Origin of the sequence: Pseudomonas kulmbachensis, from assembly GCF_963681935.1 — a bacterium.
GTDB classification, from domain to species: Bacteria; Pseudomonadota; Gammaproteobacteria; order Pseudomonadales; family Pseudomonadaceae; genus Aquipseudomonas; species Aquipseudomonas kulmbachensis.
The window spans coordinates 4,618,015-4,675,685 of sequence record NZ_OY817088.1; the positions used below are offsets into that span (position 1 = coordinate 4,618,015).

40 protein-coding genes, 2 tRNA genes and 6 rRNA genes (2 of these 48 only partly in view) are annotated in these 57,671 nt (G+C 57.1%); 15 read left to right on the forward strand and 33 right to left on the reverse strand.

The features are described 5' to 3' along the window. The 9 genes from U5A05_RS21270 to U5A05_RS21310 form a co-directional block, all read right to left on the reverse strand. Positions 1-327: the beginning of an N-acyl-D-amino-acid deacylase family protein gene (locus U5A05_RS21270; RefSeq protein ID WP_321836545.1), read on the reverse strand. It extends 1,104 nt beyond the left edge of the window; 327 of the gene's 1,431 nt are visible here — the first part of the coding sequence; its start codon is at positions 325-327; its stop codon lies off the left edge, out of view. Position 328: 1 nt separating this feature from the next. Next, a complete protein-coding gene (locus U5A05_RS21275; RefSeq protein ID WP_321834670.1) occupies positions 329-1,189 on the reverse strand; it encodes a MurR/RpiR family transcriptional regulator in 861 nt (286 codons plus the stop codon). Next, positions 1,190-2,539 carry a GntT/GntP/DsdX family permease gene (locus U5A05_RS21280; protein WP_261739828.1) on the reverse strand — a complete coding sequence of 450 codons (1,350 nt, stop codon included), beginning with the start codon at positions 2,537-2,539 and terminating at the stop codon, positions 1,190-1,192. Between the two features lie 161 nt (positions 2,540-2,700). Further along, entirely contained in the window at positions 2,701-4,146 is a 1,446-nt protein-coding gene (locus tag U5A05_RS21285) for a SulP family inorganic anion transporter (RefSeq protein WP_261739829.1), read from the reverse strand. Between the two features lie 172 nt (positions 4,147-4,318). Further along, positions 4,319-5,986 carry a gamma-glutamyltransferase gene (gene ggt, locus U5A05_RS21290; protein ID WP_321834671.1) on the reverse strand — a complete coding sequence of 556 codons (1,668 nt, stop codon included), beginning with the start codon at positions 5,984-5,986 and terminating at the stop codon, positions 4,319-4,321. Positions 5,987-6,274: 288 nt separating this feature from the next. Beyond that, on the reverse strand, positions 6,275-6,532 hold the full coding sequence (locus U5A05_RS21295) for a DUF3077 domain-containing protein (protein ID WP_321834672.1): 258 nt from the start codon (positions 6,530-6,532) through the stop codon (positions 6,275-6,277). A 361-nt stretch (positions 6,533-6,893) separates the two neighbouring features. Beyond that, positions 6,894-7,805 carry a LysR family transcriptional regulator gene (locus U5A05_RS21300; RefSeq protein WP_261739832.1) on the reverse strand — a complete coding sequence of 304 codons (912 nt, stop codon included), beginning with the start codon at positions 7,803-7,805 and terminating at the stop codon, positions 6,894-6,896. A gap of 233 nt (positions 7,806-8,038) precedes the next feature. Further along, the gene (mdaB, locus tag U5A05_RS21305) at positions 8,039-8,629 is read right to left on the reverse strand and encodes an NADPH:quinone oxidoreductase MdaB (RefSeq protein WP_261739833.1); all 591 of its coding nucleotides are present in this window, start codon (positions 8,627-8,629) and stop codon (positions 8,039-8,041) included. A 141-nt stretch (positions 8,630-8,770) separates the two neighbouring features. Beyond that, positions 8,771-9,535, reverse strand: coding sequence for a sulfite exporter TauE/SafE family protein (locus tag U5A05_RS21310; RefSeq protein ID WP_261739834.1), 765 nt, complete (start codon positions 9,533-9,535; stop codon positions 8,771-8,773). A gap of 191 nt (positions 9,536-9,726) precedes the next feature. Here U5A05_RS21310 and U5A05_RS21315 point away from each other — a divergent pair, with 191 nt between their 5' ends. From U5A05_RS21315 to U5A05_RS21325, 3 genes are all read left to right on the forward strand, one after another. Further along, positions 9,727-10,611, forward strand: coding sequence for a LysR substrate-binding domain-containing protein (locus U5A05_RS21315; RefSeq protein ID WP_321834677.1), 885 nt, complete (start codon positions 9,727-9,729; stop codon positions 10,609-10,611). A 145-nt stretch (positions 10,612-10,756) separates the two neighbouring features. Continuing rightward, on the forward strand, positions 10,757-12,160 hold the full coding sequence (locus tag U5A05_RS21320) for an amino acid permease (protein ID WP_261739836.1): 1,404 nt from the start codon (positions 10,757-10,759) through the stop codon (positions 12,158-12,160). 136 nt (positions 12,161-12,296) lie between these two features. Continuing rightward, entirely contained in the window at positions 12,297-12,641 is a 345-nt protein-coding gene (locus U5A05_RS21325; protein ID WP_016783536.1) for a cupin domain-containing protein, read from the forward strand. Between the two features lie 57 nt (positions 12,642-12,698). Here the strand turns inward: U5A05_RS21325 and mmsB are convergent, their stop codons facing one another. After that, positions 12,699-13,586: a 3-hydroxyisobutyrate dehydrogenase gene (gene mmsB, locus U5A05_RS21330; protein ID WP_261739837.1), complete on the reverse strand. Its 888-nt coding sequence runs from the start codon at positions 13,584-13,586 to the stop codon at positions 12,699-12,701. Positions 13,587-13,597: 11 nt separating this feature from the next. Next, positions 13,598-15,112 carry a CoA-acylating methylmalonate-semialdehyde dehydrogenase gene (locus U5A05_RS21335; RefSeq protein ID WP_321834685.1) on the reverse strand — a complete coding sequence of 505 codons (1,515 nt, stop codon included), beginning with the start codon at positions 15,110-15,112 and terminating at the stop codon, positions 13,598-13,600. Positions 15,113-15,225: 113 nt separating this feature from the next. Here U5A05_RS21335 and U5A05_RS21340 point away from each other — a divergent pair, with 113 nt between their 5' ends. After that, positions 15,226-16,173 carry a LysR family transcriptional regulator gene (locus tag U5A05_RS21340; protein ID WP_261739839.1) on the forward strand — a complete coding sequence of 316 codons (948 nt, stop codon included), beginning with the start codon at positions 15,226-15,228 and terminating at the stop codon, positions 16,171-16,173. 201 nt (positions 16,174-16,374) lie between these two features. Here U5A05_RS21340 and yfiB read toward each other — a convergent pair whose 3' ends face one another. The 16 genes from yfiB to aptA all read right to left on the reverse strand — a co-directional run bounded on the left by yfiB (position 16,375) and on the right by aptA (position 42,552). Further along, positions 16,375-16,878, reverse strand: a complete 504-nt coding sequence (gene yfiB / locus U5A05_RS21345) for an outer membrane lipoprotein YfiB (protein ID WP_321834686.1) — start codon at positions 16,876-16,878, stop codon at positions 16,375-16,377. A 21-nt stretch (positions 16,879-16,899) separates the two neighbouring features. Continuing rightward, positions 16,900-18,156 (reverse strand): diguanylate cyclase DgcN/YfiN, encoded by a 1,257-nt coding sequence (dgcN, locus tag U5A05_RS21350; RefSeq protein WP_395247414.1) that lies wholly within the window; start codon positions 18,154-18,156, stop codon positions 16,900-16,902. Next, a complete protein-coding gene (yfiR, locus tag U5A05_RS21355) occupies positions 18,153-18,728 on the reverse strand; it encodes a regulatory sequestration protein YfiR (protein ID WP_261739842.1) in 576 nt (191 codons plus the stop codon). The genes dgcN and yfiR overlap by 4 nt, the downstream gene beginning before the upstream one ends. Positions 18,729-18,932: 204 nt before the next feature. After that, positions 18,933-21,017: an exodeoxyribonuclease V subunit alpha gene (recD, locus tag U5A05_RS21360; RefSeq protein ID WP_321834688.1), complete on the reverse strand. Its 2,085-nt coding sequence runs from the start codon at positions 21,015-21,017 to the stop codon at positions 18,933-18,935. Further along, the gene (gene recB / locus U5A05_RS21365) at positions 21,014-24,703 is read right to left on the reverse strand and encodes an exodeoxyribonuclease V subunit beta (protein WP_321834690.1); all 3,690 of its coding nucleotides are present in this window, start codon (positions 24,701-24,703) and stop codon (positions 21,014-21,016) included. Before recB ends, recD begins: the two co-directional genes overlap by 4 nt. Further along, positions 24,703-28,152 (reverse strand): exodeoxyribonuclease V subunit gamma, encoded by a 3,450-nt coding sequence (recC, locus tag U5A05_RS21370; RefSeq protein WP_321834692.1) that lies wholly within the window; start codon positions 28,150-28,152, stop codon positions 24,703-24,705. Before recC ends, recB begins: the two co-directional genes overlap by 1 nt. Positions 28,153-28,341: 189 nt before the next feature. Next, positions 28,342-28,457 (reverse strand): 5S ribosomal RNA (gene rrf, locus U5A05_RS21375). 161 nt (positions 28,458-28,618) lie between these two features. Further along, positions 28,619-31,509, reverse strand: a 23S ribosomal RNA gene (locus U5A05_RS21380). Between the two features lie 247 nt (positions 31,510-31,756). Further along, positions 31,757-31,832, reverse strand: a tRNA-Ala gene (locus tag U5A05_RS21385). Between the two features lie 30 nt (positions 31,833-31,862). Next, positions 31,863-31,939 (reverse strand) — tRNA-Ile (locus U5A05_RS21390). 81 nt (positions 31,940-32,020) lie between these two features. Further along, positions 32,021-33,557 (reverse strand): 16S ribosomal RNA (locus tag U5A05_RS21395). Positions 33,558-34,027: 470 nt separating this feature from the next. Continuing rightward, a 5S ribosomal RNA gene (rrf, locus tag U5A05_RS21400) occupies positions 34,028-34,143 on the reverse strand. A 161-nt stretch (positions 34,144-34,304) separates the two neighbouring features. Further along, positions 34,305-37,195, reverse strand: a 23S ribosomal RNA gene (locus U5A05_RS21405). A gap of 327 nt (positions 37,196-37,522) precedes the next feature. Continuing rightward, positions 37,523-39,059 (reverse strand): 16S ribosomal RNA (locus tag U5A05_RS21410). The 16S, 23S and 5S rRNA genes sit together here with 2 tRNA genes alongside, the layout of an rRNA operon. A gap of 567 nt (positions 39,060-39,626) precedes the next feature. Then, entirely contained in the window at positions 39,627-41,120 is a 1,494-nt protein-coding gene (locus U5A05_RS21415) for a CoA-acylating methylmalonate-semialdehyde dehydrogenase (RefSeq protein ID WP_321834693.1), read from the reverse strand. An 82-nt stretch (positions 41,121-41,202) separates the two neighbouring features. Further along, positions 41,203-42,552, reverse strand: coding sequence for an omega-aminotransferase AptA (gene aptA, locus U5A05_RS21420; protein WP_261739847.1), 1,350 nt, complete (start codon positions 42,550-42,552; stop codon positions 41,203-41,205). Positions 42,553-42,676: 124 nt separating this feature from the next. On the opposite strand from aptA, the gene U5A05_RS21425 reads away from it, so the two are divergent. The 5 genes from U5A05_RS21425 (at position 42,677) to U5A05_RS21445 (ending at position 46,799) form a co-directional block, all read left to right on the forward strand. Then, positions 42,677-43,597, forward strand: a complete 921-nt coding sequence (locus U5A05_RS21425) for a LysR family transcriptional regulator (protein WP_019825763.1) — start codon at positions 42,677-42,679, stop codon at positions 43,595-43,597. A gap of 42 nt (positions 43,598-43,639) precedes the next feature. Next, positions 43,640-44,290: a TetR/AcrR family transcriptional regulator gene (locus U5A05_RS21430; RefSeq protein ID WP_261739848.1), complete on the forward strand. Its 651-nt coding sequence runs from the start codon at positions 43,640-43,642 to the stop codon at positions 44,288-44,290. Between the two features lie 13 nt (positions 44,291-44,303). Further along, the gene (locus tag U5A05_RS21435) at positions 44,304-44,906 is read left to right on the forward strand and encodes an IMPACT family protein (RefSeq protein WP_321834699.1); all 603 of its coding nucleotides are present in this window, start codon (positions 44,304-44,306) and stop codon (positions 44,904-44,906) included. 157 nt (positions 44,907-45,063) lie between these two features. After that, on the forward strand, positions 45,064-45,750 hold the full coding sequence (locus tag U5A05_RS21440) for an SDR family oxidoreductase (RefSeq protein ID WP_321834700.1): 687 nt from the start codon (positions 45,064-45,066) through the stop codon (positions 45,748-45,750). A 95-nt stretch (positions 45,751-45,845) separates the two neighbouring features. Next, on the forward strand, positions 45,846-46,799 hold the full coding sequence (locus U5A05_RS21445) for an adenosine deaminase (protein WP_261739851.1): 954 nt from the start codon (positions 45,846-45,848) through the stop codon (positions 46,797-46,799). Positions 46,800-46,923: 124 nt separating this feature from the next. Here the strand turns inward: U5A05_RS21445 and U5A05_RS21450 are convergent, their stop codons facing one another. Further along, positions 46,924-47,829, reverse strand: a complete 906-nt coding sequence (locus U5A05_RS21450) for a LysR family transcriptional regulator (protein WP_261739852.1) — start codon at positions 47,827-47,829, stop codon at positions 46,924-46,926. Between the two features lie 124 nt (positions 47,830-47,953). Between U5A05_RS21450 and U5A05_RS21455 the strand changes: the two genes are divergently transcribed. Further along, entirely contained in the window at positions 47,954-48,967 is a 1,014-nt protein-coding gene (locus U5A05_RS21455) for a zinc-binding alcohol dehydrogenase family protein (protein ID WP_261739853.1), read from the forward strand. Between the two features lie 123 nt (positions 48,968-49,090). Next, a complete protein-coding gene (locus U5A05_RS21460) occupies positions 49,091-49,261 on the forward strand; it encodes a hypothetical protein (RefSeq protein WP_261739854.1) in 171 nt (56 codons plus the stop codon). Position 49,262: 1 nt separating this feature from the next. On the opposite strand, the gene U5A05_RS21465 is transcribed toward U5A05_RS21460, so the two are convergent. Both U5A05_RS21465 and U5A05_RS21470 read right to left on the reverse strand, forming a co-directional pair. Then, positions 49,263-50,459: a multidrug effflux MFS transporter gene (locus tag U5A05_RS21465; RefSeq protein ID WP_321834703.1), complete on the reverse strand. Its 1,197-nt coding sequence runs from the start codon at positions 50,457-50,459 to the stop codon at positions 49,263-49,265. A gap of 264 nt (positions 50,460-50,723) precedes the next feature. Continuing rightward, positions 50,724-50,924, reverse strand: a complete 201-nt coding sequence (locus U5A05_RS21470) for a heavy-metal-associated domain-containing protein (RefSeq protein WP_261739856.1) — start codon at positions 50,922-50,924, stop codon at positions 50,724-50,726. Positions 50,925-51,070: 146 nt separating this feature from the next. On the opposite strand from U5A05_RS21470, the gene U5A05_RS21475 reads away from it, so the two are divergent. The 3 genes from U5A05_RS21475 (at position 51,071) to cueR (ending at position 54,353) form a co-directional block, all read left to right on the forward strand. After that, the gene (locus U5A05_RS21475) at positions 51,071-51,451 is read left to right on the forward strand and encodes a hypothetical protein (protein ID WP_261739857.1); all 381 of its coding nucleotides are present in this window, start codon (positions 51,071-51,073) and stop codon (positions 51,449-51,451) included. Positions 51,452-51,535: 84 nt separating this feature from the next. Beyond that, entirely contained in the window at positions 51,536-53,923 is a 2,388-nt protein-coding gene (locus tag U5A05_RS21480; RefSeq protein WP_321836547.1) for a heavy metal translocating P-type ATPase, read from the forward strand. A gap of 13 nt (positions 53,924-53,936) precedes the next feature. After that, positions 53,937-54,353: a Cu(I)-responsive transcriptional regulator gene (cueR, locus tag U5A05_RS21485; protein WP_261739858.1), complete on the forward strand. Its 417-nt coding sequence runs from the start codon at positions 53,937-53,939 to the stop codon at positions 54,351-54,353. Between the two features lie 158 nt (positions 54,354-54,511). Here the strand turns inward: cueR and U5A05_RS21490 are convergent, their stop codons facing one another. The 3 genes from U5A05_RS21490 to U5A05_RS21500 are packed head-to-tail and all read right to left on the reverse strand — an operon-like array spanning position 54,512 to position 57,256. Beyond that, complete coding sequence (locus U5A05_RS21490; RefSeq protein ID WP_321834704.1) at positions 54,512-55,309, reverse strand: sulfite exporter TauE/SafE family protein; 798 nt, start codon at positions 55,307-55,309, stop codon at positions 54,512-54,514. 8 nt (positions 55,310-55,317) lie between these two features. Then, positions 55,318-56,883 (reverse strand): bifunctional protein tyrosine phosphatase family protein/NAD(P)/FAD-dependent oxidoreductase, encoded by a 1,566-nt coding sequence (locus U5A05_RS21495; protein WP_321834705.1) that lies wholly within the window; start codon positions 56,881-56,883, stop codon positions 55,318-55,320. 43 nt (positions 56,884-56,926) lie between these two features. Then, on the reverse strand, positions 56,927-57,256 hold the full coding sequence (locus U5A05_RS21500) for an ArsR/SmtB family transcription factor (RefSeq protein WP_133079610.1): 330 nt from the start codon (positions 57,254-57,256) through the stop codon (positions 56,927-56,929). A gap of 92 nt (positions 57,257-57,348) precedes the next feature. Between U5A05_RS21500 and U5A05_RS21505 the strand changes: the two genes are divergently transcribed. Continuing rightward, a protein-coding gene (locus U5A05_RS21505; RefSeq protein WP_321834709.1) for an MBL fold metallo-hydrolase crosses the window boundary here: on the forward strand, positions 57,349-57,671 show its start. It continues 541 nt past the right edge of the window; only the first 323 of its 864 coding nucleotides appear in the window; the start codon lies at positions 57,349-57,351; its stop codon lies beyond the right edge, outside the window.

A 57,671-nucleotide genomic window follows, 5' to 3' on the forward strand; every position in this document is an offset into this window, starting at 1 on the left:
GTTCATCGGATCCGGCGGTTCATTGCGCAGGGTCACGGGCGATGCGCTGATGCCGCAGTTACCGACAATCACCGTGGTCACGCCCTGACTGAGTTTTGGCAACATCTGCGGCTGGCGGATAACCACTGTGTCATCGTGGGTATGTACATCAATAAAGCCCGGCGCCAGCACCCGGCCAGCGGCGTCAGTTTCGTGGGCGGCGCGTGCATCGCTCAAGTCGCCGATACGCTCGATACGCCCCCCGCGCACCGCCACATCAGCCGTATAGGCCGGGGCGTTAGTGCCATCAATCAGCCGTGCATTGCGAATCAGTGTGTCGTAGCGCATTTCAATCCCCCAACGGCAGGCAGTCGTCGCCGCCACGATAGTCATCCAATGCCAGCTTGATCCGGCGCAAGCGCTCCTGGTTGGCTTCGGGCATCGACAACGCCAGCTCGGTGGCGAGCACATCAATAGCCAGCAACATGCCGTAACGGGCCGCCGTGGGCTTGTAGATAAAGCTGGTTTCCACCCCTTGCAGCGCCAGCACCACATCCGCCAGTTCAGCCAGCGGCGAGTCGGGACGGGTGATCGCAATCACCTTGGCGCCATAGTTGTGGGCCAGCTTTACCGCCTCGATCAGCTCCGGGGTCTGCCCCGTCAAAGAGCACACAATAACGGCGTGTTCCGCCCCGAGGGACGCGGCCACCACCCGCATCATCACGGCGTCGCGGCAGGCGGCGATGGGGTAGCCCAGCCGCACGAGGCGCACCTGCAATTCATCACTGCACCCACTGGAGCAACCGCCCATGCCGAACGCGTGAATCATCCTCGCCTCGCTGAGCACCCGGACCGCATCGGCAAATCTTTCACCGTTGAAACCGGCCAGATGCTCATGCAGCGTCGACTCGATATCCCCCACGATCTGGCGAAAAAACGCCGATTGCTCGGGCATGCTCGCGCTATCCAGAAAGCGGTTACCCACACCGCTGGCCTGGGCCAATTGCAAGCGCAGGTCACGCAAGTCGCGGCAACCGACGCTGCGGGCAAAGCGCGACAAGGTGGCGCTGCTGACCTCGGCCCGCAGCGCCAGTTCGTCGAGGCTGGCACTGGCGGCAAAGCCGATGTCGCTGAGCATCAGCCGGGCAATCCGCGCTTCGGCGGCGCTGAAGCTGTCCTGGCGAACGCGAATTTGATACAGGATGTCCATTTAAATCAGCTCTGAGAGGATCAGGACAAAACCAAACGCCACCACGGAAATCAGGGTTTCCAGCACCGTCCAGGTCTTGAAGGTTTGGGCGACGGTCATATTGAAGTATTCCTTCACCAGCCAGAAGCCGCCGTCGTTCACGTGAGAAAAAATCACCGACCCTGCGCCCGTGGCCAGCACCAATAATTCCGGGTGTGGATAACCCAGACCAATCGCCACTGGCGCCACAATCCCCGAAGCGGTGGTCATGGCGACAGTAGCCGAGCCGGTGGCAATGCGCATCAGCGCAGCAAACACCCAGCCCATAAACAGCGGCGACAACTGAAACTCCTGAGCCAGGCCGACAATTTCGGTGGTCACGCCCGAATCGATCAGAATGCGGTTCAACCCGCCACCCGCCCCCACCAACAAAGTGATGCTGGCGGTGGGCGCAAGGCAGTCGTTGGTGAATTTCAAAATCGATTCACGGTTAAACCCCTGGGCCAGCCCCAAGGTCCAGAAACTCACCACCGTAGCGATCAGCAGCGCCATCACCGAGTTACCGATGAACTGCAAAAACTGATTGAACCCGCTGCCCGGGGTAGAAATCAGATTGGCCCAACCGCCGATCAGCATCAGCACCACCGGCAGCAGGATCGTGCCCAGGGTGATGCTGCAACTCGGCAAGCGTGCCCGCGGTTCGCGGTTGATAAATTGCTTTTCCAGCGGGTTGTCGGCGGGCAACTGAATGCGCGGCACGATAAATTTGGCGAACAGCGGCCCGGCGATGATCGCCGTAGGGATGCCGATCAGAATCGCGTACATCAGGGTTTGCCCAACAGACGCCTGATACGCCTGCACAGCCAGCATCGCCGCCGGGTGCGGCGGCACCAGTGCGTGCACCACCGACAAACCGGCCACCATCGGCAAACCGACCATCAGCACTGACACCCCAACCCGGCGCGCAACGGTGAAGGCAATCGGCACCAGCAGCACAAAGCCGACCTCAAAAAACAACGGCAAGCCCACTAGGAACGCGATGCAGACCATGGCCCAGTGCGCGTTGCGCTCACCAAAACGGTCAATCAAGGTGCGCGCCACCTGCTCGGCGCCCCCCGACTCGGCCATCATCTTGCCGAGCATGGTGCCCAGCGCCACCACCAGTGCAATGTGCCCCAGGGTTTTACCGACACCGCCCTCATAAGCCCCCATCACACTGCCTGCAGGCATGCCCGCCATCAGGCCCAGCCCGATGGAAACCAGGGTGATGACGATAAACGGATTGATCTTGTAGCGCGCAATCAGAACGATCAGCGCAATGATGGCAATGGCCGCGTAGAGCAGCAGCCCGTAGCCCGAAGATGGCGTCATAAGAGGTTCCCCCGGCAATATTTTTTGAGTTCTTGTGAAACTCAGAAAGCATTACCGGGGAACGTTATCAATCTTTATGAAAATTACTTTCGTGGACCGATACGCCGTGTCGTGTTCAGGTATGAGCAACAGTCAAAAATGAAAATCCGGGGGACGTATTTTCACTCGTGATGCACACGGGCGCGTTTAAGCAGTTTTTTGCTGCGCTCGGACAGGTGCAGCACTCGCAAATGCTTGCCCGCCTTGCGATAGCGCTCGCGCAGGGTATCGAGTGCCGCAATCGCCGAATAATCGACGAAGGTCAAATGAGCGCAATCAAGCGTTACCTGCGCCGGGTCATTGGCCGGATCGAACTGTTTGAGAAAGGCTGTGGTAGAGGCAAAAAACAGCGTGCCATGGACCCGGTACAGTTTGCTGCCATCGCTCTGCAGATCGGCGTCGGCGTATAGCTGGCGGGCCTGCTGCCAGGCGAAGTTGAGCGCAGCAATAATGACCCCGCACATCACCGCCACCGCCAGGTCGGTGAACACGGTAATCACCGTCACAGCGATGATCACCAGCACATCGTTAAGCGGTACTTTGTTCAGTACCCGCAAAGAGGCCCAGGCAAAGGTCTGCTGCGATACCACGAACATCACCCCCACCAGCGCTGCCAGCGGGATACGCTCGATAAACGGCGACAGAAACAACACAAACAGCAAAATCATCACCCCGGCGGTCACCCCGGACAACCGACCACGCCCACCGGAGCTGAGGTTGACCACGGTTTGCCCGATCATCGCGCAACCGCCCATCCCACCTAACGCCCCCGAAACCATATTGGCTGCGCCCAGTGCTACGCACTCACGGTCCGGGTAGCCACGGCTCTCGGTGATTTCGTCAGTCAGGTTGAGGGTCAGCAAGGTTTCCAGCAGCCCGACCACCGCCATCACGATGGCATAAGGCGCGATGATGCTCAGGGTTTCCAGGGTCCAGGGAATCTGCGGCAGGCTAAAGCTCGGTAAACCACCGGCGATATGCGCCATATCGCCCAAGGTTCGGGTCGGCAAACCCATAAAATGAACCGCCAGGCCTACGCCCAAAATCGCCACCAGCGCAGGCGGCGCGGCGCGGGTCAGACGCGGCAACAGGTAGACGATGGCCATGGTCGCGGCCACCAGCCCGATCATCATGTATAGCGCCATGCCACTGAGCCAGGTGTCGCCGTCTTTGAAGTGATCCAGTTGCGCCATGGCAATCACGATCGCCAGGCCGTTCACAAAACCCAGCATCACCGGGTGCGGCACCATGCGTACCAGCTTGCCGAGTTTGAGCAGACCGAACGCCAGCATGATCAGCCCGCTTAGCAAAACGGTGGCCAATAAATACTGCACGCCGTGTTGCACCACCAACGCGATGATCACCACCGCCATCGACCCGGCCGCGCCGGAGACCATGCCCGGCCGTCCGCCAAACAGCGCGGTGAGGGTGCAAATAATAAACGCGCCATACAAGCCCATCAGCGGGTTGAGGTGGGCAACCAGCGCGAACGCGATGCACTCGGGCAACAGAGCGAAGGACGTCGTGAGCCCGGCCAGGACATCAGCGCGCAGACGTGAGAATTTCATGATTTACCTAGGAGGGAGTAACGAGCAACAGATGGTAACAAATTGAATAGAGGCGAGATAACTGTAGCCGCTGCCGCAGGCTGCGATAAGGCCGCCAGGGGCTTCGCTGCTTGAAAAGCGGGGTCGCTTCGCAACCCATCGCAGCCTTCGGCGCGGCTACACGTTTCTGTTGTTACTTCACCACCCTGCCTACACCACGGCCACGCGGGTCGGAGGCGGTTTCGAGTTGGGTGCCGTTCACCCGAATGGCCTGAATGTCACCCATGTTCCAGCCCTGATCTTCCAAGGTGTAACCCATGGCTTTGAGCTCATCAGCCACTTTGCCGGTGAGCGGCGCATAGGCGTCGAAGTAGATCGTGTCTTTAGGCAGCAACTGGTGATGCACGCGCTGCGCCGCCACCGCTTTTTCCAGCGGCAGGTCGTAGTCGTAGATGTTATTGAGTACCTGGAAAATCGAGGTGAAGATCCGCGAGCCGCCAGGTGTGCCCAGTACCAGCGTGACCTGACCGTCGCGGGTCACCAGGCTTGGGCTCATGGACGACAACATGCGCTTGCCCGGTTCGATGGCGTTGGCATTGCCACCCACCACACCAAAAGCGTTGGCTACGCCCGGCTTGGAGCTGAAGTCGTCCATTTCGTCGTTCAGCAAGAAGCCCGCGCCTTTAACCACAACGCCGCTACCGTAATCCCAGTTCAGGGTATAGGTATTGCTGACCGCGTTGCCCTGTTTGTCGACAATGGAGAAGTGTGTGGTCTGATGCGGTTCCAGGCCCGGCTTGACCTTGGCGGTCTCGGAAATCGCTTTTGGGTTGACCTCTTTTGCGCGCTTGGCGATATAGGCCGGGTCGGTCAGCTCTGCCACGGGCATCTTGCCGAAGTCCGGGTCGCCGAGGTAATCGGCACGGTCAGCAAACACGCGTTTTTCGATCTCAGCCAACAGGTGGATATAGGGGGCGGAGTTCAGTTCTACGCCTTTGAAGTCCGCCGCACGGTCCTCTTTAATACCGATCAGCTGTGCCAGCGCGATACCGCCCGAGCTTGGCAGCGGCGCGGTGTACAACGTGTTGCCACGGAAATCCACACGCATCGGCTCACGCCAGTTGACCTTGTAATCGTTAAGGTCCTCCTTGGTGATCAGGCCTTTGTCCTTTTGCATCTGCGCCACCAGCAGGTCGGCGGTTTTACCGTGGTAGAAGTCCTTGGCACCCTGGTCGGCGATGCGTTCCAGGGTCACGGCCAGCTCTGGCTGCTTGAAGGTTTCGCCGGGTTTCATGCTGCCGAAATAATCGCCGAAGTTGGTGGTGCCCTTGAACAGCGCCAATGCATCTTCGCGGTACTGGAATTGCTGGTCAGCCACCTTGAAGCCGTTTTTCGCGTAACCCACGGCCGGGGTCAGCAGCTCGGTCCACGGCAATTTGCCGAAGCGCTGGTGCGCCTCCCACAAGCCCATCACAGTGCCCGGCACGCCAGCGGCGCGCGAGCCGACCAGGCTCAGGTTCTCGATGATTTCGCCTTTTTCGTTGAGGTACATATCACGGCTGGCGGCTTTGGGCGCCGTTTCGCGATAGTCGAGGAAATAGGGTTTGCCATCGATATACATCGTCATGAAACCGCCGCCGCCGATGTTGCCGGCTTCGGGGTAGGTCACAGCCAGGGTGAAGGCGGTCGCCACAGCGGCGTCGACAGCGTTACCGCCTTTTTTGAGAATTTGCGCAGCTACTTCAGCGCCATATTGATCCGGTGCCGCGACCGCGCCGCCTTCCAGAGTGACGGCATACGCCGAAGAGCTGGCGGCAATAGCAGCCGTCAAGGCCAGGGTTTTGAACCACACAATACGCATTCGATACTTCCTTTTATTGTTATCAACCGTGACCGAACCTTGTCTGAATTCGGCAATGATTTCAAACCACAAAAGCGAAAGTGCGGAACGACGCACAACCTTGTGGAAGACTCAGTTCTACGCCAAAACTGGGCTCGTAGAAGCTGCCGAAGGAACGAGGCTGCGTCCGGCTGCGTAGCAGTCGTAAAACCATACAACCCGGTGTTTTTGGTAGACCGCGTTTACCGGATTTACGACGACTTCGTCGCCGGACGCAGCCTCGTTCCTTCGGCAGCTGCTACGGGAGAGTTATGTATGGGCTTCGGTTATCAGTGCATCCACCAGGCCACGGGCCATTTCCACGCTGTGAATCACGTTCCATAGCTGTTCGGCTTCAAAGCCGCTGAGGTGGGAGCGGATATCGTCGGCGGTCAATTCCGCGCCCTTGAGCAACAACGATGCGTGTTTGAGCGCGTCCTGAACAGGCACGCCGGGGTTGATGCTGAACAGCGAAGTGCCCTGATGGGCGCAGGTAAACAGCGGAGGATCGGGGACAATTTTCTTCATGGCGTCAACTCAAAAAAATGGCTGAAAGAACTGCCTCTGTCCCGCTGTCAATCGGTGAAGGTGGCAGCTGCGTGCGGGTGACAGACCGAGGAGAGCTGACAAGACTCGGCGCACTCGAAAGTGCCCCGCACACAGCCGCCATAACACGATGAAATGTCTATGAGGCTGTCTTGTCACTCTCAACGGCCTGTCACAACCGGTCACTGAAACCAGCGACTCGGCGAGACTATCGACCCGTTTGCAGCGCCACAAGACGCTCAGGATTCTCTAGGAAACATCACTCAATAGAAAGCGACGCAGCAGGTGCAGACGTTGCTATTTGTGTGGGCCAGCCACACAAATACCTGTAGGAGCAAGCACCTTAGCCCTTGAAGTGCGGGCCCGCGTACCCGGCGAGTTTGGCCTGGATAAAATCCAGAAAACACTGAATGCGCAGTGCCAGCTGTGAGTTGCGGTAGTACACGGCGTTAATCGGCTGCCTGTAACCGCTGTTGAACTCGCCCAGCACCGCCTGCAAACGCCCGGTCTTGATATCTTCGTGAGTCATAAAGTGCGACAGGCAGGCAATGCCCTGCCCTTGCAGCGCCAGATGGCGCACGGTCTCGCCGCTCGACGCGCTGATGGCCGGCTGGATGGGCCAGCGATCGCCCTGGGCATAACGCAGCGGCCACTGGTTAAGGCCATCGTTCTGAGTAAAACCGATCAGGGTGTGGTTGGCCAAATCGGCCACACTGGCGGGCATGCCGTGGGCGGCAATGTAGTCGGGGCTGGCGAGGATGTTCAGCGGGCTGCAACCCAAGGAGCGGGCATGCAAGGTGGAATCGGTCAGGGTGCCGATGCGAATCGCGATATCGGTGCTTTGCTCCAGCAAATCGATGATCAGATCGTTGCTGTTGAGTTCCAGTTGAATCTCGGGGTACAGCGCCCGGAACTCGGGGAGATACGGCACGATGGCGTGCAGCATGAAGGGCGAGGCGGCATTGATGCGCAAACGCCCGGACGGCGTGCGCTGGTGTGAGATCAGACGCTCTTCAAGTTCATCCATCTGTTCAAGGATCAGCTTGGCCCGCTCGAAGAAAAACTTGCCCTCTTCGGTCAGGTCCATGCGCCGCGTGGTGCGGTTGATCAGCGTGGTTTCAAGCTTGGCCTCCAGCCGTGACAGCGTGCGGCTGACGGCTGAAGGTGTTTGCCCGGCCTGCTCGGCGGCGGCAGAAATCGAACCGCACTCGATCACCGAAACAAAAATTTGCAGCTCATCGGATCTGGCTTTCACACGTGCCCCTCATTGACTAGACGTTGATAGTACATACCGTCTCGAACTGTGGGGGGATTCTGTAGGTTGCGTAGCAGCTGCCGAAGGAACGAGGCTGCGTTCGGCTGCGCAGCAGTCGTAAAACCATACTACCCGGTGTCTCAGGTATACCGTTTTTTCTGGATTTACGGCGACTACGTCGCCGAACGTAGCCTCGTTCCTTCGGCAACTGCTACGGGTATGGTCGGCAGGGGTCAGGCGTTGAGGCCAAACACTTCAGCCAAATGCTGCTCGTAACGTGCGGCGTCGACTTCAGGCTGTGGACGCTTCATCACGTCGACACACAAGAAGGTCGGCAAGCCGGTCATGCCCAGGAACTGATTGGCCTTGTGGAACGGGAAGTACACCGCGTCCACGCCTTTGCCCTCGAAAAAGTCTGCTGGATCGTCAAATGCTTGCTGCGGTGCGTTCCAGGTCAGCGACAACATGTATTTCTTGTCGTGGATCAGACCGCCGCTGCCGTAGCGCTGCGAAGCGTCGGAGCGGGTGCGACCGTCACTGGCGTAGAGCTTGCCGTGGCCTTCGGTGAACACTTCGTCGATGTACTTTTTAACGATCCAGGGTGCGCCCATCCACCAGCCCGGCATTTGGTAAATGACCACATCTGCCCACAGGTATTTTTCGACTTCTTCGGCGATATCGTAGCCTTCGTCGATGTGGGTAACTTTGACTTCAAAGCCCTGACGATCAAAAAACGCCAGTGCGGTCTCGTGCAGGGTCAGGTTGTAACGACCATCGGAGTGAGCAAATTTTTTGGCGCCGTTAAGCAAGAGTATTTTTTTCATCATCAGCCTCCAGGGGGTTAAACCCTCAGCGCTGCTGAGCGGCATGGGGGTAAAGAATATGCCGAGAGAATATCGACCCCCTTGTGTGAGAAAAACCCGCAGTGAGTCAAATCACCTTTGCCGTCACAGCACGAATAGCCGTTAATTGTTGATCAATAGGTGGCTGCCGAGCAGCGCCATACCGATAAAAAATACCCGTTTGAACAACAGGGCGCTGATGCGCTGGCGCAGCCATTGCCCCAGCCACATGCCGAGCATGGCGGGCACCAGCGCCAGCAATGAGGCATTCAGCTCACCGCCGCCCAGGTTGCCGCGCCAGTAGAGCCCGGCGGCAAGGGCCAATGTGGAGACGCTGAAGGACAATCCCAAGGCCTGCACCAATTGGTTTTTACTCAACCCCAACGCTTGCAGGTACGGCACGGCGGGAATTACAAACACCCCGGTGGCCGAGGTGATAAGCCCGGTGACCAACCCGCACACCGGGCCTAGCCAGCGCTCGCGCTGTGGGGCGACATGCAGGGTGGGCAGGAACAGGCCGCTCAAGGCATACAGCAGCAGGGCCGCACCTAACGCCCGCCCCACCCAACTGCCGCCGTCAATGTTTAGCCAGAGCACGCCGAGCCCGGTGCCTATAAAGATCCCCAGTTGCATGGGCCACAGGCGTTTTATCAACGCCCGCAACTGCCCACCGGCAGCCAGCTGCCAGGCGTTGGTGACGATGGAGGGGATAATCAACAGTGCCGCAGCCTGCGCCGGAGCAATAGCCAGCCCGAGCATGCCCATGGCGACAGTCGGCAAGCCAAGGCCAATCACGCCCTTGACCGTGCCCGCCAGCAAAAAGCTCATCATCACCAGCAGTGACAAGGCCCAGCCCAGATGTTGGTAAAACTCGATCAGTGTTTTCATGGGCGTATGCTGGAGCATCGGCAGGTGCCTGAAAATGCGGCATACACTGAGACAGCCTCTTGCACAGCAATAGGCAAATTATAAATTCTCTGTGGGAGACTCTATATTGCGTAGCAGCTGCCGGAGGAACGAGGCAGCTGCTACAGGTATTTACCCCACATAGATTCTTCATTTAACGGCTGGACGCTTACATGCACTTCGATCTGGTTGATCTTCGCTTGTACTTGAATGTACTGCAGGCGGGCAATATCACGGCGGGCGCCAGCCTTAGTCATTTGTCGCTGGCCGCTGCCAGTGCGCGGATCAGAGCCATGGAGTCATCCCTGGGCGTGGACTTTTTGCAACGCAGTCGCCGTGGTATCAGCCCCACCCCGGCCGGGCAAGCGCTGGCGCAACATGCACGGTTGTTGTTGCAGCAGGTGGAGCGCATGAACCACGATCTGGGTGAATATGCCTTGGGCTTTAAAGGCCGGATCCGCCTGCTGTGCAACACCACCGCCCACACCGAATATCTGCCCGAGTTGCTCGCCGACTTTGTGCGCCAGCACCCCAATATCAGCGTCGATCAACAAGAGCTCACCAGCCTGCGCATCACCCATGCACTGCGTCAGGATGCAGCCGATATCGGGGTGATTTCCAACGCGGTAGACACCCGCGACCTGCAAACCCGCCCCTTTCGCGATGATCCGCTGGTACTGGTGATACCGCTCGATCACCCGCTGGCCGATTACCCGGTGCTCAGCTTCAGCGCCACCCTGAGCCATGACTATGTCGGGCTGTCAGCGAATAGCGCGCTGGCGGTGTATCTGGAAGAGCAAGCGTTGCACAGCGGCTTGCGCATGCACGTGCGAATTCGTGCCGAAGGTTTTGACGGGGTGCTGCGCATGGTCGCCCGTGGCGCCGGGCTGGGCATCGTGCCACAAGCGACAATCACGCGCTGGCAGGCACCGCGCACCTTTAAGGTGGTGAACCTGAGCGAGCCGTGGGCAGATCGCAAACTGCTGCTGTGCGCCCGCTCGTTTGAGCAGTTGCCCGCCTATGCCGCTGCATTGCTTGAGGCGCTATCAGTCAGTTAATGCCGTAGGAAGTGTCGCGGTTTTGCGTTCAGCTGTATGCCTGCATTTTTACCAAGAGTAATATCCGGGGCTTGCGACACCCGGGGCGTCTTTGGCCGCGGGTATTTTGATCAGATCTTGAGAATAACAACCCACAGGGCACCCGATGGCTGACGCTAACTCCCCCCCGGTCACACTCAAACGCGGTTTGAAAAACCGCCATATCCAGCTGATTGCCCTGGGCGGCGCTATCGGTACGGGCCTGTTTTTGGGTTCGGCGGGCGTACTCAAGTCGGCCGGGCCATCGATGATTCTGGGCTATGCGATTGCCGGTTTTATCGCGTTTCTGATCATGCGCCAGTTGGGCGAGATGATTGTCGAGGAGCCGGTGGCCGGTTCTTTCAGCCACTTTGCCCATAAGTACTGGGGCGGTTACGCGGGGTTTCTGTCGGGCTGGAACTATTGGGTACTGTACGTACTGGTGGGCATGGCCGAGCTGACGGCGGTGGGCAAGTACATCCAGTTCTGGTGGCCCGAGGTGCCGACCTGGGTCAGCGCCGTGGTGTTTTTTGTATTGGTCAACCTGATCAACACGCTGAACGTGAAGGTGTTCGGCGAAATGGAGTTCTGGTTCGCGATCATCAAAGTGGTGGCGATTGTCGGCATGATCGTGCTCGGGTGCTACCTGCTGTTCAGCGGCACCGGCGGCCCGCAAGCGTCGATCAGCAACCTGTGGAGCCACGGCGGGTTCTTCCCCAATGGCGGCACCGGCCTGCTGATGGCCATGGCCTTTATCATGTTTTCTTTCGGCGGCCTGGAGTTGGTGGGCATCACCGCGGCTGAAGCCAGCGAGCCGAAAAAGGTAATCCCCAAGGCCATCAACCAGGTGGTGTACCGAATTCTGATTTTCTATGTGGGCGCACTGACGGTGCTGTTGGCGCTGTACCCGTGGGATCAGTTGCTGGTCACATTGGGCGCCGGTGGCGATGCCTACGGCAGTAGCCCGTTTGTGCAGATTTTCGCCCTGATCGGTAGCAACACGGCGGCACAAATTCTCAACTTCGTGGTACTGACTGCCGCGCTGTCGGTCTACAACAGCGGCGTGTACTGCAACAGCCGCATGCTCTTCGGCCTGGCCGAACAGGGTGATGCGCCCAAGGCGCTGATGAAGCTGACCAACAATGGCGTGCCACTGCGGGCACTGGGCGTGTCGGCGCTGGTGACGTTGCTGTGTGTGGTGGTCAACTATGTGGCCCCGCACAAGGCTCTGGAGTTGCTGTTTGCGTTGGTGGTTGCCTCGTTGATGATCAACTGGGCGCTGATCAGCCTCACCCATATCAAGTTCCGCAAGGCCATGGCGGTGCAAGGCGTGACGCCTTCGTTCAAGGCGTTCTGGTTCCCGTTCAGCAATATCCTGTGCCTGGTGTTTATGGCGGTGATCGTGTCGGTTATCTGGATGATCCCCGATGTTCGCGCCTCGGTATATGCGATTCCAGTGTGGCTGCTGATCATCTACGGGTTCTATTTGGTGCGCCTGCGCACTGGCAAGGCGCTGGCCAACTCACGCTAAGCGTTCAACCGGTACAAAAAGCCCCGTCACTGCGTTCAGTGCCGGGGCTTTTGCGTATCTGGGGGTCGGGATCAGGCATCTGTCAGAGCACTGCTGCGGTTAGGGTGGGGGTTATTAACCCATCACCGGAGGTCTTATGTCTGCGCCAATTACTGTGCTTCGCGACACCCATCCCCTGCCCGTGCTCGATGCCTGCAAATGGGAAAAACTCGAAGGCGACCCGCACACCGTCAACCTCAACGCTTACACCAGCGAAGACGGCAGCAAGATCATGGGCACGTGGATTTGCACACCAGGCAAGTGGTACGTGGAGTACGTGAAGTGGGAATACTGCGATTTCCGCGAAGGCTATTGCATCATCACCCCTGAGGGCAAGGAGCCAATCCATCTGCGGGCCGGGGATATTTTTGTGGTGGAACCGGGTATGAAAGGCACGTGGGAAGTGGTGGAAACCGTGCGCAAGTATTTCGTTTTTGCCTGATCTAAAGCCCGAAAAAAACCCGGGAATCCGCCCGACGCGGACTCCCGGGAAAACCCCCTATTGGGGTTTGCGATAGCTATTGATGATGGCCGAGAAGTCTTTGCCGCCTTCGCCGCGCAGACTCATGGCCTGATACAACTGTTGCGCCACGGCGCCCATCACCACAGGTTGATGGGCCTGGCGTGCAGCTTCGGTGGCCAGCCCCAGATCCTTGAGCATCAACTCGGCGCCAAAGCCGCCGGTATAGCCGCGTGATGCAGGGGCCGTTTCAACGATGCCCGGCCACGGGTTGTACACCTCCGAACTCCAGCAGCGCCCGGTGGAGCTGTTGATAACTCCGGCCAGTACTTCGCTGTCGATGCCCAGCGCTGCGCCCAGGGCCATGGCTTCGCTGACGCCCACCATGGAAATCCCGAGCAGCAGGTTGTTGCAGATTTTAGCCACTTGGCCGGTGCCCACATCCCCGCAATGGACTATGTTGCGGCCCATTTGCGAGAGCACCGGGTGCAAGGTGTCGAACAGGCCCTGGGAAGCACCCACCATAAAGGTCAGGGTGCCCGCTTGCGCACCGCCTGTACCGCCGGATACCGGGGCATCGGCCATTTGCACGCCTTGCTTGGCCGCAGCGGCGGCCACTTCACGGGCGGTTTGCGGGTCGATGGTGCTGCAATCCACGGCCGGCACACCGGCACCGATACCGGCCAACACACCGTCTTCACCCAGCCACACGCTACGCACATGGGCCGCTGCCGGGAGCATGGTGATCACCAGCTCGGTGCCTTTGGCCGCATCGCGCGGCGACGCGCTGATATGGCCGCCAAGGGCTTCCAGCTCGGCCAGGATGTCTTTGTTCAGGTCAAACAGGTTCAACGAATGCCCGGCCTTGAGCAGGTTGCGCGCCATCGGTGCGCCCATGTTGCCCAAACCAATAAATGCGATGTTCATGGTGTGTGCCCTCAACGAAGATTGATGGTGGTATTGACGCCATCATTCACGCTTTCATCGTCAAACCAACGGCTGGTGACGGTCTTGGTTTGAGTATAGAACTGCACCACCTGCTTGCCGTACGGGCCCAGATCGCCGAGCTTGGAGCCACGGGAACCGGTGAAACTGAAGAACGGCACCGGCACTGGAATCGGAATATTGATACCAACCTGGCCGACATCGATTTCGCTCTGAAACTTGCGGGCCGCTGCGCCACTCTGGGTAAACAGGCCGGTGCCGTTACCGAACGGGTTGGCGTTGACCAGCGCGATGGCCTGGTCGAGGGTGTCGACTTCAATCACCACCAACACCGGGCCGAAGATTTCCTGGGTATAGATTTGCATGTCGGTGGTGACGCCTGAAAACAGGGTCGGACCGATAAAGTTACCCTGTTCGAAACCCGGGACCTTGATGTTACGGCCATCAAGTTCAAGCACTGCGCCTTCTTTGATACCGCTTTCGATCAGCCCCAGCACACGTTCTTTCGCACGTTTGGAGATCACCGGGCCTACGTCTGTACCCGCTTCGCTGCCGGCGTTGACCTTGAGTTTTTGCGCCAGCGCCTTGAGGTCTGGCAGCCATTGTTTGGCAGCGCCCACCAGCACCACTACCGAGGTGGCCATGCAACGCTGACCGGCAGCACCAAAACCTGCGCCTACCAGTGCATTGAGGGTTTGCTGACGGTTGGCGTCGGGCAGCACCACTGCGTGGTTTTTCGCGCCCATCATCGATTGCACGCGCTTGCCGTGACGGCCCGCCAGGTCATAGACATGGGTGCCGACGACGGTTGAGCCGACAAACGAAACAGCTTTGATATCTGCGTGGGTGCACAGAGCATCCACTACGTCCTTGCCGCCGTGGACAACGTTGAGCACGCCTGGTGGAACCCCGGCTTCGATTGCCAGTTCGACCAGCATCAGGGTCGACAGCGGGTCTTGCTCGGAAGGTTTAAGGACGAAGGTGTTACCGCAAGCGATGGCCATCGGGAACATCCACAGCGGAATCATGGCCGGGAAGTTGAAAGGCGTGATCCCTGCACAGACGCCGATTGGTTGGCGCAAGGTGTAGGTGTCTACTCCGCCTGCGACGTTTTCTGCGAATTCACCCATCTGCAAGGTACCGATGGAGCACGCGTGTTCGACCACTTCCAGGCCACGGAAAATATCGCCCTCGGCGTCGGCAATGGTTTTGCCTTGTTCAGCACTGAGGACGGTGGCAATACGTTTGGAGTGCTCACGGATCAGGGCTTGCAGCTTGAGCATGATGCGCATGCGTGCGCCAATCGGCGTCAGCTTCCAGGTCTGGAAGGCGCGTTGGGCAGCGGCAATGGCGGCGTTGACTTCATCAGCGGTGGCAAACGGGACTTTGGCCAGCACTTGCTGAGTGGCCGGGTTAACGATGTCGTGCCACTCCGTGGTCTGCGACTCGACCCATTCGCCGTCGATCAGCAAGCGGGCGTTTTGATACGGGGTGTTAGAAACGCTCATGGAAGTCTCCGGAATTATTTTTGTGAGTACGGGCGTCCAATTGGTCGCAGGACTGTTTTTGGAGTATAGGTGTGCGTTCTTCTAATAAGAACGCACATAAAAGCCGGTCTAACATGCAAAAAAACATCACATCGTTAAGCGCACTGAACTGGGATGACCTGAAGTTTTTTCTGGAGGTGGCCCGCACCCGCAAAGCCAGCAGCGCCGCCAAACGGTTGGCGGTGGACTACACCACCGTGTCACGGCGGATCAGCTCACTGGAAGCTGCGCTCGGTACTTTGCTGTTCGAAAAATCGCGTACCAATGGCTTTACCCTGACCAATGAAGGCCAGCGCTTGCTGGGTTATGCAGAGTCGATCGAAAGCACGCTGCACATGGCCTGCGAGCAAGTGTCAGGATCTGGCGTGGCGTTGTCGGGGCATGTGCGCATGGGTTGCACCGAAGGTTTCGGGAGCTTTTTTATCACCCCGCAGCTCAGCCATTTTGTGGACGCCTACCCGGCGATTTCGGTGGATATCCTGCCACTGCCGCACTTCATCAGCTTGTCCAAGCGCGAGGCCGATATCGTCATTGCGCTGGAGCGACCGGAACACGGGCCTTATGTGTGCTGCAAGCTGTGCGACTACCGTTTGCAACTGTTTGCCACCCAGGAATATCTGGACCAGCATCCACCGATCCGCAGCACGGCGGATTTGTCGGAGCATACGTTTATCAGTTATGTGGACGATCTGGCGTTCAGCTCCGAGCTGCTGTACCTGGCCAATGTGCTGCCGGGCGCCAGCGCCAACCTGCGCAGTACTAGCGTCATTGCGCAGTTCGTGGCCGCGCAGCAAGGTCGTTCGCTGGCTATTCTGCCGTGTTTTCTGGCCGCCCAGGACCCGCGTTTGCTGCCGGTTCTGCCCAACGAGGTCAACCTGACACGCCAATTCTGGATGTACTGCCGCGAAGACCTGCGCAAGCTCAAACGGATCACCCTGTTGTGGGATTACATCCGCGAAGTGACGGAGCTGAATGCGCCGTTGTTGCTGGGGGAAACCCGTGGGATGAAGTTCGCGGATTGAATGTTGCCTTTGTAGATACTCTGTCCCAGATCAAGCCCTCAGTGGGAGCGAGCAGGCTTGAAGTATCTCTGTAGCCGCTGCCGTAGGCTGCGATAAAGACCGAAGGGCCTTCGATCCGGGGCCGCTGCGCAGCCCATCGCAGCCTCGCTACGCTCTTCAGCGGCTACTGAGCCCGCTCCCACAGGGCGGTAGTAACAGCCTTTAATCCGCAATCACCACAATCGACACACGGCGATTTTCAGTGCGCCCGGCGCGGGTATTGTTGCTGGCTACCGGCTCGCGGCTACCCAACCCACGGATCTGAATGTTCTCCGGGCGCATGCCGACTTTGGTCAGGGCCTTGACCACGCTGTTGGCACGACGCACGGACAGTTGTTCGTTATAGGACTCCTTGCCCGAGGAATCGGTATGGCCGTCGACCCGCACGCGCTGGATATCGGCACCGAGCAAGGCGGTGCCGATGCGCTCAACAATTTCCTGGCTTTGCACGTTGAGCACTTCAAGATCGCTGCCAAACAATACTTTGCCCGAGAGGCCAAATGCCCAGCCTTCCTCGGTCAATTCAAAGCCCTGCTGCTTCAGAACCGCAATCTGCGCCGGAGTCAGGCCTTTGGGCGGTGGGGTCTGGCAACCGCTTAACGACAAGGTGAGCAACAACAGGGCAACGCTGAACAACTGCAAATAACGCCGGGTCAATCCAAACATGGTGGGGGTAGCTCCTGATAATTACGGGGTTGCGGGGTACTCCAACTCCGCAACATGTTGTCCGCCTCTGGCGAGACGTTTTGCTTGGTACATCGCCGAGTCGGCTGCACAGAGCAGCGAACCCGGAGTTGCGCCATGTTCGGGGTAAACGGCGATTCCGATACTGAGCGAGGTCACGACGCTGATTTGCCCTGGCAGTTGAATCGTCTCAAGCATGCTGTCGATGATCTTGTCTGCGATGCGCTGGGCGTCTTCGACTCGGTGTAACGGGGAGAGCAAAATCGCAAATTCGTCGCCACCCAGACGCGCCACTACGTCGCCTTCGCGCAGTTGGGCACGAATCCGTGTGGCCACGGCGACCAGCACCGCGTCTCCCGCAGCGTGACCATAAGCATCGTTGATGTCCTTGAAGCGATCGCTGTCGAGAAACAGCACCGCCGCCTTCTCGGTTATTTTGTTCAAGGAGCGCAGGGTGCGCGTCAGCCGCGTTTCAAAGTAGGCGCGGTTGGGCAGATTGGTCAGTGAGTCATGGCTGGCCTGATGCGCGAGGGTCTGATTTTCATTTTGCAGATGGCTTTGCCAGGACTCCAGCTCATCGAGCAAGGCATTAAAGTCATTGCCCAGGCTGTCCAGTTCAGCAATATGCGCGGGTGGCACGCGACGATCGAACGCTCGCTCACTACGCGCGGCGTGAGCCACTTCAGCCAGTTGCTGCAAAGGTCCGGTGATACCGCTTAGCAGCCGACGCGACAGGTATACGGCACTCCAGGCACTGAGCGCGGTACACACCAGAACGCCGAACAGGCCACTGAGTAGAAAACGCAACATGTTGGCGCCATGCCCGCGAACCGTCATCAGTCCGACCTCCTGGCCCTGATGCAAAATCGGCAGGGTGAGCGGCTGCTCCAGCAAACCATCGGCCAATAGCATTTCAACCCTCGAGAGCAGGCCCGTCTCGGGGCGCTGCCATTGCGCCAGCAATTCACCATCAGCCGTATAGACCCGAGCTTCGGCGACCGCTTCGGTGGACGCAATCAGGGCCAGCGCTTCGGCTGCAGCCGCACTGTCATCAAATACCACGGCGGCTTCCACGGTGTAATTGATGGAGCGGGCAATCAGATGCAGGTTGTGGTCGGCGTAGACCTTGAGTGCCAGCACGCCCAGCAGGGTCATGGAGGCGCTGGCAAGCGTTACCGCCACCAGCGCCACCCCCAAGTGCCCACGACGCAACACCGAGCGCAGCCTGCGCCGACCTTTAACCGTATTAGACAGGCTCAAGGCTGAGCCGCCCGACGGCGTGACAGCTGCAACACGCTGGGATGAATGCGCACGCCGCTACGGGCGACAGAATCGAGGTTGACCTCAAACGACACTTGATCATCGCTAACGTGAAGGCAAAACAGGCTGCCAACGGTGCATTGATCACCGTCTTCACTGATGCTCAACACGGCTTTGGCATTCAGGCTGGTAAATAGCTGATTACGCTCGTCACTGCTTAACTTGCCCAGGTAGACCGCATTGCAATCGGTGACAATGCTGGGGTCGCTCACCAATACACGACGCACCTGTACCGGCCTGCCGCTGGATTGGGTCGCGCCTTTGAGCAAGTCATCGGTGTACTCGGTGGGGCCGATAACGCAGAGCTGCAGTTGAACCGGTTCGGTAGGCCAGCGCGCATAACTGAGGATGCCAAGGACCACTTGGGTCACGGCCTTGGCACGTTGATCAGCCGGGTTGATGGACGCTTCAGGTTGCGCCAGGCAGGGAGTGCTCAGCAGTAACAGACAAAGGGATAGCCACAGCTGCCGCCGTCCAAAATGCTGTTCTGCGGAAGAGACAGCCACTTCCATGCGGGATTTCTCTGTAATCTTTGTAGGAATAATGTCGCAACGATAGCACGACATCCACATGAACCGTGATCCAGGTCACATTGCGCACTGCCCAGGCGTACCAATTACCTGTAGGAGCGGGCTTGCTCGCGATTCAAGCGACTCGGTTTCCCTGACGAACCGCAGCGATCTCATCGCGAGCAAGCTCGCTCCCACAGGGGGTGGTTAGCCCAGCCCCAGCATTAGTCCGCTCAAGCGTTTGACCTTGCGCTGTACGGCCTCTTCAAAAACTCCCGCACGTGGCTCGACCAGACTGAACCAGTCTTTGGCCCGGGTAATGCCGGTGTAAATCAGCTCTTTGGTCAATACCGGGTTGAGCGCCTCGGGGAGCACCAGCGCAGTGTGGGAGAACTCCGAGCCCTGAGATTTGTGTACGGTCATGGCGTAGACCGTTTCCACATCATTAAGCCGACTCGGCAGCACAAAACGAATGCCACCCTGCCCGTCGTTACGCGCGAAAGCCACACGCAGCACGTGACGCTGGGCCTGGCCGTCGCGCTCGGGAAGTCTGAGGGCAATGCCAATATCGCCATTCATCAGGCCCAGGCCGTAATCGTTGCGGGTCATCAACACCGGGCGGCCTTCATACCAGTGCTGATCGCTGTCAATCAGCTTGCGGGCAAACAAGGCCTGGGTGATGCGCGCATTCAAGCCCTCGACCCCCCAAGGCCCTTTGCGTACGGCGCAGAGCACCTGGAACGCCTCGAATGCTTGCAATACGTTGCCCGCCCAAGCCGCCCAGCAAGGGTCTTCAAGTCCGGTTTCGGCGTCGGGGCGCTGCTCGCGCAACACCTCAAGGTAATGCCGATAGCCTTTGGCCTGCTCACCGCGCCCTTCCAGTGCCAGACGTTCAAATCCGCGGTCTTGCTCGCCCTTGAGGGGCAAGGCAAAGAGGTCGGCATGGCTGCCCGCCGCCAGCAAGGCTCGCGCTTCACGGGGCTGCTGCCGGTTGACCAGACGCGACAGCTGGCCAATGCCGCTGCGTTCACCGAAACGCCGCGAATGGCGCAACATGACCACTTGCTGCGCCAGCGGGTGAGTACCGTCGAGGTCTTGCTGCAACTCGCTGGCACCGAGGTTTTCGCCGCTGACCTGCTCCAGCCAGGTACGGGTTTGCGGGGTATACCAGCCCGCTTCGGCATCGCGACACAAATCCCCCAGCACGGCGCCGGCTTCAACCGACGCCAACTGGTCCTTGTCGCCCAGCAGCACCAACCGCGCATGCGCAGGCAGGGCATCGAGCAAGTTGGCCATCATTTCCAGATCGATCATCGATGCTTCGTCGACTACCAGTACATCCAGCGGCAAGCGATTGCCCGCGTGATGGCGGAAGTGCCGCGTGCCGGGGCGGCTGCCGAGCAGGCGGTGAACGGTAGTCACGTCGCTGGGGATTTTTTGCCGAACCTTGTCGTCCACTTCCAGCGATTTGACTTGCAGGCTGATCGACTCGGTCAGGCGGGCGGCCGCTTTACCGGTCGGTGCGGCAAGACGAATGCGCAAGGGTGCGCCTGCCTCTACCGCTGGGGCCTGTAGCAAAGCCAGCAAACGCACCACTGTGGTGGTTTTACCGGTGCCGGGGCCACCGGTGACAATGCTGAAAGCCCCCCGGGTGGCCAAGGCACAGGCCAGTTTTTGCCAGTCAATCGGCGCATTCAATGCCGGGCTGCCGAACAAGCCGTTCAGCCGTGCGGGCAAGTCATCGGGGGTCACTTCAGTTATCGCCAGACGCTGACGCAAAGCGCTGTCGATTCGGCGCTCATAGCTCCAGTAACGACGCAAATACAGACGGCGCTCACTCAGTACCAATGGCCGACTGGCCGCATCCGCTGACGACTGGCCAGCGTACTCAACCAAAGGGCTGGCTTGCAGGGCCTTGCACCAGGCATCGCCATCCAGCGCCTCAAGCAGTTGCGAGGGCAGCAGCATGGCGCCGGTTTGTACATCGCCTTCGGGTGGCAAGGACAGTGCGAAGTCGGGCTCTTTCAGGGTTTCGAACAGATCCAGACACACATGGCCGTGGCCCAGCTGATGACTGGTCAAGGCCGCTGCCAACAGCACCAGGGGGTCGCCTTGCGGGTCGCGCTCATGCAAGAACGCAACGAAGGCTTTATCCAGTGCGCGCAACCAGCCGCGCTCGACCCAGCGCTCCAGCAACAACAGCAGGTCATCGGCACGGCCCAAGGGCTGCAGCAGGGCAAGGCTCTCGGCCGTCAACGGTGTGGGCAATAACTCGGCAAACGAACGGCTCATAACAACACTCCCTGTTCCCACGCCGGTTCAGCTGTTTTCGGCACAGGTTTGCCCTGGAACATAAGGTCCAGGCTTTCGATCAAGACTCTCGGTGGCCGGGTGAAATACACACCCTGCCCCTGGGATCGGGTGCCACGCAAAAACAGATACAGCGCGCCTCCCATGTGCTGGTCGTAGTCATAGTCGGGCAGTCGCGCCTTCAGTTGGCGGTGCAAGGCCAGCAGGTACAAGACGTATTGCAGGTCATAGCGGTTGTCCAGAATCGAGGTGGTCATTGCTTGTTCGGTGTAGGCCGAATCGTCAGCGCCCAGCCAGTTGGATTTGTAGTCCGCAACGTAATAACGCCCCTGATGTTCGAAGGTCAGGTCGATAAAACCCTTGAACATGCCATTAAGCAAACTCGGCTCGGCCCCGGCACGCGGTGCACCGCCGTGGGTGTGCTGACGCACCAGCGTATCCAGTTGCACAACATCGACCTTATGGCTGGCAAACCAAAACTCCATCTCGATCTGGTACTGGCTCAACTCACTGAGTACCACAGCCGGTTGGCCATTATTCAGACGCAAGGGTTCATCTTGCAGATGTTGCAACCAATCGCTCAGGGTCTCGATCCAGCCTTGCCAGCCGCGCCGGTTACAGCGCCGCGCCACGGCGTCCTGTATCGACAGTGGGTCAGCCTTGAATCCTTCAGTGCCAGCCCATTCAAGCAGGCCGTGAAGGAAGGTTCCGGGGTTTGGCCCACGAGGGAAGCGGTGTATATCGCCGCCACTGAGTAACACATCGCGCGGCGCATCAGGATCGAGTCGCTCATCATCCGAGAGCTTTTGCGCCAAGGCACTTTCAGGTGCTTCGACGGGGCTGAGGCTGTCACCGATACGCAGTGCGCTGTAGGAAGCAATCCACCAGTTTTCTGCGGCGCGGCGGCTCGGGATCAGCGGCTCAAGCAAAGTGGCCTGATTGAGCGGTGGATAAAAATGCGCCTCGCAAGCGGCTGGCACGGGTTCGCACTGTATGGCGGCGCAGTCTTGCTGCACATCTGCCAACCAGCTCTGCAATCCAACGGATTCGGCCAACATCGCCCCGCCGCCCAGCAAATAGCCCAAGGCCGAGAGGTGCAAAACCGAGCGATTGTTATTGCCGCGCTTAAGGTCCGCAACGCCAAGCCAGCAAGCGTGCTGGGCGCGGGTCAGGGCCACATAAAGCAGGCGCAAGTCTTCGGCCAGACGCTCGTCATCGGCTTGGGCAATCAGCTCTGGGGTCGGCTTCAAGCTCACTTGGGCGTTGCCCGCCACGTCGTGGTAATGCAGCGGCAAACGGCTACCATCCACAGGTTTGGTCGAGCAGATAAACGGCAAGAACACCAATGGGTATTCCAGCCCCTTGGATTTGTGGATAGTCACCACCTTGACCAGTTGCTCGTCACTTTCAAGGCGCAGGATTTGCTCTTCACCTGCCTGCCCGGACAAGGCCAGATGCTCGGCCAGATGGCGGATCAGCGCCTGTTCGCCGTCCAGTTCGGCAGCGGCCTGTTGCAACAGTTCGGACAGGTGCAGCACGTTGGTCAAGACACGCTCGCCGTCAGGCCGGGCAATCAGGGCTTGGGGCAATTCAAAGTCGTGCAGCAAACGGCGCAGCATGGCGAGCACCCCTTGCTTGCGCCAGGTTTCGCGGTAGCCGCGGAACTGCATCACGCGCTGCTCCCAGGCCAATTCATCCTGGTTCAAACGCTCCAGTTCAATCAGCGGCAGATCCAGGGTGATGCAGGCTAGCGCAGCACGCAGCGGGCGTTCGACGTCCGGTTCGGCACAGGCCTTGAGCCAGGCCAGTACATCGTGTGCTTCCTGCGCAGCGTAGACCGAGTCCTTATCCGACAGGTAAACGCTACGTACGCCACGAGTCGACAATTCTCTCCGCACTGCCTGCGCTTCCTTGCCGTCACGCACCAGAATGGCTATATCCGCAGGCAATACGCCGCGCAGTGTTTCGCCCTCCTTGGCAAAACCGCAGCGCCCTTGCTGGCCGCCATTGAGCAGCTCGACGATCTGGCTGGCACAGGCTGCCGCCAGTTGTTGACGATAGATGAGGCCCGATACGGGTTGCTCGGAGGGCAACTGCCAAAGCGTCAATGCACTGACAGGGTGGCCATCCAGTTGCAGGACTTCTTTGCGCCCCTGGGATTTAACCGACACAAAGGGCACAGGGTTTTCAGTGCCTTCGCGAAACAGGAACGCGCCTCGGCCGGTATCGCGCTGTTCGGCCCGCTCAAACACGTGGTTTACCGCCTGGACCATGGCGTGACTGGAGCGAAAGTTGGTGCCCAGTGTGTGCAGCCGGCCATGGGTAGCCTGGCGTGCACGCAAGTAGGTGTAGATATCGGCTCCGCGAAAGGCATAGATCGCCTGTTTCGGGTCGCCGATCAGGAACAGGCCGGTGTCGGGGCTGTTGTCCTCAATCCGGTAGATGGTCTCGAAGATGCGGTACTGCACGGGGTCGGTGTCCTGAAACTCGTCGATCAGTGCCACCGGGAACTGCTCACGAATCAGGCTCGCCAGGCGCTCGCCGCCTTCTGCCTGCAATGCCGCGTCGAGGCGCAGCAACATGTCGTCAAAACCCATTTCGGCACGGCGGCGTTTTTCTTCCTCGAAACGCACGCTTACCCAATTCGCGGCATGTTGCAGAACTGCCGCATCCGGGGTCGGCAAGGCATCTAGCGCGGCCTTGAGGCCATGCATGGCATCCAGCCCCGGATGCTGCGGCGGCGCGCCTTTCCAGGCTTCAGCCATGCCATCGGGGGTCAGGCGGGTGAAACCGGTGCCGAGATCAAGCTGCTCCTGAGCTTCATCGGCCGCCCAGGCACTGAGTTTTTCAAACCATGGCTCGAAATAGCGAGCCTGCATCTTGCGACCGTCGACCGCTTTACTAGCCACACCCTGAAGGCAGATATCGCGTAATTCCTGCGCCCATTGCAGCCATGGCGTTTTGAGCTGTGATAGCGCCTCGCGGCGCTCTTGCAAGCAGGCTTCGATCATGTGCGCCGGGGTCTGCTCTGTGCTGGCGGGCGAGCGCGAGCTGCCAAACAGTGCACGCACGCGCGGCAACAAGGCGGCAGGGCCACTCCAGTTGGCGCGCACCCAGTTCAACGCGTCGCCGTGCATGGGGTAGCAAAACAGTCGCCAGTAATCGCGCAGCACTTCACCCAGTAAGTCGCTGTGATCGGTTTCCAGGGTCTGGGTAAACAGGCTGCCGCTGTCGAAGGCATGCTCACGCAACATCCGCTGACACCAACTGTGGATGGTCGAAACCGCCGCCTCGTCCATCCACTGGGCCGCGATATCGAGGCGTCCTGCGCAAGCGGCCCACTGCTCGGGAGCAAACTGCTCACGCAGTTGCTCGACCAGGGCATCCGGGGCTTCGATCTCGCCACGAAAGAACCGCGCGGCTTCTGCCAAGCGAGTGCGGATGCGATCGCGCAGCTCTTTGGTGGCCGCATCGGTAAAGGTCACAACGAGAATTTGCGGCGGCAATAACTCACGACCAAAGCCTGACTCCTCACCGCCATGCCCCAGGATCAAACGCAGGTATAGCGCCGAGATGGTGAAGGTTTTGCCGGTGCCGGCGCTGGCTTCAATCAGTTGGCTGCCACGTAGGGGAAAGGCCAAGGCCAGCGGTAATGTTTGCTCGCTCATTAGCGTGACGCCTCGCTGTTTAATGAGCGCCAAGGCGCATCAAAAAGTGGTCGATAGAGGGCATCGCACCACTCCTCAAATGTTCCAGCAGCCACCAAAGCCACATAGTCAGGGAACTGGCGGGCCAGAGCCGCGCTTTCGCGGCGTTCGCCGTCGCTGGTTTGACCATCACCTTCGTAGGCTTTTTGTGCCGCCGCGTCAGCCTTCGCCGGGTCTGTCTGTGCGAGCCAAGCGAAGGCGGTTTTCACGGCGATTGGCAGCGGGTGGCTCATGCCGACTTTCCAGGCTACCAGCAAGTTGCCGAGTATTTCACGGGCCTGCTTGGGGTCCAGAGGGTCAAGCAGCAGGGTGTCATCGCTGGCTACCAGAGCAGTGGACATCGGCAGGCCACTGGCGCAGGCCGCCAGATGGTTTACCCAAGGCCGGGTTAACCGGTGCCACTTGCGGGTTTTAATCGCACCGATGCTATTAGGAATGGTGGTAACGGACAGTAGGCCCTTGTCGCTGCGCTGGTGCAGGTTACCGAGCCAACCTTCCAGTGTCAGACCTTGATCCTCAAAGCTGACAGGCAACGCGCTATTTAGCGGTGTGGGCCAAAGAGCCAACAGCTGCTGATAGCGCTGTAGTACATCCGGCAAGGGTTCGATCAGTTCGTGTTGCAGGCATTCACCAAACCCGGCCATAGGCAACAAGCCACTACCTTGCAGACGCTGGGCGCGGGTGTGCAAGGCGTGTTCAATCTCGTCGGGCTGCGCCAGTGCAGCTTCGAGCAGGCTGTCGCTCAAGGTGTAGCGCTGCAGTGCATCGAGTACGAAAGGTTCTTCATCGGCCAGAGGCACTTCGGCTGCTTCAAAGAAGACTTTCAAGCGCTGACTGAAGAAGTGGCGCACCGGGTTGCGCAAAAAATCCTGCAACTGCGTCAGATTTAGCGGCTCTTCCTGTTCGTGTGCTGCCAGCGTGCCGGGTTGAACGGGCTCCGGCTGTGGCGCGTGCAGTCGCTGCCATTCGCGGGCATAGCTGAACAGGTTGCTATTGCCCTCATGAAAGTAGCGGGTACTGAAGGGTTGCAGCGGATGCTCTTGGGTCATGGCCGCGAGCAGGTCACCGCCCCCTTGCAGTTGCCAGCCACTGGCGAGGTGGTCACGCAGCTGGCCGATCAGGACGCAGGCCGGGCGTTCGCTGTTGTCGCGAATACTGCGCCCAACCCAGCTGATATAGAGCTGCTCGCGTGCGGAAAGTAGCGCTTCGAGAAGCAGGTATCGGTCATCTTCGCGGCGGGAACGGTCCCCTGGGCGGTAGTCGCTGCCCATTAAATCGAAGTCCAGCGGCGGTTGTGCACGCGGGTAGTCGCCATCGTTCATGCCCAGCAGGCAGACAAGTTTGAAGGGGATCGCACGCATCGGCATCAAGGTGCAGAAATTGACCGCCCCGGCCAGGAAGCGTTGTGACAATTTGCCTTGGTCCAGTCCGGTTAACCAAGCCTCGCGTACTACCGTCAGTGGTAACTCGTCTTGCAAACCAACCAGCTCACAGGTTTCGAGCCAGGTCTCACGCAGCTCTTCAAGCTGGGCCAGCAAATAGTCATCGTGTTCAGTTTCGGCCTGGAAAAACAGCTGCACCAGCGCTTGCAGCCGCTCGCCCCATTGCTGCGGCAGCGCAGGTTGCGAAAGCTCCTGATGGGCGATTTCCAACGCATCGAGCAAAGCCACAAGCGGGCCGATCAACACTGCATCCAGACCGCCTATTTCATCGTAAGGCTCTATGCCATCGCAGGCTTCGCCACTGCCTACGGCATAGCCAAGCAGCATGCGGCGCAGGCCGAAACGCCAACTGTTTTGCTCCAGTTGTTGCGGTAAGCCAAGGCCGGCGCGCTGCGCGGCATTCAAGCCCCACCGAATCCCCGCACCTTCGATCCAGCGATGCAGGGTTGGCAGGTCGCGCTCTTGCACGTTGAAGCGGGCCCGCAGCGAAGGAACATCGAGCAAGTCGAGAATTTCACTGACGGGGAATCGACTGTCGGGCAGCTTGAGCAGATGTTCGAGAGCAATCAGCAACGGATCACGGCCACGCTGGCCCTGGTCGGCCAAGGTGAAGGGGATAAAGCGCCGATCATCACGCTCGATCTGCCCGAACACGGCACGGATATGCGGCGCGTAACTGTCGACATCCGGCACCATCACAATCACATCGCGTGGCTGCAATTGAGGGTTTTCGCTAAATCGTGCAAGTAGTTGGTCGTGGAGGATCTCGACTTCCCGTTGTGCGCTGTGAGCAATGTGGAAGCGGATTGAGCGATCTTTTTCCAAATCAATCGCGGGCCACAACTCGCGGGTTTCGTTGAGTGGCCGCAGTTCAAGAATGTCGTCCTGCAACTGGTTGAGCAGGTTGAGTGGTTCGACTTCGCTGAACAGATCGATGCGGCCATCACGAAAGGCAGCACGGTAGCTGTTGGGATCGTCGTAGCTGTCGAGCAGGTTGATATAGTCGCGACCTTGCTTGCCCCAGGCGGCGAGCAATGGGTGCGCATGTTGATGCAGGGTGTCCAGATCAAGCGCTGTAGGCATTCCGCTTTTGCGGGCCTGACGTTTGTACTGATGGCGCAGCAGATCTTTGTCGGCAACGATGTCAGACCAATGATGACGACATGGGTTATGCACACAGAGCAGCACTTGGCTGAACCGCGCGAGTCCAGCCAGTGCTTCGAGTGCCTGAGCGGGCAATGAAGAGATACCGAAGACGATCACCCGCGCAGGTAAACCGGGCGGGGCTTGCTCAAGGCTGCTGATCTTGTCCATAAACCGCTGGTGAACCCCGGCCCGGCTCTGGGACATGCCCTCTTCACCGACATCGAGCAATAGCGCTCGCCACAGCTCTGCTTGCCAACAGTTAGCCGGGCTCAAGGCCGGGCTTTCGCCTCGTGCGTTGCGCAGTTGAAGACGGCCAGCAGCCCAGTCTTCCAGCCAGTCGGCGCGATAGACCTGATATTGGTCGAACAGGTCAGCCAGGCGCTCTGACAGTTGATAGCGTTTGCGCAAATCGGTGTCGTGAGTCAGGAAGCGCTGCAGCGGCTCGAAGTGCGGCTGATCGATAAGGGCCGGAAGCAGGCGCATCAGGCGCCAAGTCAGCGGGGCTTTATCGAGCAAGGACTTGGCGGGGATTTCTTCGCTGCCTAATACAAGTCGGTAAAGCTGCCACAAAAAGCTGCCTGGCAGTTGCACGTCCACTGCTGCGGCAATACCGCAGCCACCGAGGTCATCGTCCCTAGCGTCTTCAGCCAGGGCCAGCTTCAACCATTGGGCAATGCCATTACTCTGCACCAGAGCAATTTCGTTCTCCAAAGGCGCCAGGGGATAGCGGCGCATCCAACTGACGACCAGGCTGCGTAACTCATCGAGGCGGTTACCGTGAACCACCATAAAACCCGCATTGAGGGACGTAGCAACCGGCATGACGGCATCCTTAGGAGAAGGCAAAATCCAAAGGCGAACCTTAACATTGCTCGGCAAGATTGGTGGAGTTCAAGCTGCAAAGCAGAGTGCTTGGGCTTAGGGGGATGCTGATGCAGGTTGCCTGCAACTTTTCTCGGCACAAAAACAAACCCCCTGTCTGCGTGAGCAGACAGGGGGTTTGGAATTTAATCTTGACGATGACCTACTCTCACATGGGGAAACCCCACACTACCATCGGCGATGCATCGTTTCACTACTGAGTTCGGGATGGGATCAGGTGGTTCCAATGCTCTATGGTCGTCAAGAAATTCGGTAGCCAGGTCGTTTGCCTTTCGGCTCACGCTCCAGCGAATGGGTATGTAATAGAGTGGTGTTTTGTGAATCGCAAACTTTCGGTTTGTATCGTCTTCACACACCGCAACTTGCAGGCTCTTGTATTCAAGGGCGCAAATTGCTTGGGTGTTATATGGTCAAGCCTCACGGGCAATTAGTATTGGTTAGCTCAACGCCTCACAGCGCTTACACACCCAACCTATCAACGTCGTAGTCTTCGACGGCCCTTTAGGGAACTCAAGGTTCCAGTGAGATCTCATCTTGAGGCAAGTTTCCCGCTTAGATGCTTTCAGCGGTTATCTTTCCCGAACATAGCTACCCGGCAATGCCACTGGCGTGACAACCGGAACACCAGAGGTTCGTCCACTCCGGTCCTCTCGTACTAGGAGCAGCCCCTCTCAAATCTCAAACGTCCACGGCAGATAGGGACCGAACTGTCTCACGACGTTCTAAACCCAGCTCGCGTACCACTTTAAATGGCGAACAGCCATACCCTTGGGACCGGCTTCAGCCCCAGGATGTGATGAGCCGACATCGAGGTGCCAAACACCGCCGTCGATATGAACTCTTGGGCGGTATCAGCCTGTTATCCCCGGAGTACCTTTTATCCGTTGAGCGATGGCCCTTCCATACAGAACCACCGGATCACTAAGACCTACTTTCGTACCTGCTCGACGTGTCTGTCTCGCAGTCAAGCGCGCTTTTGCCTTTATACTCTACGACCGATTTCCGACCGGTCTGAGCGCACCTTCGTACTCCTCCGTTACTCTTTAGGAGGAGACCGCCCCAGTCAAACTACCCACCATACACTGTCCTCGATCCGGATAACGGACCTGAGTTAGAACCTCAAAGTTGCCAGGGTGGTATTTCAAGGTTGGCTCCATGCAGACTGGCGTCCACACTTCAAAGCCTCCCACCTATCCTACACAAGCAAATTCAAAGTCCAGTGCAAAGCTATAGTAAAGGTTCACGGGGTCTTTCCGTCTAGCCGCGGATACACTGCATCTTCACAGCGATTTCAATTTCACTGAGTCTCGGGTGGAGACAGCGCCGCCATCGTTACGCCATTCGTGCAGGTCGGAACTTACCCGACAAGGAATTTCGCTACCTTAGGACCGTTATAGTTACGGCCGCCGTTTACCGGGGCTTCGATCAAGAGCTTCGCGTTAGCTAACCCCATCAATTAACCTTCCGGCACCGGGCAGGCGTCACACCCTATACGTCCACTTTCGTGTTTGCAGAGTGCTGTGTTTTTAATAAACAGTCGCAGCGGCCTGGTATCTTCGACCGGCGTGGGCTTACGCAGTAAATGCTTCACCCTCACCGGCGCACCTTCTCCCGAAGTTACGGTGCCATTTTGCCTAGTTCCTTCACCCGAGTTCTCTCAAGCGCCTTGGTATTCTCTACCCAACCACCTGTGTCGGTTTGGGGTACGGTTCCTGGTTACCTGAAGCTTAGAAGCTTTTCTTGGAAGCATGGCATCAACCACTTCGTTAACTAAAAGTTAACTCGTCATCAGCTCTCGGCCTTAGAATCCCGGATTTACCTAAGATTCCAGCCTACCACCTTAAACTTGGACAACCAACGCCAAGCTGGCCTAGCCTTCTCCGTCCCTCCATCGCAATAACCAGAAGTACAGGAATATTAACCTGTTTTCCATCGACTACGCTTTTCAGCCTCGCCTTAGGGACCGACTAACCCTGCGTCGATTAACGTTGCGCAGGAAACCTTGGTCTTTCGGCGTGGGTGTTTTTCACACCCATTATCGTTACTCATGTCAGCATTCGCACTTCTGATACCTCCAGCAAGCTTCTCAACTCACCTTCACAGGCTTACAGAACGCTCCTCTACCGCATCACCTAAGTGATACCCGTAGCTTCGGTGTATGGTTTGAGCCCCGTTAAATCTTCCGCGCAGGCCGACTCGACTAGTGAGCTATTACGCTTTCTTTAAAGGGTGGCTGCTTCTAAGCCAACCTCCTAGCTGTCTAAGCCTTCCCACATCGTTTCCCACTTAACCATAACTTTGGGACCTTAGCTGACGGTCTGGGTTGTTTCCCTTTTCACGACGGACGTTAGCACCCGCCGTGTGTCTCCCATGCTCGGCACTTGTAGGTATTCGGAGTTTGCATCGGTTTGGTAAGCCGGGATGGCCCCCTAGCCGAAACAGTGCTCTACCCCTACAGTGATACATGAGGCGCTACCTAAATAGCTTTCGAGGAGAACCAGCTATCTCCGAGCTTGATTAGCCTTTCACTCCGATCCACAGGTCATCCGCTAACTTTTCAACGGTAGTCGGTTCGGTCCTCCAGTTAGTGTTACCCAACCTTCAACCTGCCCATGGATAGATCGCCCGGTTTCGGGTCTATTCCCAGCGACTAGACGCCCTATTAAGACTCGCTTTCGCTACGCCTCCCCTATTCGGTTAAGCTTGCCACTGAAAATAAGTCGCTGACCCATTATACAAAAGGTACGCAGTCACCCAACAAAGTGGGCTCCCACTGCTTGTACGCATACGGTTTCAGGATCTATTTCACTCCCCTCTCCGGGGTTCTTTTCGCCTTTCCCTCACGGTACTAGTTCACTATCGGTCAGTCAGTAGTATTTAGCCTTGGAGGATGGTCCCCCCATATTCAGACAAAGTTTCTCGTGCTCCGTCCTACTCGATTTCACTGTAAAGATGTTTTCGCGTACAGGGCTATCACCCACTATGGCCGCACTTTCCAGAGCGTTCCGCTAACATCAATACAGCTTAAGGGCTGGTCCCCGTTCGCTCGCCACTACTAAGGGAATCTCGGTTGATTTCTTTTCCTCAGGGTACTTAGATGTTTCAGTTCCCCTGGTTCGCTTCTTAAGCCTATGTATTCAGCTTAAGATACCTAACTTATGTTAGGTGGGTTCCCCCATTCAGACATCTCCGGATCAAAGTCTGTTTGCCGACTCCCCGAAGCTTTTCGCAGGCTACCACGTCTTTCATCGCCTCTGACTGCCAAGGCATCCACCGTATGCGCTTCTTCACTTGACCATATAACCCCAAGCAATCTGGTTATACTATGAAGACGACATTCGCCGAAAATTCGCATGTTCAATTAAGAACTCATTCACAAATTTTACCTTAGCCTGAATAAACACCAGTGAAAGTGTTATCCAGTCTAACTTTCTATTACATACCCAAATTTTTAAAGAACGATCTAATCAAAAGATCAGAAATCAACATTCACTCTCTTTCGAGAAAATGTTCATTTCTAAGCTTTGCGATACAGAAGCAGTAATGGTGGAGCCAAACGGGATCGAACCGTTGACCTCCTGCGTGCAAGGCAGGCGCTCTCCCAGCTGAGCTATGGCCCCATATTTCTACAGGTAATTTCCAAACAAAATTGGTGGGTCTGGGCAGATTCGAACTGCCGACCTCACCCTTATCAGGGGTGCGCTCTAACCAACTGAGCTACAGACCCAATTTTGATCTACTTCTATCGTCTTCTTCAATGAATCAAGCAATTCGTGTGGGAACTTATGGAGCAGCTGATGTCGTCGATTAAGGAGGTGATCCAGCCGCAGGTTCCCCTACGGCTACCTTGTTACGACTTCACCCCAGTCATGAATCACACCGTGGTAACCGTCCTCCCGAAGGTTAGACTAGCTACTTCTGGTGCAACCCACTCCCATGGTGTGACGGGCGGTGTGTACAAGGCCCGGGAACGTATTCACCGTGACATTCTGATTCACGATTACTAGCGATTCCGACTTCACGCAGTCGAGTTGCAGACTGCGATCCGGACTACGATCGGTTTTATGGGATTAGCTCCACCTCGCGGCTTGGCAACCCTTTGTACCGACCATTGTAGCACGTGTGTAGCCCAGGCCGTAAGGGCCATGATGACTTGACGTCATCCCCACCTTCCTCCGGTTTGTCACCGGCAGTCTCCTTAGAGTGCCCACCATTACGTGCTGGTAACTAAGGACAAGGGTTGCGCTCGTTACGGGACTTAACCCAACATCTCACGACACGAGCTGACGACAGCCATGCAGCACCTGTCTCAATGTTCCCGAAGGCACCAATCTATCTCTAGAAAGTTCATTGGATGTCAAGGCCTGGTAAGGTTCTTCGCGTTGCTTCGAATTAAACCACATGCTCCACCGCTTGTGCGGGCCCCCGTCAATTCATTTGAGTTTTAACCTTGCGGCCGTACTCCCCAGGCGGTCAACTTAATGCGTTAGCTGCGCCACTAAGAGTTCAAGACTCCCAACGGCTAGTTGACATCGTTTACGGCGTGGACTACCAGGGTATCTAATCCTGTTTGCTCCCCACGCTTTCGCACCTCAGTGTCAGTATCAGTCCAGGTAGTCGCCTTCGCCACTGGTGTTCCTTCCTATATCTACGCATTTCACCGCTACACAGGAAATTCCACTACCCTCTACCATACTCTAGCTTGCCAGTTTTGGATGCAGTTCCCAGGTTGAGCCCGGGGATTTCACATTCAACTTAACAAACCACCTACGCGCGCTTTACGCCCAGTAATTCCGATTAACGCTTGCACCCTCTGTATTACCGCGGCTGCTGGCACAGAGTTAGCCGGTGCTTATTCTGTCGGTAACGTCAAGACAGTCACGTATTAGGTAACTGCCCTTCCTCCCAACTTAAAGTGCTTTACAATCCGAAGACCTTCTTCACACACGCGGCATGGCTGGATCAGGCTTTCGCCCATTGTCCAATATTCCCCACTGCTGCCTCCCGTAGGAGTCTGGACCGTGTCTCAGTTCCAGTGTGACTGATCATCCTCTCAGACCAGTTACGGATCGTAGCCTTGGTGAGCCATTACCTCACCAACTAGCTAATCCGACCTAGGCTCATCTGATAGCGCAAGGCCCGAAGGTCCCCTGCTTTCTCCCGTAGGACGTATGCGGTATTAGCGTCCGTTTCCGAACGTTATCCCCCACTATCAGGCAGATTCCTAGGTATTACTCACCCGTCCGCCGCTCTCAAGAGAAGCAAGCTTCTCTCTACCGCTCGACTTGCATGTGTTAGGCCTGCCGCCAGCGTTCAATCTGAGCCATGATCAAACTCTTCAGTTCAAACATCTTTGGGTTTTTAAGAAACCCTAAACTTGGCTCAGCAATCGTTGGTTACATCTTTGATTTCTCGCGGAGTAACTTGTGATGCTGATAATCTTGTTGACTATCAGTCTGACTCCACAAGCACCCACACGAATTGCTTGATTCAGTTGTTAAAGAGCGGTTGGTTAGCTTTCGCTGAACCGAGGCGCGCATTCTACAGCAGCCTCTGTTGCTGTCAAGCGGTTATTTTAAGATGTTTTCAAAGTTTCCTCTGTAACATCAACCACTTGCGCTTTCGATCTCTCGTTAGCGGGAGGCGAATTCTACAGCGTTACACGCTGCTGTCAACACCTTATTTCCTGCTACGTTCAATCTACTTGTTAGCCAGGCAAATGGCCTGGTTAACAGCACACGCTTTTTACAAAGCTTGTACTTATACAAAAACAAAATCCCCGACTGCGTGAGCAGACAGGGATTTTGGAATTTAATCTTGACGATGACCTACTCTCACATGGGGAAACCCCACACTACCATCGGCGATGCATCGTTTCACTACTGAGTTCGGGATGGGATCAGGTGGTTCCAATGCTCTATGGTCGTCAAGAAATTCGGTAGCCAGGTCGTTTACCTTTCGGTTCACGCTCCAGCGAATGGGTATGTAATAGAATGGTGTTTTGTGAATCGCAAACTTTCGGTTTGTATCGTCTTCACACACCGCAACTTGCAGGCTCTTGTGTTCAAGGGCGCAAATTGCTTGGGTGTTATATGGTCAAGCCTCACGGGCAATTAGTATTGGTTAGCTCAACGCCTCACAGCGCTTACACACCCAACCTATCAACGTCGTAGTCTTCGACGGCCCTTTAGGGAACTCAAGGTTCCAGTGAGATCTCATCTTGAGGCAAGTTTCCCGCTTAGATGCTTTCAGCGGTTATCTTTCCCGAACATAGCTACCCGGCAATGCCACTGGCGTGACAACCGGAACACCAGAGGTTCGTCCACTCCGGTCCTCTCGTACTAGGAGCAGCCCCTCTCAAATCTCAAACGTCCACGGCAGATAGGGACCGAACTGTCTCACGACGTTCTAAACCCAGCTCGCGTACCACTTTAAATGGCGAACAGCCATACCCTTGGGACCGGCTTCAGCCCCAGGATGTGATGAGCCGACATCGAGGTGCCAAACACCGCCGTCGATATGAACTCTTGGGCGGTATCAGCCTGTTATCCCCGGAGTACCTTTTATCCGTTGAGCGATGGCCCTTCCATACAGAACCACCGGATCACTAAGACCTACTTTCGTACCTGCTCGACGTGTCTGTCTCGCAGTCAAGCGCGCTTTTGCCTTTATACTCTACGACCGATTTCCGACCGGTCTGAGCGCACCTTCGTACTCCTCCGTTACTCTTTAGGAGGAGACCGCCCCAGTCAAACTACCCACCATACACTGTCCTCGATCCGGATAACGGACCTGAGTTAGAACCTCAAAGTTGCCAGGGTGGTATTTCAAGGTTGGCTCCATGCAGACTGGCGTCCACACTTCAAAGCCTCCCACCTATCCTACACAAGCAAATTCAAAGTCCAGTGCAAAGCTATAGTAAAGGTTCACGGGGTCTTTCCGTCTAGCCGCGGATACACTGCATCTTCACAGCGATTTCAATTTCACTGAGTCTCGGGTGGAGACAGCGCCGCCATCGTTACGCCATTCGTGCAGGTCGGAACTTACCCGACAAGGAATTTCGCTACCTTAGGACCGTTATAGTTACGGCCGCCGTTTACCGGGGCTTCGATCAAGAGCTTCGCGTTAGCTAACCCCATCAATTAACCTTCCGGCACCGGGCAGGCGTCACACCCTATACGTCCACTTTCGTGTTTGCAGAGTGCTGTGTTTTTAATAAACAGTCGCAGCGGCCTGGTATCTTCGACCGGCGTGGGCTTACGCAGTAAATGCTTCACCCTCACCGGCGCACCTTCTCCCGAAGTTACGGTGCCATTTTGCCTAGTTCCTTCACCCGAGTTCTCTCAAGCGCCTTGGTATTCTCTACCCAACCACCTGTGTCGGTTTGGGGTACGGTTCCTGGTTACCTGAAGCTTAGAAGCTTTTCTTGGAAGCATGGCATCAACCACTTCGTTATCTAAAAGATAACTCGTCATCAGCTCTCGGCCTTAGAATCCCGGATTTACCTAAGATTCCAGCCTACCACCTTAAACTTGGACAACCAACGCCAAGCTGGCCTAGCCTTCTCCGTCCCTCCATCGCAATAACCAGAAGTACAGGAATATTAACCTGTTTTCCATCGACTACGCTTTTCAGCCTCGCCTTAGGGACCGACTAACCCTGCGTCGATTAACGTTGCGCAGGAAACCTTGGTCTTTCGGCGTGGGTGTTTTTCACACCCATTATCGTTACTCATGTCAGCATTCGCACTTCTGATACCTCCAGCAAGCTTCTCAACTCACCTTCACAGGCTTACAGAACGCTCCTCTACCGCATCACCTAAGTGATACCCGTAGCTTCGGTGTATGGTTTGAGCCCCGTTAAATCTTCCGCGCAGGCCGACTCGACTAGTGAGCTATTACGCTTTCTTTAAAGGGTGGCTGCTTCTAAGCCAACCTCCTAGCTGTCTAAGCCTTCCCACATCGTTTCCCACTTAACCATAACTTTGGGACCTTAGCTGACGGTCTGGGTTGTTTCCCTTTTCACGACGGACGTTAGCACCCGCCGTGTGTCTCCCATGCTCGGCACTTGTAGGTATTCGGAGTTTGCATCGGTTTGGTAAGCCGGGATGGCCCCCTAGCCGAAACAGTGCTCTACCCCTACAGTGATACATGAGGCGCTACCTAAATAGCTTTCGAGGAGAACCAGCTATCTCCGAGCTTGATTAGCCTTTCACTCCGATCCACAGGTCATCCGCTAACTTTTCAACGGTAGTCGGTTCGGTCCTCCAGTTAGTGTTACCCAACCTTCAACCTGCCCATGGATAGATCGCCCGGTTTCGGGTCTATTCCCAGCGACTAGACGCCCTATTAAGACTCGCTTTCGCTACGCCTCCCCTATTCGGTTAAGCTTGCCACTGAAAATAAGTCGCTGACCCATTATACAAAAGGTACGCAGTCACCCAACAAAGTGGGCTCCCACTGCTTGTACGCATACGGTTTCAGGATCTATTTCACTCCCCTCTCCGGGGTTCTTTTCGCCTTTCCCTCACGGTACTAGTTCACTATCGGTCAGTCAGTAGTATTTAGCCTTGGAGGATGGTCCCCCCATATTCAGACAAAGTTTCTCGTGCTCCGTCCTACTCGATTTCACTGTAAAGATGTTTTCGCGTACAGGGCTATCACCCACTATGGCCGCACTTTCCAGAGCGTTCCGCTAACATCAATACAGCTTAAGGGCTGGTCCCCGTTCGCTCGCCACTACTAAGGGAATCTCGGTTGATTTCTTTTCCTCAGGGTACTTAGATGTTTCAGTTCCCCTGGTTCGCTTCTTAAGCCTATGTATTCAGCTTAAGATACCTAACTTATGTTAGGTGGGTTCCCCCATTCAGACATCTCCGGATCAAAGTCTGTTTGCCGACTCCCCGAAGCTTTTCGCAGGCTACCACGTCTTTCATCGCCTCTGACTGCCAAGGCATCCACCGTATGCGCTTCTTCACTTGACCATATAACCCCAAGCAATCTGGTTATACTATGAAGACGACATTCGCCGAAAATTCGCATGTTCAATTAAGAACTTATTCACAAATTTTACCTTAGCCTGAATAAACACCAGTGAAAGTGTTATCCAGTCTAACTTTCTATTACATACCCAAATTTTTAAAGAACGATCTAATCAAAAGATCAGAAATCAACATTCACTCTCTTTCGAGAAAATGTTCATTTCTAAGCTTTACGATAGAGAAGCCGCACAACTTAAGTGGCTTCTACCGTCTTTTACAGTGAATCAAGCAATTCGTGTGGGAACTTATGGAGCAGCTGATGTCGTCGATTAAGGAGGTGATCCAGCCGCAGGTTCCCCTACGGCTACCTTGTTACGACTTCACCCCAGTCATGAATCACACCGTGGTAACCGTCCTCCCGAAGGTTAGACTAGCTACTTCTGGTGCAACCCACTCCCATGGTGTGACGGGCGGTGTGTACAAGGCCCGGGAACGTATTCACCGTGACATTCTGATTCACGATTACTAGCGATTCCGACTTCACGCAGTCGAGTTGCAGACTGCGATCCGGACTACGATCGGTTTTATGGGATTAGCTCCACCTCGCGGCTTGGCAACCCTTTGTACCGACCATTGTAGCACGTGTGTAGCCCAGGCCGTAAGGGCCATGATGACTTGACGTCATCCCCACCTTCCTCCGGTTTGTCACCGGCAGTCTCCTTAGAGTGCCCACCATTACGTGCTGGTAACTAAGGACAAGGGTTGCGCTCGTTACGGGACTTAACCCAACATCTCACGACACGAGCTGACGACAGCCATGCAGCACCTGTCTCAATGTTCCCGAAGGCACCAATCTATCTCTAGAAAGTTCATTGGATGTCAAGGCCTGGTAAGGTTCTTCGCGTTGCTTCGAATTAAACCACATGCTCCACCGCTTGTGCGGGCCCCCGTCAATTCATTTGAGTTTTAACCTTGCGGCCGTACTCCCCAGGCGGTCAACTTAATGCGTTAGCTGCGCCACTAAGAGTTCAAGACTCCCAACGGCTAGTTGACATCGTTTACGGCGTGGACTACCAGGGTATCTAATCCTGTTTGCTCCCCACGCTTTCGCACCTCAGTGTCAGTATCAGTCCAGGTAGTCGCCTTCGCCACTGGTGTTCCTTCCTATATCTACGCATTTCACCGCTACACAGGAAATTCCACTACCCTCTACCATACTCTAGCTTGCCAGTTTTGGATGCAGTTCCCAGGTTGAGCCCGGGGATTTCACATTCAACTTAACAAACCACCTACGCGCGCTTTACGCCCAGTAATTCCGATTAACGCTTGCACCCTCTGTATTACCGCGGCTGCTGGCACAGAGTTAGCCGGTGCTTATTCTGTCGGTAACGTCAAGACAGTCACGTATTAGGTAACTGCCCTTCCTCCCAACTTAAAGTGCTTTACAATCCGAAGACCTTCTTCACACACGCGGCATGGCTGGATCAGGCTTTCGCCCATTGTCCAATATTCCCCACTGCTGCCTCCCGTAGGAGTCTGGACCGTGTCTCAGTTCCAGTGTGACTGATCATCCTCTCAGACCAGTTACGGATCGTAGCCTTGGTGAGCCATTACCTCACCAACTAGCTAATCCGACCTAGGCTCATCTGATAGCGCAAGGCCCGAAGGTCCCCTGCTTTCTCCCGTAGGACGTATGCGGTATTAGCGTCCGTTTCCGAACGTTATCCCCCACTATCAGGCAGATTCCTAGGTATTACTCACCCGTCCGCCGCTCTCAAGAGAAGCAAGCTTCTCTCTACCGCTCGACTTGCATGTGTTAGGCCTGCCGCCAGCGTTCAATCTGAGCCATGATCAAACTCTTCAGTTCAAACATCTTTGGGTTTTTAAGAAACCCTAAACTTGGCTCAGCAATCGTTGGTTACATCTTTGATTTCTCGCGGAGTAACTTGTGATGCTGATAATCTTGTTGACTATCAGTCTGACCCCACAAGCACCCACACGAATTGCTTGATTCAGTTGTTAAAGAGCGGTTGGTTAGCTTTCGCTGAACCGAGGCGCGCATTCTACAGCAGCCTCTGTTGCTGTCAAGCGGTTATTTTAAGATGTTTTCAAAGTTTCCTCTGTAACATCAACCACTTGCGCTTTCGATCTCTCGTCAGCGGGAGGCGAATTCTACAGCGTTACACGCTGCTGTCAACACCTCATTTCCTGCTTCGATGACTTGAAGCTGAAACTGCCGAAAACCAATCCAACTCATTGAAACTCAAGGAGTTTTCCGTTTCGACTGCGCCGGAAGTGGGCGAATTATAGGCCGTTAGAATTCTGGGTCAAGCACTTGTTTCACATTTCTGTCATATAGCCTTAAAAGCGCCCTAAAAGCAGAGGCCAGCCTGACGGCTGGCCTCTCCTCTTCTATATAGCGCTACCGTTAGCTTTACAGACTCGGGAAGGCAAACTGCGATGCCTCATGACTGGCCCGCTGAGGCCAGCGCTGAGTAATCGCCTTGCGACGCGTGTAAAAGCGCACGCCGTCCGGGCCGTAAGCATGCAGGTCGCCAAACAACGAGCGCTTCCACCCGCCGAAGCTGTGGTATGCCACAGGTACTGGCAGCGGAACGTTAACCCCCACCATCCCGACTTCAATCTCATCGCAGAACAAACGAGCCGCTTCACCATCACGAGTGAAAATGCAGGTGCCATTCCCGTACTCGTGATCATTGATCATTTGCATCGCCTCTTCCAGGCTCTTGACCCGTACGATGCACAGCACCGGACCGAAGATCTCTTCCTTATAGATACGCATCTCAGGGGTGACGCGATCAAACAGGCAGCCACCCAGGAAGAAGCCTTCTTCATGATCCTTGATGCTCAGGCCGCGACCATCCACCACCAGCTCGGCACCTGCCGCCACGCCATCATCGACATAGCCGCTTACCTTGTCACGCGCCTGGCTAGTGACCAATGGCCCCATGTCCAGACCGCACGAAGTACCCGCACCGATTTTGAGCGCCTTGATTTGCGGAACAAGTTTGGCCACCAAGGCATCTGCCACTTGATCGCCCACACACACAGCCACCGAAATGGCCATGCAGCGCTCACCGCACGAACCATACGCCGCGCCCATCAATGCGCTGACTGCGTTATCCAGGTCCGCATCCGGCATCAGTACCGCATGGTTCTTCGCCCCGCCCAGTGCCTGCACGCGCTTTCCGCGCTTGGTGCCTTCCGCGTAGATGTACTCGGCGATCGGCGTTGAACCTACAAAGCTGAGTGCTTTGACTTCTGGCGCTTCGATCAGTGCATCCACAGCAGACTTGTCGCCGTGCACCACGTTCATCACGCCTTTTGGCAACCCGGCTTCCAACAACAATTGAGCAATCAACAGCGTCGAGCTTGGATCACGCTCCGACGGCTTAAGAATGAAACAGTTACCGCACACGATCGCCAATGGATACATCCACAGCGGAACCATGGCCGGAAAGTTGAAAGGCGTAATGCCCGCAACCACGCCCAGTGGCTGGAAGTCCGACCAGGCATCAATGTTCGGCCCTACGTTGCGGCTGTATTCGCCCTTCAAGATTTCAGGAGCTGAACAGGCGTACTCGACGTTCTCGATACCACGCTTCAATTCACCCGCTGCGTCTTCCAGGGTCTTGCCATGTTCTTCGCTGATCAACTGCGAGATCCGCGCTTCGTTCTGCTCCAGCAATTGCTTGAAACGGAACATCACCTGGGCACGCTTGGCCGGAGGCGTATTGCGCCACGCCGGAAATGCGGCCTTGGCTGCATCAATAGCTTGTTGAATGGTCTCGCGGCTGGCCAATGGAACCTGATGAATCACTTTACCGGTCGACGGGTTGTACACGTCAGCGGTACGACCGGAGTCGTTCAGCAGTTCGCCATTGATCAAGTGTTGAATGGTGCTCATGGATGCTCCAGAAAAGTTGTCCACAGGCGCGAACGCTGCGCGCCTGGGTGAATGCAATTAGTGTCGCTTCTATATAGAAGGATCAGTCGATCTGGTTCAGAGCTTCGCCGACAGCATCGAACAAACGATCAAGCTCTTGCGGCTTGCTGTTGAAGGTTGGCCCGAACTGCAAGGTGTCTCCACCAAAGCGCACGTAGAAACCGGCTTTCCACAGCTTCATCGCAGCATCGAATGGACGCACGATTGCATCGCCATCACGCGGTGCAATCTGAATCGCACCTGCCAGGCCATAGTTGCGAATATCGATGACGTTCTTCACGCCCTTCAAACCATGCAGCGAATTCTCAAAATGCGGCGCGACTTCAGCCACGCTCTGCACCAGGTTTTCCTTTTGCAGCAGATCAAGCGCAGCAAGACCGGCAGCACACGCTACTGGGTGAGCCGAGTAGGTATAGCCATGCGGGAATTCAACCGCGTACTCAGGCGTCGGTTGATTCATGAACGTGTGATAAATCTCGCTGGTCGCAATCACGGCGCCCATAGGGATCGCACCGTTAGTGACTTGCTTGGCAATACACATCAAGTCAGGTGTCACACCGAAGCTGTCAGCACCGAACATCGAACCTGTACGACCAAACCCGGTAATCACCTCATCGAACACCAACAGGATGTTGTGTTGATCGCAGATTTCACGCAGACGTTTCAGATAACCCTGCGGCGGAACCAGAACACCGGCAGAACCGGCCATCGGCTCCACAAACACCGCTGCAATGTTCGAGGCATCGTGCAGTTCGATCAGTTTGAGCAGCTCATCGGCCAGAGCAATCCCACCCAGCTCCGGCATGCCGCGAGAAAACGCATTGCTCGCCAGCAGCGTATGCGGCAGATGATCAACGTCCATCATCGCCTGACCGAACAATTTACGGTTGCCGTTTACACCACCCAGGCTAGTGCCCGCGATGTTCACACCGTGATAACCACGAGCACGACCAATCATCTTGGTTTTGCTCGACTGGCCTTTCAGGCGCCAGTAAGCACGCACCATTTTCACTGCAGTGTCCGCACACTCCGAACCCGAGTCGGTGAAGAACACGTGATTGAGATTGCCCGGCGTCAGCTCGGTAATTTTCTCTGCCAGCTTGAAGGACAATGGGTGGCCGTACTGGAACGCCGGAGAATAATCGAGGGTGCCCAATTGCTTGGCCACTGCTTCCTGGATTTCCGTCCGGGTATGCCCTGCACCGCAAGTCCAAAGACCAGACAGTGAATCGTAAATTTGCCGACCCTTATCGTCCGTCAGATAACTGCCTTTGGCGGCCACGATAAAACGTGGGTCACGATGGAAGTTACGGTTGGCGGTGTAAGGCATCCAGTGAGCATCCAGCTTTAGCTGGCTGGTCACGTTCAATTCGGCATTCTCGGGCATGTTCATCAGCAAAACCTCGCAAGGCAAAAGCGGCGTGGGATGTTGAAAGCGTTGTTGCACCTAAATTGCCACGCCTATAAAGTCGATGAAATCCAACTCTTCTAACCTTTAGTTAGGCGTTCACTAAACTATGAGCAGCCGTCGTCCGGATGCACTGGCCCAGGTCAGCGACTTTGATATTCGATTACTGCGTATTTTCCGCAGTGTCGTGGAGTGCGGTGGGTTCTCGGCGGCTGAGACCGTGCTGGGCATCGGGCGCTCAGCCATCAGCCAGCAGATGAGTGATCTTGAGCAACGCCTGGGTTTGCGCCTTTGCCAACGTGGGCGGGCGGGCTTTTCGCTGACAGAAGAAGGCCGCGAGGTCTATCAGTCAGCTTTGCAGTTACTCGGCGCGCTCGAAAGTTTTCGTACAGAGGTCAACGGCCTGCACCAGCATTTACGCGGCGAACTGACCATTGGCCTGACCGACAACCTCGTCACCCTGCCCCATATGCGCATCACCCATGCTCTGGCCCAGCTCAAGGAGCGCGGCCCCGATGTGCAAATCCACATTCGCATGATCTCGCCCCACGAAGTAGAACAAGGGGTACTCGACGGGCGTCTGCATGTGGGCGTTGTGCCGCAGGCCAGCACCTTGTCCGGGCTGGAATATCAGCCGCTCTATAGCGAGCGCTCCCTGCTGTATTGCGCAGTGGGCCATCCGCTGTTTTATGTCGACGACCGGCAGTTGGAGGATGCGCGGCTCAATGATCAAGACGCCATCGCTCCCACCTTCCGCTTGCCCTCCGATATTCAGGCTCACTATCAAGCGCTCAACTGCACCGCCAGCGCTTCAGACCGCGAAGGCATGGCTTTTTTGATTTTGACCGGGCGCTATATTGGTTACTTGCCCGACCATTACGCCAGCCTGTGGGTTCAGCAGGGCAGACTACGAGCACTTAAAGCCAAAACGCGCTTTTATGATTTGAGCCTGGCATCCGTCACGCGTAAAGGTCGTCGCCCGCATCTGGTACTGGAAAGTTTTCTTGAGAGCCTGGAAGCGACGCGCTAACGTGAAAAACTTCGCTATACCCACAGATTGCCTGGAACGCCCATGACCTTTGAAGTCCCCGCCCATGATGGCAAGCCTCCCAGTCGTATTCGCCAGAAAAACGAACAGGCCATTCTCAAGGCCGCCGAGGATGAATTTGCCCGTTATGGTTTCAAAGGCGCCAGCATGAATGCCATCGCCCTTGGCGCTGGGCTGCCCAAAGCCAATCTGCACTACTACTTCCGCAACAAGCTGGGGCTGTATATCGCTGTTCTGAGCAATATCATCGAATTATGGGACAGCACCTTTAATGCCCTGACCGCTGAAGATGACCCGGCTCAAGCACTGACTCAGTACATTCACGCCAAGATGGAGTTCTCACGCCGACAGCCCCAGGCCTCGCGTGTATTTGCGATGGAAATCATCAGCGGCGGGGCCTGTCTGACCGAGTACTTCACTCAAGACTACAGAGCCTGGTTTCAAGGTCGAGCGGCGGTGTTTCAAGCCTGGATCGACGCTGGCAAGATGGATCCGGTCGACCCGGTACACCTGATTTTCCTGCTGTGGGGCAGCACCCAGCATTACGCCGACTTTTCGACCCAGATTTGCCGCGTATCAGGCCGCACGCACCTGACCAAACAGGACATGCAAGTGGCCAGTGACAACCTGACTCGCATCATTCTCAAAGGCTGCGGCCTGACGCCCACTGCCTGAGCCTGGAACCGACATGCCTTCTACCCTCACGGGACTTTGCGAATACCGCGAAGAAATCCGTAAAAGCCGCTTTATCACCTTTGCCGCGCCTATCACCAGCGCCCAACAAGCTCTCGACTTCATCGAGCTGCACAGTGACCTGAATGCTTCGCACAATTGCTGGGCCTGGAAGCTTGGGGATCAATACCGCAGCAGCGATGACGGCGAGCCCGGCGGCACAGCAGGACGCCCGATACTCTCGGCCATTGAGGCCCAGGACTGCGACCAGGTCGCCGTGCTGGTCATCCGCTGGTATGGCGGTATCCAGCTCGGCACCGGCGGACTGGCTCGCGCCTATGGCGGCGGCGCGAACAAATGCCTGCAAAGCGCCGAAAAACTGCCTTTGGTCAGCCGGGTAATGCTCAACTGTTCGTGCAGTTTCAGCGAGCTGGCACTGGTAAAGCTGCGCCTGGCCGAACTGAACGGCTTGGTCATCGACGAGGCATTCACCGCCAATGGCGTTGACCTGCGACTGGCATTAGCCGAAGAACAGATTGTTCTTGCGCAACAGCAACTGGCCGACCTCAGTCGCGGCAGAATTTTGCTACACCGCCACGCCTTTAAGGCTGACGAATAAAAGTGCTATTTTCCTGCATCAATAGTTGCCCACAGGCACTGTGCACCCACCTGTGGATAACCTGAGCACATACCGCTGCAGCCCTTGTGCCGTGTGCGCTTGACACACTTGTACGCTTTTTAACCAACCCCCATCACCGTTCTATAGGACGCTACTCATGACAGCAAAACACGCACTGATCATCGGAGCTTCACGTGGCTTGGGCCTGGGTCTGGTCAAAGAGCTGATCGCCGATGGCTGGACCGTCACGGCGACAGTCCGCGATCCCAGTAAAGCGCAAGCACTGAAAGCCCTGGGGCCGGTACGCATCGAGCGACTGGACATGGACAGCAAGCAGGCCATCAAAGCATTGAGCAATACGTTGCACAGCGACGTTTTCGACCTGCTGTTTATCAATGCCGGCGTCAAAGGCCCGGATGATCAACTGTCGGGCAATGCCACGCTGGCCGAAGTGGGGCAGTTGTTTTTCACCAACAGCGTGGCTCCAATCAACCTGGCCCGCGAATTTGTCAGCAAAGTCCGAAAAGACAGTGGTGTCCTGGCATTTATGAGTTCGGTACTCGGCAGCGTCACTCACCCTGATGCCCCCGAGATGGCCCTCTACAAGGCCAGTAAGGCAGCGCTCAACTCAATGACCAACACCTTTGTGCGCTACGAATTGGGCGACAACAACCCAACCGTGCTGTCCATGCATCCGGGCTGGGTAAAAACCGATATGGGCGGCGAAGGTGCCGACATTGATGTACAAACCAGCACCCGCGGCCTGGTTGAACAGGTCAAAGTCTTTGCCGGTAAAGGCGGCCATCACTTTATCGACTACAAGGGTCAGACTATTCCCTGGTAAGCGGTCTGCGACAAATGGCGGGGGGATTTTCACTTGTGTCACCTCCCGCCTGTAGAATGTCGCCATCTGTACCCGATTTGATGAGAAGATTTTTTATGTATGACTGGCTGAACGCCCTGCCAAAAGCTGAACTGCACATGCACCTTGAAGGTTCCCTGGAGCCTGAGTTGCTGTTCTCGCTGGCCGAGCGCAACAAGATCGCGTTGCCCTGGAACGACGTTGAAACCTTGCGTAAGGCGTACGCCTTCAACAACCTGCAAGAATTCCTCGACCTCTATTACAAAGGGGCGGACGTACTGCGCACCTCTCAGGACTTCTACGACCTGACCTGGGCCTACCTGTTGCGCTGCAAGGCACAGAACGTCATTCACACCGAACCCTTCTTCGACCCGCAAACCCATACCGACCGAGGTGTTCCGTTCGAAGTCGTGCTCAACGGCATCGCCAGTGCACTCAAGGATGGCGAGCAGCAACTGGGTATCACCAGCGGTCTGATCCTGAGCTTCCTGCGCCACTTGAGTGAAGAAGAAGCGGAAAAAACCCTCGATCAGGCACTGCCATTTCGCGATGCATTTGTCGCCGTTGGTCTCGACAGTTCAGAAATGGGCCACCCGCCGAGCAAGTTCCAGCGCGTATTCGACCGGGCACGCCATGAAGGCTTCCTGACCGTTGCCCACGCAGGTGAAGAAGGCCCACCGGAATACATCTGGGAAGCCCTGGATCTGCTGAAAATCCAGCGCATCGATCACGGTGTACGCGCCATTGAAGATGAGCGCCTGATGCAGCGCATCATCGACGAGCAGATCCCGTTGACCGTGTGCCCGTTGTCCAATACCAAGCTCTGCGTGTTCGATCACATGTCGCAGCACAACATTCTCGACATGCTTGAGCGCGGCGTGAAAGTTACCGTCAACTCCGATGATCCGGCCTACTTCGGCGGCTACATGACCGAGAATTTCCATGCGCTGTACACCGATCTGGGGATGACCCAGGACCAGGCCAAACGCCTGGCGCAAAACAGCCTGGATGCGCGGTTGGTCAAGCCTTAATACCAACCGATCAGACCTGTAGCCGCTGCCGCAGGGATACTTCAAGCGTAGGAGCGAGCCTGCTCGCGAATGCTCTTCGCGAGCAGGCTCGCTCCCACAAGGGGCTTGACCTGGAAGAGAGTATCTACAAGGTTCTAGATAACGCCCTACATCGCTCACTGAGCATGTCGCGCAGCAGCTTCACCGGTTTGCTCAACTGCGCACGATGACCACAGAGCAAATTGAGCGGAGCCCGTTCGCACAACAGTTCAGGCAATAGCACCTTGAGCCTGCCTGCTGTCACATCCCCCGCCACATCCAGCCACGACTTGTAGGCAATGCCCTCCCCGGCCACCGCCCACAGGCGCACCACATCGGCATCGTCACTAAAACGATTGCCACTCACCGTCAGCCCCAACTCGCGCTTGCCATCATTGAATTGCCAATGGTCGTGGACCCGCGTGCCGAGCATGTACAGCAGGCAGTTGTGTTGCAGCAGTTGCTCGAGCTGATGCGGCTCACCCTTGCGCGCCAGGTAGGCGGGAGATGCACACAGCACCCGGCGATTGTCCGGCGCCACCGGCAATGCCACCAGGCTGGAGTCCTCCGGCTCGCCATAGCGCAAGGCAATATCCACCGGCTGGCGAAACAGATCGGCAATCCGGTCACCGAGTAACAGCCGCACCGTCAGTTGCGGATGCTCACGCTGAAATTCATCCAGCCAGGGCAGCAACAAATTACGCCCGAAGTCGGACGGTGCCGACAGCTGTAACACACCGCTGACCTGATCTTGCCCACGCGCCAATAAACGCCGCCCTTCATCCAGGCTACTTAGCGCCGTACGGGCATACTCGAGAAAACCTTCGCCCTCAGCTGTCAGGCGCAAACTACGGGTAGAGCGCGCCAGCAGTCGCGCACCCAACTGTGCCTCTATCCGCTTGAGTGCCGCACTGGCCACTGCGGGTGACATGTCCATCACCCGTGCGGCGGCAGAGAGGCTGCCCAAATCGGCGGCGCGAACAAACAGTTGCAGGTCATCGAAACGCAGCATCCAGGACTCACTCGGCCATTATCAAAAAAATATTGAAAGAGACTGCTGTTTTAGCCGGTTTTATCATTCTGATAAATAGCTAATCATCATCACCAGATTCTTACCCATTTTCAGGAGATGTCCCATGAAAGCTGTCGCCTACTACCATTCGCTGCCCATTCAAGACCCGCTGGCCCTGCAAGACATCGAATTGCCTGAGCCGGTTGCCGGTCCGCGCGATTTGCTGGTCGAGGTCAAAGCCATTTCCGTTAACCCGGTGGACACCAAAGTCCGCCAGAACGTACAGCCCGAAGGCGCCTGCGCGAAAGTACTGGGGTGGGATGTCGCCGGGGTGGTCAAGGCTGTCGGCAGCGATGTCAGCCTGTTCAAAGTTGGCGACAAGGTGTTTTACGCAGGCTCCATTGCCCGTGCCGGGGCCAACAGCGAACGCCACGTAGTTGATGAGCGGATCGTCGGGCACATGCCAAAAAGCCTCGACTTCGCCCAGGCTGCAGCGTTACCGCTGACTGCCATCACCGCGTGGGAACTGTTGTTTGAGCGCCTTGGCGTAACCGAGGGCAAAACCGATGAGCAGCAAAGCCTGCTGATTGTCGGCGCGGCAGGTGGCGTCGGTTCGATCCTGACGCAACTGGCCAGCCAACTGACCGCACTCAAGGTGATTGGCAGCGCATCACGTCCTGAAACCCAAACCTGGGTCCGCGAGCTGGGTGCCGATCTTGTTGTCGACCATAGCCAGCCGTTGAGCGAAGAACTCAAGCGCCACGCCATCAACGCCGTCACCCACGTCGCCAGCCTGACCCAAACCGATCAGCATCTGGATCAGTTGGTCGAAGCCCTGGCACCACAAGGCAAACTTGCGCTGATCGACGATCCCAAGGCGCTGGATATCACCAAGCTCAAGCGCAAGAGCCTGTCACTGCACTGGGAGTTCATGTACACCCGCTCGCTGTTCGAGACTGCGGACATGATCGAGCAACATCGCTTGCTCAATCGCGTCGCCGAGCTGATCGATGCTGGCACCTTGCGCACGACCGTCGGCGAGCACTTTGGCACCATCAACGCCGCCAACCTGCGCCGCGCCCATGCACTGCTGGAAAGCGGTAAGTCCAAAGGCAAAATTGTGCTCGAGGGGTTCTGAAAAAACTGTCAGGGGATTGATGCGGCCAACGTTCAACCGTCAGTCAGAGACTTGACCCCTGACATATTTACCCAAGTATTTCGGCATACACTGGCCTCCTTTGCGAACTGAAGGAGGCCCGTAATGAAAATCCTGATAAAAGCGTTAGCAAGATCCCCTGACTGCCAATGGCAAGTTCAAATCGACCAGCAAGCCGTTAACTTTCGTAGCGAATCCGAGGCCCGTGCCTTTGTGGATAAGTTGCAATCTCGCCTGCAAGCCCCGCACAGGCTGCCCGAACGTTTGGCAGGCTGAATCAGATCGACTGCTCTGCGGCGATCCGGGCGGTGTACAAACGCCGGGTCGCCATCGCGATAGCCACAGCCAAAACCCCGCATAACGTAATGACCAGCGCCATCGGCATCGCGCTGCCATCGTGCAACACACCCACCAATGAAGCTGCAGCCGCAGCCACGCTGAACTGCAAACAGCCGAGCATCGCCGAAGCACTACCGGCTCGCGCGCCCTGCCCGCTCATGGCACAGGCTGAAGCATTGGGAATGATGCAGCCCAAGCTGGCGATGCAGATAAACAGCGGAATCAACAGCGGCCACAATTGCTCCGTGTGCAGCGCACTGATCCCCAGCAACACCAGGCCCGCCGCCAGATAGACCCACACCGTACGCGCCAGCAAAAAAGCCGGACCGCGCTTGGCCAGTAAGCGGGCGTTAACCTGCGCCACCAGAATGAAGCCCGCAGCATTACTGCCAAACAGCCAGCCGTAATGCTCGGCAGGTACGCCATAGAGTTTGATAAAGACGAAAGGCGAACCGGCTATGTAGGCAAACATCCCGGCCATAGCGATCCCCCCGGTGAGCGCATGCCCCAGAAATTCACCGTCCTTGAGCAAACGGCCATATTGGCGCAACGCTCCCGACAGAGGCTGACGCGGTACATTGGCCGGCAGGCTTTCCGGTAAGCCCAACGCCACGGCAAGGGCGGCCAGGGCACTGAACCCGGTCAATACGATAAAAATCGACTGCCAGCCGTGCAGGTTGACGAGCACACCACCGAGCATCGGCGCCAGGATCGGGGCCAGCCCCATCACCAGCATCAATTGCGAAAAGACCTTGGCCGAACCCACAGCATCACACTTGTCGCTGACAATTGCCCGCGACAGCACCATACCCGCGCAACCACCCAGTGCCTGAACGAATCGGGCACCGATCAGCCATTCCAGAGTTGGGGCAAACGCGCAAGCCAACGATGCCAGCGTAAACAGGCCAACCCCCACCAGCAGCGGAATGCGTCGACCGAAACGGTCAGCAATCGGGCCATAGGCCAGTTGGCCGATGGACAAGCCCAAAAAGTAGACCGCCAGCGTGAGCTGAATATGTTGCTCATCTGTTGCAAAGGCTTGCGCCATCGCCGGAAAGCCAGGCAGATAAAAGTCGATCGCCAGGGGACCGAAAGCGCTCAAGGCGCCAAGAATCAGAATCGTTCTAAGGTTCATCAGGTATCCAGATCGTGCTGCAATTAGTGCAGCCCGATAGTCTAGCCGCGGATACTGAACTTGAACATAAAGATAGCTAGCTAATAAATATTTAGTGCTTGATACAAATCCCTGTAGCAGCTGCCGAAGGAACGAGGCTGCGTTCGAGTGCGAAGCGCTCGTAAACCTGAACCCGCCGTTTAACTGAATAGAAGGCGAACGCAAGTTTTACGACGGCTTCGCCGCCGAACGCAGCCTCGTTCCTTCGGCAGCTGCTACGCAACATCAGTGCGCTGTACGCGCTTCAAACCCGGCATTGGTGATCACATCGATAATCTGCAAAGGCGACACCTTGCTGTCCACCTTGACGGTTTTGCTCGCCAGGTCCACGTCGACTTTCGCGTCTTTATCCACAGCCTGCACCGCACGGGTCACCGCAGCCACACAGCCACCACAGGTCATACCGTCTACTTTGAACGTTTGCATGATCAAGCCTCCTATCTGAGTGATGACTAAAGCTTCGACCTTGCCACTGTGGCAAGGTCAAGCCCGTTGTTTTACTCGCTTACTGGCAATCCATCCCCTGCTCGGCCAAGCTGCAGGCCTTGCGATTGAAAACAGGATACTTAGCCATGCGCTGGACCGCTTTGAGCCTAGTCAGCCTTTTGGCTCTTGCCAATTTACCGCTGTGGGCAAATGCCGATCAGGACTACGGCGTGCTGATCATTTCTCGCGAGCGCCTTGAAGTGCCGACCAACTGCGAGGTCGGCGTGTATATCGACGATCAACTGGCCGGGCGATTGTTTCAGGAGCAGGCGCTGTCCTTTAACTTGCCGGCGGCCAGCGTCGATATCCGCCTCAAGCTGCTGCCCGGGCAAGCTCCCGGTTGCTTGCCAGGCATGCTGGTCCCACCCGCACAGCAATTCACCCTCAAGGCCGGTGACGTCCGTAAATACCGCATCGCCCTGGGTAAACAAGGCATGTACCTCAAGCCTGCCAAACTGGAATATTGAGCGGGCGATAACGAACAGCAAGAAGCCTTGACCTTCCCATGGGGTCAAGGTCGATTCTATGGATAGATAACTTCTTGAGGAGGACTGCTCGTGCCCACCCAATTCGATCTGCCGATTGATGGAATGACCTGTGCCAGTTGCGCAGGGCGTGTAGAAAAAGCCCTGACCAAAGTCCCTGGCGTGCGCTCGGTGAGCGTCAATCTGGCCACTGAACAGGCACGTATCGAAGCGCCTGTGGACAGTTTGCCGGCATTGGTCGAAGCCGTGCATCAGGCAGGTTACAGCGTGCCCGCCCATAGCCTGGAACTGGACATCAGCGGCATGACCTGCGCCTCGTGTGCGGGGCGGGTCGAAAAGGCCCTGGCCAAGGTGCAGGGGGTCAAAAGCGTCAGCGTTAACCTCGCCACAGAACGTGCCCATGTCGAGCTACTCGGCCAGGTCGATACAAGTTTGCTGATAAACGCTGTCAGCCAGGCCGGTTATGGCGCCAGCGTGCACCAAACCGAAAAAGCCACTGAAGACGATCAGCAAAAACGCCTGCACCGCGAGCGCTGGGCGCTGACCTTGGCCATTGTGCTGGCATTGCCGCTGGTACTGCCGATGCTGCTCGCGCCTTTTGGCGTGCATTGGATGCTGCCTGCCTGGGCCCAGTTTCTGCTCGCTACCCCGGTGCAATTCATTCTCGGTGCGCGCTTTTATGTCGCCGCCTGGAAAGCCGTCAAAGCCGGTGCGGGCAATATGGACCTGCTGGTTGCTCTGGGTACCAGCGCCGGCTATGGCCTGAGCCTTTATGAGTGGGCCATCGCCGAGCCCGGCAGCATGCCGCATCTGTATTTCGAAGCCTCGGCGGTGGTGATCGCTCTGGTGCTGCTGGGCAAATACCTTGAAAGCCGCGCCAAACGCCAGACTGCCAGCGCCATCCGCGCCCTGGAAGCCCTGCGCCCGGAACGGGCCTTGCGCGTGATCGACGGACAGGAACAAGACGTTGCCATCAGCGACCTGCGCCTCAATGATCTGGTATTGGTCAAACCCGGCGAACGCTTCCCGGTGGATGGCGAAGTGGTCGAAGGCCAGAGCCATGCCGACGAAGCCCTGATCAGCGGCGAAAGCCTGCCGGTGCCGAAACAGCCTGGGGATAAAGTCACCGGCGGCGCCATCAATGGCGAAGGCCGATTGATCATCAAGACCCTGGCTCTGGGCACTGAAACCGTACTGGCGCGAATCATCCGCTTGGTCGAAGACGCGCAGTCAGCCAAGGCGCCGATCCAGAAACTGGTGGATAAAGTCAGCCAGGTATTCGTCCCCGTGGTACTGCTGATCGCCCTCGCCACGCTGCTCGGCTGGTGGCTTTATGGTGCCCCCATCGAAACCGCGCTGATCAACGCCGTGGCGGTATTGGTTATCGCCTGCCCTTGCGCTCTAGGCCTGGCGACCCCTACCGCAATCATGGCCGGCACCGGTGTCGCCGCTCGCCACGGGATTTTAATCAAGGACGCTGAAGCCCTCGAGCGCGCCCACGAAGTCAGTGCCGTGGTTTTCGACAAGACCGGCACCCTGACCTCCGGCACCCCGCAAATTGCCCACTTCAGCGCACTCGACGGTAATGAGGCGCACTTGCTGCAAGCCGCGGGAGCCCTGCAACGCGGTAGCGAACACCCGCTGGCCAAAGCCGTTCTGGATGCCTGCGCCGCACGCAGTCTGAATGTACCGGATGTGATCGACAGCCAATCGCTGACCGGACGCGGCATTGCCGGCACTCTGGAGGGCCGCCGCCTGGCACTGGGAAACCGCCGTCTGCTGGAAGAAACCGGCCTCAACCCGGGGTCGCTGGCCGAATCTGCCCAGGCCTGGGAAACCGAAGGTCGTACCCTGTCGTGGCTGATCGAACAAAGCCCGCAACCGCAAGTACTGGGCCTGTTCGCCTTTGGTGACACGCTGAAACCGGGCGCCCTGTCGGCCATCGAGCAGCTCAATGCACGCCACATCAGCAGCCACCTGCTGACCGGCGACAACCGTGGCAGCGCCAAGGTGGTTGCCGAGGCGCTGGGGATTACCGATGTCCACGCCGAAGTGTTGCCCGCCGACAAGGCCGCAACCGTGGCTGAGCTGAAGAAAACCGGTGTAGTGGCGATGGTCGGCGACGGCATCAACGATGCCCCGGCACTGGCAGCGGCCGATATTGGCATCGCGATGGGCGGCGGCACCGATGTGGCCATGCATGCGGCGGGCATCACCCTGATGCGCGGCGACCCGCGACTGGTGCCTGCGGCATTGGAAATCAGCCGCAAGACCTACGCCAAAATCCGGCAAAACCTGTTTTGGGCGTTTATCTACAACGTAATCGGCATTCCACTGGCCGCCTTCGGCTTTTTGAATCCGGTGCTGGCGGGCGCGGCAATGGCCTTTTCCAGCGTCAGCGTGGTCAGCAACGCGTTGTTGCTCAAATTCTGGAAACCCAAGGATCTTGAATAAGGAGGCAACTGTCATGAATATCGGCCAGGCCGCCAAACACAGCGGCTTGAGCGCCAAGATGATTCGTTATTACGAGTCCATCGGCCTGCTCAAACCCGCCAGTCGCAGTGACAGCGGCTATCGCCTTTACAGCAACGACGACCTGCACACCCTGGCGTTTATCAAACGCTCGCGTGACCTTGGGTTTTCGCTGGAAGAAGTCGGCAAGCTGCTGACCCTCTGGCAAGACCGCCAGCGCGCCAGCAGCGATGTGAAGGCACTGGCGCGCCAGCATATTGATGCGTTGAATCAAAAGATTACCGAACTGACCAGCCTGCGCGACACGCTGCAGGATCTGGTCGAGAACTGCCAGGGCGATCATCGCCCTGACTGCCCGATTCTCAAGGATCTGGAGAGCGCCTGCTGCCTCAACAGAGCGAAAGCCCTGTAGCAGCTGCCGAAGGAACGAGGCTGCGTTCGATTGCGAAGCAATCGTAAAACCTGAGCCCACAGTTTAACTGGTAGACCGCGACCTCAGGTTTTACGACGGCTTCGCCGCCGAACGCAGCCTTCGTTCCTCGGCAGCTGCTACGGGAGTCCGTAACGCCTCTACAGGACCACTTTAGCGAGCATCAACAGGCCGATCGCGGCGCACAGTGCCGCGAAGCCTTGCTGTAGCCATTGGGCCGAAACCTTGGGGGCAATCACTCGGCCGGCAATCATCCCGGCCAGGGTTGCCGCGATAAACACCACGCCTTCACTCGACAGGCTTACGCCCTGGCTCATCAGGTTGCCCAATGTGCCCAGCGATACCAACGCCACCACCATCAGCGAGGTGGACACCACAGCGTGGATGCGCACATCACTGAATTTGCGAAACGCAGGCACGATCAAAAATCCGCCACCCACACTCAATAAGCCCGTCAGCAGACCCGAGGTGGCGCCAATCGACACCAGCGTCATGCTGCAGCGAGCATTCCAGGTCAGCCGCCCGGTAGACGGGTTGAGCATGCAGTTTTTTTCTATTGCCCCCATGCTGCCGTCATCACGCGCATCGGCTCTGGCCTGCAAAAACATACGCACCGAGACGAACATCATCACCGCGCTAAACATCAAAACCAGCACCCTGGCGGGCATCATTCTGGCGAGGTGAAGCCCGATCGGCGAGGTCGTCGAGCCCACAATCGCCATCAATGCGGCGGCCTTGTAACGCACCAACCCTTTACGCAGACCATCTAGGGCGCCCAATGCCGCAGCCGTACCGACCGCCAGCAATGCCACCGGTGTGGCTTGCGCCAGGGTCCAACCCAGCCCCAGGGTCAGTGCCGGGATAGCCAAAATGCCGCCACCGGCCCCCGTCAAACCGAGTACCACACCCACCAACATACCCAACAGAATAATCAACATGGTCAGGCTCAGTCCGGCTTGCAGTCAGTGAACCATTCGCGCCCTTTAAGCATGCCGTGCCAGTAGAACCACGGCAGCAAGGTTGCCTTGAGCAGCCAGGCCGATTTGCGCGGCACCGTCGGGTCAAGGGCGAAGGTGGGCAGCAGTTTCCCGCCATAGCCAAATTCGGCCAGGATCACTTTGCCGTTTTCCACGGTCAACGGGCAGGAGCCGTAGCCGTCGTAGCGCTTGGGCAAGACCGCCCCCTTGCGCAGTGCCAGGAGGTTGTCGGCCACCACGACCGCTTGCTTGCGGGTCGCCGCTGCGGTCTTGGCATTGGGCGTGTTACAAACATCACCCAAGGCGAAAATTTCAGGGTAGCGCGGGTGTTGCAGGGTTGCCGGGTCGGTTTCGAACCAGCCCGCCTTGTCAGCCAACTCACTGCGGCGGATCACGTCGGGGGCCTGCTGCGGTGGCACCACATGCAACATGTCGAAGGTTTTCTCGACGCGGGTTACGCTACCGTCTGCGGCAATCACATCAAACCAGGCAGTCTTGCCCGGCCCGTCGACCTTGACCAGATTGGACTGAAAAGCCAGTTGGGCGTTATAGGCCTCAACGTACTTCATCAACGGCGGGACAAAAGCCGGGACGCCAAACAGCACCGCCCCGGCCAAATTGAATTCCACTGCAATCGAATCCAGAACACCACGCTTGCGCCAATGATCACAGGACAGGTACATGGCCTTTTGCGGGGCGCCTGCACACTTGATTGGCATACCCGGCTGAGTAAACAGCGCTTTGCCACCACGCAAGCTGCGCACCAGCTCCCAAGTGTAGGGCGCCAGATCGTGGCGATAGTTGGATGTGACGCCGTTTTTGCCCAGAGTCTCTTCCAGACCTTCGATATTTTCCCAGGCCAGTTGCAGCCCTGGGCAAACGATCAATTGCTGATAACCCAGCTCAGTACCATCGCTGAGCAGCACAACCTTGCGCTGCGGGGCGAACGCACACAGCGACGCCTTGATCCAGGCAACGCCTTTGGGCATCACCGCAGCAGTAGGCCGAACCGTATTTTTGACATCGTAGGCACCGCCCCCTACCAGCGTCCAGGCGGGCTGGTAATAGTGTTCGGTACTGGGTTCGATCACGGCGATACGCAACGCCGCGTTGCGCTTCAACAAGCTCGCCGACACCGAGATACCGGCCGAACCACCGCCCACCACGACCACATCGTACTGCCTGGCCTCACGCGTGCCTTGGGTGGCCGCCTCAAATAGTTTTGAAGAACGATTGCCCGTGCGGCAGTACGCCAGAACAGGTTTGGGCAGCTCGCTGAGCAAATGACGCAACTGCTGCGCCTGCTCGGGTGTCGCGCCAGTGGTCGGCACCGGCAGGTAGGCAAAGCTCAGTCCCAGGGCCTGGGCTGCCTGTTGCATGGATGCGTGCTCCGGTTGCTCTGGTCCGCCTTCATGGTCCGGGCGGTTGCAGATCACACTGGCAAAACCCTGCGCAGCCAAAAATTGGAGATCAGACTGCTCGATCTGACCGGTCACAGAAAATGACGCGTCGATTCGCTTGATGCTTTGCTCCATTGAGCACTCCAGGCACAACAAAAATGAATGGATTGAGAGCGCGTTACTTTTTGAGTGCCTGCCCGCAATACAGACCCGACAGGGTTTGCATCACAGAAACCACTTCAAAGCTGGCGAGTGAATAGAAAATATATTTCCCCATCCTTCGAGTGTTGACCATGCCTTCATCGCGCAACACGCCCAGCTGTTGCGAGAGGGTGGGCTGACGGATGCCCGTCAACGCTTCAAGTTCGCCAACATTGCGCTCACCCTGGGTCAGTTGGCAGAGCAGCAGCAGTCGATCTTCATTGGCCAAGGCCTTGAGAAGCGTGCAGGCTTTGGAGGCAGAATCGCGCAGAAGTCCGATTTCTTCGCTAGTTAGCTGAGCAGTCATGAAAAGCTCCGGGGCGTGATGGTCGACAGTCTACGACCCGATAATATATGTTTCAATATATTGAACATTTTTTGACTTGCACGAGGACTCTCATGCTCCCCGAAATTCAAGGTTTCTTCGACCCAGTGACGTCAACCGTGAGCTACGTGGTCTATGAAGCCTGCGCCAGCGAGTGCGCGATCATCGATCCGGTGCTCGACTACGATGCCGCCGCCGGTCGCATCAGTACCGCCAGCGCCGACAATATCGCCGCGTTCGTGCAGGCACAGGGGCTGAAGGTGCAATGGCTACTGGAAACCCACGCCCACGCCGACCACTTGTCTGCCAGCGCCTATCTGAAACGTAAACTGGGCGGCCAGATCGGCATCGGCGCTGCTATCACCCAGGTTCAAGGGGTATTTCGCGATATTTACAA

Coding starts and splice junctions, on each gene's coding strand:
- recC (WP_321834692.1), bottom strand. CDS start 28,152: ATGCCGGTTGCTACGTCCCTCAATGCGGGTTTTATGGTGGTTCACGGT.
- U5A05_RS21495 (WP_321834705.1), bottom strand. CDS start 56,883: ATGGAGCAAAGCATCAAGCGAATCGACGCGTCATTTTCTGTGACCGGT.
- U5A05_RS21450 (WP_261739852.1), bottom strand. CDS start 47,829: ATGCTGCGTTTCGATGACCTGCAACTGTTTGTTCGCGCCGCCGATTTG.
- U5A05_RS21325 (WP_016783536.1), top strand. CDS start 12,297: ATGTCTGCGCCAATTACTGTGCTTCGCGACACCCATCCCCTGCCCGTG.
- mmsB (WP_261739837.1), bottom strand. CDS start 13,586: ATGAACATCGCATTTATTGGTTTGGGCAACATGGGCGCACCGATGGCG.
- U5A05_RS21500 (WP_133079610.1), bottom strand. CDS start 57,256: ATGACTGCTCAGCTAACTAGCGAAGAAATCGGACTTCTGCGCGATTCT.
- U5A05_RS21280 (WP_261739828.1), bottom strand. CDS start 2,539: ATGACGCCATCTTCGGGCTACGGGCTGCTGCTCTACGCGGCCATTGCC.
- U5A05_RS21455 (WP_261739853.1), top strand. CDS start 47,954: ATGAAAGCTGTCGCCTACTACCATTCGCTGCCCATTCAAGACCCGCTG.
- yfiR (WP_261739842.1), bottom strand. CDS start 18,728: ATGGAAGTGGCTGTCTCTTCCGCAGAACAGCATTTTGGACGGCGGCAG.
- U5A05_RS21275 (WP_321834670.1), bottom strand. CDS start 1,189: ATGGACATCCTGTATCAAATTCGCGTTCGCCAGGACAGCTTCAGCGCC.
- U5A05_RS21465 (WP_321834703.1), bottom strand. CDS start 50,459: ATGAACCTTAGAACGATTCTGATTCTTGGCGCCTTGAGCGCTTTCGGT.
- U5A05_RS21475 (WP_261739857.1), top strand. CDS start 51,071: ATGCGCTGGACCGCTTTGAGCCTAGTCAGCCTTTTGGCTCTTGCCAAT.
- U5A05_RS21335 (WP_321834685.1), bottom strand. CDS start 15,112: ATGAGCGTTTCTAACACCCCGTATCAAAACGCCCGCTTGCTGATCGAC.
- cueR (WP_261739858.1), top strand. CDS start 53,937: ATGAATATCGGCCAGGCCGCCAAACACAGCGGCTTGAGCGCCAAGATG.
- U5A05_RS21295 (WP_321834672.1), bottom strand. CDS start 6,532: ATGAAGAAAATTGTCCCCGATCCTCCGCTGTTTACCTGCGCCCATCAG.
- U5A05_RS21315 (WP_321834677.1), top strand. CDS start 9,727: ATGCACTTCGATCTGGTTGATCTTCGCTTGTACTTGAATGTACTGCAG.
- U5A05_RS21425 (WP_019825763.1), top strand. CDS start 42,677: ATGAGCAGCCGTCGTCCGGATGCACTGGCCCAGGTCAGCGACTTTGAT.
- aptA (WP_261739847.1), bottom strand. CDS start 42,552: ATGAACATGCCCGAGAATGCCGAATTGAACGTGACCAGCCAGCTAAAG.
- U5A05_RS21490 (WP_321834704.1), bottom strand. CDS start 55,309: ATGTTGATTATTCTGTTGGGTATGTTGGTGGGTGTGGTACTCGGTTTG.
- U5A05_RS21285 (WP_261739829.1), bottom strand. CDS start 4,146: ATGAAATTCTCACGTCTGCGCGCTGATGTCCTGGCCGGGCTCACGACG.
- U5A05_RS21460 (WP_261739854.1), top strand. CDS start 49,091: ATGAAAATCCTGATAAAAGCGTTAGCAAGATCCCCTGACTGCCAATGG.
- U5A05_RS21320 (WP_261739836.1), top strand. CDS start 10,757: ATGGCTGACGCTAACTCCCCCCCGGTCACACTCAAACGCGGTTTGAAA.
- U5A05_RS21340 (WP_261739839.1), top strand. CDS start 15,226: ATGCAAAAAAACATCACATCGTTAAGCGCACTGAACTGGGATGACCTG.
- U5A05_RS21415 (WP_321834693.1), bottom strand. CDS start 41,120: ATGAGCACCATTCAACACTTGATCAATGGCGAACTGCTGAACGACTCC.
- U5A05_RS21470 (WP_261739856.1), bottom strand. CDS start 50,924: ATGCAAACGTTCAAAGTAGACGGTATGACCTGTGGTGGCTGTGTGGCT.
- U5A05_RS21440 (WP_321834700.1), top strand. CDS start 45,064: ATGACAGCAAAACACGCACTGATCATCGGAGCTTCACGTGGCTTGGGC.
- ggt (WP_321834671.1), bottom strand. CDS start 5,986: ATGCGTATTGTGTGGTTCAAAACCCTGGCCTTGACGGCTGCTATTGCC.
- recD (WP_321834688.1), bottom strand. CDS start 21,017: ATGAGCCGTTCGTTTGCCGAGTTATTGCCCACACCGTTGACGGCCGAG.
- U5A05_RS21310 (WP_261739834.1), bottom strand. CDS start 9,535: ATGAAAACACTGATCGAGTTTTACCAACATCTGGGCTGGGCCTTGTCA.
- U5A05_RS21430 (WP_261739848.1), top strand. CDS start 43,640: ATGACCTTTGAAGTCCCCGCCCATGATGGCAAGCCTCCCAGTCGTATT.
- recB (WP_321834690.1), bottom strand. CDS start 24,703: ATGAGCGAGCAAACATTACCGCTGGCCTTGGCCTTTCCCCTACGTGGC.
- mdaB (WP_261739833.1), bottom strand. CDS start 8,629: ATGAAAAAAATACTCTTGCTTAACGGCGCCAAAAAATTTGCTCACTCC.
- U5A05_RS21435 (WP_321834699.1), top strand. CDS start 44,304: ATGCCTTCTACCCTCACGGGACTTTGCGAATACCGCGAAGAAATCCGT.
- U5A05_RS21445 (WP_261739851.1), top strand. CDS start 45,846: ATGTATGACTGGCTGAACGCCCTGCCAAAAGCTGAACTGCACATGCAC.
- yfiB (WP_321834686.1), bottom strand. CDS start 16,878: ATGTTTGGATTGACCCGGCGTTATTTGCAGTTGTTCAGCGTTGCCCTG.